Source organism: Micromonospora sp. PLK6-60, assembly GCF_019890675.1.
Classification (GTDB): Bacteria; Actinomycetota; Actinomycetes; order Mycobacteriales; family Micromonosporaceae; genus Micromonospora.
The window spans coordinates 573,371-629,496 of record NZ_JAIOAA010000002.1 but is presented as its reverse complement, the minus strand read 5'-3'; the positions used below and the strand labels follow the sequence as shown (position 1 = coordinate 629,496).

Here is a 56,126-nt window from a genome sequence, read left to right as displayed (position 1 = left end):
CGCGGCCGGTCGCAAGGTCGGCGAGGCCGCCGCCCGCCACCTCAAGCGGGCCCACCTCGAACTCGGCGGCAACTCGGCCCTGATCGTGCTCGACGACGCCGACCTGGACCTCGCGGTCTCCGCCGGGGCCTGGGGATCCTTCCTGCACCAGGGACAGATCTGCATGACCACCGGCCGGCACCTGGTGCACGAGCGCCTGGCCGAGCGGTACGTCGAGCAACTGGCCGAGAAGGCGAACCACCTGCCGGTCGGCGACCCGGCCAAGGAGCAGGTGGCGCTCGGGCCGATCATCGACGCCAACCAGCGCAACAAGATCCACTCGCTGGTCACGGCGAGCGTCGACGCGGGCGCCCGGCTCGCGGCCGGCGGCACCTACGAGGGGTTGTTCTACCGGCCCACGGTGCTCGCCGACGTCACCCCCGCCACCCCGGCGTACGCCCAGGAGGTCTTCGGGCCGGTCGCGCCGGTGCTCACCTTCGCCGACCAGGACGAGGCCGTGGCGCTGGCCCGGCAGACCGAGTACGGCCTGTCGCTGGGCATCCTGAGCCGCGACGTGATGCGGGCGATGGCGCTGGCCGACCGGATCCCCAGCGGGATCGTGCACATCAACGACCAGACGGTCAGCGACGAGGCGGTCGCGCCGTTCGGCGGGGTCGGGGCCTCCGGCACCGGCTCCCGGTTCGGCGGGGCGGCGGCGAACGTCGAGGCGTTCACCGAGACCCAGTGGCTCACCGTGCGGGGCGACATCACCCGGTACCCGTTCTGACCCCGGCGGAGGGAGAGCATCGTGGCGGGCGGGGTCGGGGTGCCGGGCACCTCGGTGACCGCACGGGTGCTGGCCATCCTCGGCGCGTTCGACGTGGCCCATCCGACGCTGACGCTCACCGACATCGCCCGGCGCGCCGGGCTCCCGCTCACCACGGCACACCGCCTGGTCGGCGAGCTGGTCGCCGGGCGGGCGCTGGCCCGCGGGCCGGACGGCGGCTACGCCATCGGCGTACGGCTGTGGGAGACCGCGCTGCTCTCGCCGCTGCACACCCGGCTGCGTGAGGTCGCGCTCCCCTTCCTCCAGGACCTGCATGCCGTGGTGCGGGAGAACGTGCACCTGGCGGTGCGCGACGGCGACGAGGCGCTCTACGTGGAGAAGGTCAGCGGGCACCGCTCGGTGCCGATCATCTCCCGGGTCGGTGGACGGCTGCCGCTGCACGCCACCGGGGTCGGCAAGGCGCTGCTCGCCTTCCAGCCGCCGGCCGTCATCGCCGCGCACCTGCGCCGGCCGCTGGCCCGCTGCACGCCGTACACGCTCACCGAGCCCGGCCGGTTGCACCGCGAGCTGGCCGGCGTGCGCCGGCGGGGTTGGGCCCGCACCCACGAGGAGATGACCCTCGGGTCGTGCTCGGTGGCGGTGCCCGTCCTCGACCCCGACGGCACGGCGCTGGCGTCGATCGGCATCGTCGTGCACAGCCTCGGGGCCCGGCTGCCCCGGCTGGTGCCGGCGCTGCGCGAGGCGGCCGGTCAGGTGGCCGCCCGGCTCGCCGAGGCGGCCGAGGACCCGTACCCGATGTTGCACCACGCGGTGCCCGGCCGGCCGGGCGGCTGACGGTGGCCCGCCGCCGGTTTCCGCTGAGCGGAAAGCGGCGGCGGCGCCGGCCGACCCGATCCGGCAGGCTGACCGCGCGACCGCCCGACCGGGGCGGGGAGGAGACGAGGGAGGAGGCCGCAGATGCGTACCCAGGTCGGCATCGTCGGCGCGGGGCCGGCGGGACTCATGCTGTCGCACCTGCTGCACCGGCACGGGATCGAGTCGGTGGTGCTGGAGAGCCGCAGCCGCGACCACGTCGAGCACCGGGTCCGGGCGGGCGTCCTCGAACAGGGCTCGGTCGACCTGCTCTGCCGTACCGGTGTCGGCGAGCGGCTGCGCCGGGAAGGGCTGCGGCACGAGGGCATCGAGCTGCGCTTCGCCGGGGAGTCGCACCGGGTGCCGATGACCGAGCTGACCGGGCGGGCGATCACCGTCTACGGGCAGCAGGAGGTGGTCAAGGATCTGATCGCCGCCCGGCTCGCGGCCGGCGGGACGATCCACTTCGACGCCGAGGTGCTCCGGCTGGCCGGTCTCAACTCGGCGGAGCCGGTCGTCCACTTCAGACGCGACGGACGCGACGAGGAGCTGCGCTGCGACTTCGTGGTCGGCTGCGACGGCTTCCACGGGGTGAGCCGCGGCGCGGTGCCCGAGGGGGTGCTGACCAGCTACGAGCGGACGTACCCCTTCGCCTGGCTGGGCGTCCTGGCCGCCGCCGCACCGGCGGTGGAGGAACTCATCTACGCCAACCACGAGCGGGGCTTCGCCCTCTACAGCATGCGCTCACCGGAGATCTCCCGGCTCTATCTCCAGGTCGCGCCGGACGAGGACATCACCCGGTGGCCGGACGAGCGGATCTGGGCGGAGCTGCGGGCGCGGTTGGAGACGGTGCCGGGCTGGTCGCTCAACGAGGGGCCGATCCTGGAGAAGTCGATCACCCCGATGCGCAGCTTCGTGGTCGAGCCGATGCAGTGGGAACGGCTCTTCCTGGCCGGGGACGCCGTGCACATCGTCCCGCCGACCGGGGCGAAGGGCATGAACCTCGCGCTGGCCGACGTCGCGCTGCTCGGCGACGCCTTCGCCGCCTGGTACGACCGGGCGGACGCCGAGCTGCTGACGAACTACTCGGCCACCGCGCTGCGCCGGGTCTGGCGGGCCCAGCACTTCTCCTGGTGGATGACCTCGATGCTGCACCGGCTGGCGGGCGACGACCCGTACGAGGCGAAGTTGCAGACCGCCACGCTGCGGTACGTCGCCACCTCGCGTGGCTACGCCACCAGCCTGGCCGAGAACTACGTGGGCCTGCCGGAGGTGTGACCCCGTCCGGCACGCCCCTCGGCGAGCGCGCGGCGACCGATGTGGACGCCGCGCGGCGCCCCGTCCTGTCCGGGCGACGCCACCGCAGCGGAGCGTTGTTTAACTTATTCATGACGGGCGTCAGAATTTCTTGACTTTCGATGCCGGGGTGACTGACCATGGCCAACACAGCGGCGTGCCCCCCACGCAGCGGTACTTCACCTGCAGATCCGAGGCATCCGCCGGCTTTCCGACGCACCCCACCACCCCTGCCCAGGAAGGGCCTCGTCAATGAAGAAGGTCATGGCACTCGGGCTGATCGCCGTCACCGCGATCGCCCTCACCGGATGCACCGACTCCGACGCGTCCACCCCGTCCGAGCAGAGCTCGGGCGAGCTGCGCAAGGTCCGGGTCGCGGCGCTGCCCATCACCGAGACCGCCGCGCTGTGGGGCGGCATCAAGGCGGGCGTCTTCGCCGAGCACGGGCTCGACGTCGAGGTGCTGCCCGCCCAGGGCGGCGCGCAGGCCATCCCGGCCCTGATGAACGGGGACATCGACTTCGCCATCGGCCAGCCGTTCGGCCCGTTCCGGGCCGACCTGCAGAACCTCGGCGTGGTCATCATCGGCAACTACGCCTCCTCGTACGCCGACGGCGACGACATCAACGCCGTGGTCGCCTCGGCGAAGTCCGGCATCAAGCGCCCCGCCGAGCTCGCGGGCAAGCGGGTCTCGGTCAACAGCCTCGGCGCGGCCGGCGACGTGACCATCATGGCGGCGGTCGAGAAGGACGGCGGCGACCCGACGAAGATCAAGTTCGTCGAGGTCGCCTTCCCGGACGCCCCGGCGCAGCTCGAGGCCGGCAACATCGACGCCGCCTGGGTGCCGGAGCCCTTCGTCACCCAGCTGAAGAGCCGTGGCGACACCTTCGTCGTCGCGCCCTACCAGGCGGTCGTGCCCGGCCTGACCACCCTCACCACGATCACCAGCAAGGAGCGTACGGAGAAGGACGCCAAGCTGGTCGAGGACTTCTCGGCGGCGATGAAGAAGACCCTGGAGTGGGCCAAGGACCCGGCCAACGAGACGGCCGTCCGGCAGGCCATCAAGGACAACCTCCAGCTGCCGCCGCCGGTGGCCGAGTCGGTGAAGCTGCCGGAGTTCGGTTGGGACGTCGACCGGTCGAGCCTGCAGACGCTCGCCGAACTCGCCCAGAAGTACAAGGTGCTCGACAAGCAGCCCGACCTCGACCGCCTCATCCAGCAGAAGTAGGACGCGTTCGGCGCCCTTCCCGGCCCCCGGACCGGGGAGGGCGCCGCCGCCCGAGTGACCACGGGAGTGACATGCGCGTCCTTACCCCCCGGCGCCTGCGCGCGGTACGCAAGGCGGTGCTGGGCGTCGTCGGCCTCGCCGGGTTCCTCGCCGTCTGGCAGCTGATCCCCACCCTGGGCCTGATCAACTCGCAGTACCTGCCGTACGTGACGGACGTGCTGGCGCGGCTCTTCGAGGAGTCCGTCGACCTGGCGTTCTGGCGGCGGCTGGGCACCACCATGACGTCCTGGGCGATCGGCCTGACGGTGGCCACGGTCGCCGCCGTCGTCCTCGGCACGGTCGTCGGCCTGGTGCCGGTGCTGCGGCGCGCGACCCACACGATTGTCGAGTTCCTGCGCCCCATCCCGTCGGTCGCCCTCATCCCGCTCGCCGTGCTGATGTTCGGCATCCAGCGACAGGCCGCCCTCGTCATCATCGTCTACGCGTCGTTCTGGCAGGTGTTCGTGCAGGTGATCTACGGCGTCGCCGACGTCGACGCGGTCGCCCGGGACACCGCCCGCAGCTTCGGCCTCACCCGCCGCGAGCAGTTGTCCCACCTCGTCCTGCCGACCGCCCTGCCGTACCTCATGACGGGCCTGCGGCTCGCCGCGGCGGTCGCGCTGATCCTCGCCATCACCGCCGAGATGGTGATCGGCAACCCCGGCCTCGGCCGCATGATCGAGCTGTCCCGGTCCGCCGGGGACGCCGTCGGCCTGTACGCCCTCGTCGTGGTCACCGGCCTGCTCGGGCTCGCGGTGAACCTGGTCTTCCGGTTCGTCGAGCGCCGGGTGCTGTCCTGGCACCAGTCCGTACGAGGGGAGGAGGCGCGGTGACCGCGTACACCGGCCGGCTCGCCGGCCCGCCACGCGCCCGGGGGGTCGGGTCCCGCATCGCGGTGAGCTTCGGCTACGCGCTCGGGCTGCCGATGCTGCTGCTGGTCGTCTGGGGTCTGGTGGCGACGAGGGGGACGAGCCGGTTCTTCCCCGGCCCGCTGACCATCTCCGAAGCCTTCGTGGACACCTGGGTCGGCCCCGCGTTCGTCGCGGACGTGCTGCCCAGCCTCTACCGGCTCGGCCTCGGCATCACCGCGTCGATCGTGCTCGGCATCGCCGCCGGCACCGTCATCGGCCTGGTGCAGTGGCTGCGCGAGCTGCTCGAGCCGCTGCTGGAGTTCTTCCGGGCCATCCCGCCGCCGGTGCTGATCCCGGTGGTGATGCTGCTGCTCGGCATCACCGACACCATGAAGGTGGTGGTGATCGTCTCCGGCGCGGTCTGGCCGATCCTGCTGAACACGATCGAGGGTGTCCGGGCCACCGACAGCGTCATGACGGAGACCGCCGACTCGTTCCGGGTGACCTGGTGGGAGCGGCTCTGGTTCCTCGTGCTGCCGGCCGCCAGCCCGCGCATCATGGCCGGGGTCCGGCAGGCCCTCTCGGTCGCGCTCATCCTGATGGTCATCTCCGAGATGTTCGCCTCGTCCTCCGGACTCGGCTACCGGATCGCCTACTTCCAGCGCAACTACCTCATCGCCGAGATGTGGAGCGGCATCCTCCTGCTCGGCCTCGTCGGCGTCTTCCTCGCCGTCGTCTTCGGTCTCGTCGAACGGCGCGTGCTGCGCTGGTACCACGGAATCAGGGAGGTCAACCGTGCCTGACCGGAACAACCTGCTGCGGGTGGAGCACCTGCGGAAGGTCTACGAGGCCACGACGGGCGACGTCGAGGCGATCGGGGACATCAGCTTCACCATGGACGCCGGCGAACTCGTCTGCATCGTCGGGCCCTCCGGATGCGGCAAGACCACCCTGCTCAAGTGCCTGGCCGGGCTGCTGCGGCCCACCGGCGGCGTGGTCGAGATGGACGGCTCGCCGGTGACCGGGCCGAGCCCCGCGATGGCCGTCGTCTTCCAGGAGTACGGCCGCAGCCTCTATCCCTGGCTGACCGTGCGGGGCAACGTCGAGCTGCCACTGCGGCACAAGAAGCTCTCCCGCGCCGAGCGGGACAAGCTGGTCGGCGACGCGCTGGAGGCGGTGGGCCTGGCGCACGCCGCGCGCAGCCACCCGTGGCAGCTCTCCGGCGGGATGCAGCAGCGGGTGGCGATCGCCCGGGCCGTCGCGTACCAGCCCGAGGTCCTGATCATGGACGAGCCGTTCGCCGCGGTGGACGCGCAGACCCGGGCGGACCTGGAGGACCTGGTCCGCGAGCTGCACCGCAGCCGCCGGATCTCGATCCTCTTCGTCACCCACGACATCGACGAGTCGGTGTATCTGGGCCAGCGGGTTCTAGTATTGTCCAAGTCGCCGACCTGGGTCCAGGAGGACCTCGCGATCGACCTGCCGCCGGAGCGCGATCAGATCACGACCCGCGCCCTGCCCCGTTTCACGGAGCTGCGGACACACGTCTACGACCAGATCCAGCGGGCCAAGCGCGGCCAGGCCGTGGCCCCGCAGTCCGCGCGGTGACCGGCGCCACGACAATCGGATTCGCCGAAAGGGAGGGCTGTGCGTAGTCGTCAGCCGAAGCAACTGCTGCTCGCGTTCTTCGGCGAGCATGTTGTCGATGGCGCCACGGGGCCGATCCGGGCGAGCGCCCTGATCAACGTGCTGGAGGGCGCGGGCGTCGCCGCGCCGGCGACGCGCGCGACCCTCGACCGCCTCGAACACAGCGGCATCCTCGCCCGCACCCGCAGCGGTCGGGAGACCCTGTTCTCGCTCACCGAGCACGGCACCGCGGTGCTGCGCGAGGCGACGTACCGGGTCCGCGGGCCGCGCCCGTTCGACCCGCAGGGCAGCGGCTGGACCCTGGTCACCTTCTCCATCCCCGAGGGCCAGCGGGAGCTGCGGCACCGGCTGCGCTCCACGCTGACCTGGGAGGGCTTCGCGCCGATCCGGGACGGGCTGTGGCTGGCGCCCGGCGAGGTCGACCTCGCCGGGTCGCTGGAGCCGCTGCGGCAGGACCTGCCACCCCACGCCGTGGTCGCCTTCCACGCCCGCGAGCTGGCCGGTTTCCCGATCGGCGAGAGCGTACGCGCCGCCTGGGACATCGAGGCGATCCGGCGCGAGCACCTCGCGTTCATCGAGGTGTGGGCCGACCCGGCCGCGACGGCGATGGCCCCGAGCGCCCTGACCGTGCGGACGATGCTGGTGGCGGACTGGCTGGCGCTGCTGCGCGCCGACCCGCGACTGCCGGCCGAGTTCATGGGCGCGGAGTGGCCGGCCACCCGTTCGGCGGAGACCTACCGCCGGATGCACGAGCGGCTGGCCGAGGCGTCCGCCGCGGAGTTCGCCGCCCTCGTCGCGGCCCGCCCCGCGGTCAGCCGCCGAAGCGGGCCCGCAGGTCGGCCTTCCGCACCTTCCCGGACGCGGTCCGCGGCAGCTCGTCCACGATGACGACGTTCTTCGGCAGCTTGTAGCGGGCGATCCGGCCGTCGAGGTGGGTGCGCACGGTGTCGGTGTCCACCGCCGCACCCTCCCGTACGGTCACGATCGCCCACGGCACCTCGCCCCAGCGCTCGTCCGGCACGCCGATCACCGCCGCCGAGGTCACCCCGTCGATCTCGGCGAGCAGCAGTTCCAGCTCGGGCGGATAGATGTTCTCGCCACCCGAAATGATCATGTCCTTGAGCCGGCCGGAGATGTAGAGGTAGCCGTCGGCGTCCAGGTGGCCCAGGTCGCCGGAGCGGAACCAGCCGTCGGCGGTGAACGACTCGGCGGTCGCCTCCGGGAGCCCGTGGTAGCCGGCGAAGACGTTCGGGCCGGCGATCTCGATCTCACCGACGGTGCCGGTGGGCGCCGGCTCCCCGGTGACGTCGGTGACCCGTACGTCGGTGAAGAAGTGCGGCAGCCCGACGCTGCCCTGCTTCGCCCGGGTCATCGCCGGCGGCAGCGCGGTCGCCCCCGGCGACGCCTCGGTCATCCCGTACCCCTGGGAGAAGGACAGCCCCCGCGCCTCGTACGCGTTGAGGACGCGGATCGGCACCGCCGAACCGCCGCAGGTCAGCTTCGCCAGCGTCGACAGGTCGGTGGTGGCCCAGGCGGGATGGTCGGCCATCAGCTGGTAGGTGGTCGGCACTCCGCTGAGCATGGTGACCCCGTGCCGCTCGATCTGGGCCAGCGCGCGGCCCGGCTCGAAGCCCTTCTCCAGGACCATGGTGGCGCCCTTGAGGATGACCGGCAGGGCGCCCATCCCGAGCGAGGCGACGTGGAACAGCGGCGAGATCATCAGCGCGACGTCGGTCGAGACGACGTCGTAGTCGACCACGCAGTTGAGCGCCACCCAGGTGAGGTTGCCGTGGGTCAGCACCGCGCCCTTGGGCCGGCCGGTCGTGCCCGAGGTGTAGATGATCGCCGCCGGGTCACCGTGGTCGGTGTCGACCGGGTCGGCGATGCCGGCGGCGGCCCGCAGCAGCGGGTCCAGCCCCGGCCGGTCCCCGGTGCCCGCGCCGGTGACCAGGAGCTGCAGCCCCCCGGCGGCGGGCACGGCGGCGGCCACCGACGCGGCGAAATCCGGGTCGTGGACCAGCACCCGGGTGCCGGAGTCGGCCAGCAGGTAGCCGATCTCGGGTGGCGCGAGCCGGGTGTTGACCGGCACGAAGACCGCGCCGAGCCGGGCCGCCGCGAACATCACCTGGAGGAACTCCGGACTGTTCTCACCCAGGTAGGCGACGGCGTCGCCCCGGCCGATCCCCCGCTCCCGCAGCACCGCCGAGATCCGGTCGGCGGCGTCGGCGAACTGTCCGTACGTGATGGTCGACCCGTCGCCGTGCACGAGCGCGACCTTGTCCGGGGACTTGAGCCGGCGCTTGGCCATCCAGGCGCCGATTCCGTGCTGGTGCATCATCAGTCTCCTGGTGGTGGAGGTGGTGTGCTCACCCGGCTCGGCGGACGCCCCGGGCTCAGGCGTGGAAGCGGTAGAGCCCCCGGGCGACGACCGCGGGCTTGGTGCCGCCCTCGATCTCGATCGTCTGGTCGACGGCGAGCTGGTAGCCGCCGCGCACCTCGACCACCTCGGCGACGACGGCCCGCATGCGCACCCGCGACCCGACCGCGACCGGGGCGGGGAAGCGCACCTTGTCCAGGCCGTAGTTCACCTTCGTGGTCACGCCCTTGACCTCGAGCAGCTCGGTCCAGAAGGGCACCGCCAGCGAGAGGGTGAGGAAGCCGTGCGCGATCGGCGCGCCGAACGGGCCGGTCCGCGCCCGCTCCGGGTCGACGTGGATCCACTGGTGGTCGTCGGTGGCGTCGGCGAACAGGTTCACCTGGTCCTGGGTGACCGTCCGGTAGTCGGTGTAGCCGAGGTCGGTGCCGGCGAGATCGGCGAGCTGGTCGTAGGCGATGGTCGTCGTCATGGCGCTTCCTCTCGTCGTCACCGGGCGAGGCCCAGCAGCCGGGCGGCGTTGTCCTTGAGAATGCCCGGGAGCACGTCCGGCTTGAGGTCGGTGGCGGCCACGTCGCGCAGCCACCGGTCGGGGGTGAGCAGGGGATAGTCGGTGCCGAAGAGCACCCGGCGCTTGAGCAGGGTGTTGGCGTAGCGCACCAGCTCGGCCGGGAAGTACTTCGGGCTCCAGCCGGACAGGTCGATCCAGGTGTTGTGCTTGTGCGTGGCCACCGACAGCGCCTCGTCCTGCCAGGGCACCGACGGGTGGGCCATGATGATCTGCAGGTCGGGGAAGTCGGCCGCGATCGGGTCGAGCAGCATCGGGTTCGACAGGCCGAGCCGCAGGCCGTAGCCGCCCGGCGTGCCCGCGCCGATGCCGGTCTGTCCGGTGTGGAACAGCGCCGGCACGCCGGCCCGTTCGAGCAGGCCCCAGAGCGGGGCGTACTCGTCGTGGCTGGGGTCGAAGCCCTGCACGGTCGGGTGGAACTTGAAGCCGCGGACGCCCTCCTCCTCGATCAGCCGGGCGGCGCGTTCGAGAGCCGCCTCGCCGGTGCGCGGGTCGACCGACCCGAAGGGGATGAGCACGTCGGCGTGCTCGGCCGCGGCGCGGGCGATCTCGGCGCTGGACAGCGGCGGGTGCTTCAACTGCGTACCCGCGTCCACGGTGAAGACGACGGCGGCCATGTCGCGCTCGCGGTAGTACTGCGCCACCGCGTCGACCGCGGGTCGTGGCCCGTCGGTCCGGAAGTACTTCGACACGGCCGCCACGAGCGGCTCGGGCAGCGAGGCGTGGCCGTGGTCGTCGACCTCGATGTGCACGTGCATGTCGATCGCCGTGACGGTGTCGAGGTCGATCGCGGGCTGGTACATGGGCGGCAACCTTCGTGGGCGGTCTCGTCGGGCGGGTCAGGCGGTCTTGAACTCCTCGGGAAGTTCCGGGAAGCGTTCGCCGACGGTCTGCGCGGCCCCGGCGAACGTCGTCGGCCAGGCTTCCCGCAGGGCGTCGTAGCTCCAGCCGCCCTCGCGGTGCGCGGTGAGCGCCGCCTCCGGGTGGGTCCAGATCTGGATCCGGTCGCCGCCCACCCCGATCACCTGCCCGGTCACCGCGGCCGCCGCGTCGGAGCCGAGGAACGCGATCAGGCCGGCCACGTCGTCCGCCGTGCCGAAGCCGAGGTCGTGCCGGAAGAACGCCGGCATCGGCTCGCCGTTCGCCTCGGCCCGGACGGCCGCGGCGAAGTACGGGACGGTGGCGGTCATCGCGGTCGCGGCGACGGGCACGACCGTGTTGGCGGTGATGCCGGCCCGCTTGAGTTCGAGCGCCCAGGTACGGACCATGCCGACGATGCCCGCCTTGGCGGCCGCGTAGTTGGTCTGGCCGAAGGTGCCCCGCTGGCCGGTCGGCGAACCGATGCAGATGATCCGCCCGCCCGCGCCGGCCTGCCGCATCTGCCGCACCGCCGCCCGCACGGTGGTGAACGTGCCGCGCAGGTGCACGTTGATGACGGTGTCGAAGTCGTCGTCGCTCATCTTCCACAGCACGGTGTCGCGCAGGACGCCGGCGTTGGTGACGAGGATGTCCAGCCGCCCGAACCGCTCGACCGCGGTGTTGACGAGTTGCTCCGCGGTCTCGGTCGGCCCGACCGGGGCGACCACCGCGACGGCCCGGCCGCCGGCCGCCTGGATCGCCGCGACCGCGTCGGCCGTGGCGTCGGCGTCGACGTCGTTGACCACGACGGACGCGCCCTGTCGCGCCAGCTCCTGGGCGTACGCGAGGCCGAGACCCCGCCCGGATCCGGTGACGATGGCGACTTTGCCGTCCAGTGACATGGGTGCTCCTTTTCGTCGATGCCGATCTGAGCACGGACCGTTGAAAAAGTCAATTATTTGTGAACCTTGGTACCATCGTCGACATGTCCCCTATCGGAAGGACCCGGCCGACCGGACGCGACCGGCTGCGGGACAGCGTGCTCGCCGAGGATCTGAGCTTCCTGCTGGCCCGGGCCAACGCGCTCACCCTCGCGGCGGCGAACGCCGCCCTCGCCGAGCACGGGCTGAAGGCCCGCTCCTATTCGGTGCTCGCCCTGGCCGCCGACGACGTCCGCCCGACCCAGCGGGAGCTTGCCGAGTTCCTCCGCCTCGATCCGAGCCAGGTCGTGGCCCTCGTCGACGGGCTGGAGAAGCGCCAACTGGTCGAGCGGCGCACCGACCCCGCCGACCGGCGCGCCAACGTGCTGGTCGCCACCGACGCCGGCCGGGCCCTGTTCGCCCGGGCGCAGGAGTCCGCCCGCGCCGTGGAGCTGGGCCTGCTGGCCGCGGTGACGCCGGCGGACCACGAACGGCTGGCCCAACTGCTGCGGCTGCTGGCCTTCCCCGACTGACGCCGTGACCGGGCGGCGCCGTCGGGGCGCCACCCGGTCACGGGCATCGGTGGTGGGGTGCGGCGGTCAGAAGCGGATCCAGGTGTTCGCCAGCGGCACCTGGCCGACACCGGGCTTCGACCAGTCACAGACGCCGCCGGGGAAGACCGCCTGCAGGCGCTGCCACTGCTCGTCGGTGAAGGTCACGCCGTACGCCGCGCGGTTCATCGGCTGGAGCTGGCACTTGATCACCGCGGAGCTGGTCGGCCCGCCCGCGATCATGCGCGGGTTGCGGTGGTACGGGAAGAGCTGGTTGCACTGCGCGGCCGGGTCCAGGGTCAACTCCTCCACGATCCGGTCGCCGTTGGGCGCGATGCAGCTGTCGGCCAGGCCGTCGGGCCGGGCCAGCCCGGTCAGCGTCACGTCGTCGAGGTCGGGACGCGCGGCCGCCAGCGCGGTCCGGGCGGTCAACCAGGCGTCCATGTCCGCCAGCGCCTGGTCCTGGGTGGCGGTGGCGAGGGCGCCCGACGGGCTGGTGACGCTGATGTGGTTGTCGTGGTTGCCGTTGGCCGCCACGAAGCGCTCCCGGATGTTCCAGGACCGGATCCGGTCGTGGAAGTCGCCGCTCGGGTCGGTGTAGCCGCGGGTCTCGATGATCGGCGTCCACCGCAGACCGCCGTCGAACTGGTTGATCCGGCCGGTTTCGTACGCCACCCGGATGGCGTCGACGTTCGCCGAGCTGCGCTGCGGGGTGCGGTTGCCCTGGACGTCGAGGCCGCCGATGCCCTCGTTGAGCCGGACGAACTGCTCCGCGGTGATGGTGCCCGCCTGCAGCGTCTGCAGGCCGTACTGCACGCCGACGGTGTCCGGGATGATCGGGCGGCCGAAGCCGGTGGCCGGGTCGACGCCGTACACGTTGGAGATGAAGTCCGCCATCGCGCAGCGGATGCCGCCCGGGTTGTTGACCGGGTGGTAGCGCTGTGCCGCCGGGACGTGGCTCGGGCAGTTGGCGGGCCAGTCCACCCCGTCGAAGAACTGATAGCCGCCACAGGTGTTCGGGCTGCCGAAGCCGGTCACCGCGGTGCGCTGGGCGGTGGAGAGCCCGGCGGGGGTGGCCGCCTGGGAGATGAACCGGCACTCGTGGCCGGTGAGCGTCACGGAACGCTCGTCGGGGTAGCCGATCTGGCCGATGACGCCGTCGAGGATGCCCGGGTAGGCGTTGGCGATCAGCAGCTGCTGCATGGTGCCGGCCGAGCCGCCCCAGCCCATGGTGAAGTCCGGCACGCCGTACGTCTCGGTGAAGTGCTCCTTGACCATCATCGCGGTCTCGGCGGACGTGACGTCGTTGCAGTTGTTGGCGTAGACGTTGAACGTCGAGCTGGCGACCGCGTAGCCGCGGCTGAGCAGGGTGTGGTTCATGACCCCACCGGTGCTCGTCGCCTGGGTGTAGCCGATGCCGCAGGCGCCGCCGAAGGTGTACATCAGCCGGTCGTTCCAGCCGTCGGTCGCGGTCCACGGGTCGGGGACCGGGGTGCCCGGCTCGTGCAGCAGCGCGATCTCGTACACGGCCCGGTTGATGGTCCCGCGCTCGATCCGCACGATGTACGGGACCGTCCTGCCGTCGGTCGTGGTGGTGGTGGCCAGGTTGGCCGGCAGCGGGCCGTCGGGCAGGTTGGCGAAGCCACCGGCGGTGGTGCGGTACTGGTAGGTCACCCGGGGCGCCGCCACGTGACAGTTCTCGTCGACCGGCCCCAGGTTCCAGGGGTTGCCCGACGCGGTGCAGAAGAGCGGGATGTGCGGGCCGGAGAAGACCGGCCCCTCGACCGGGTGGTTCACCAGCGTGACGTCGGCCGTGGGGCGGCCGTGCCCGAGCCCGTTGGACCGGACCTCGAGGGTGTTGTCGCCGAGCGCGAGCTGGTCGACGAGGCCGAGCATCGCGCGGCCGTCGCCGACCGGGCGGAACCGGTCGGTGAGGTCGCGGCCGTCGAGGCGGACCTTCACCTGGTGCGGTGGGACGTTGCGAGGAATGTCGATGCGGACCAGCGCGTCGCCGCCGCTGATCATGTCCGCGCGGGTCGACAGGACCTCCACGTCGAACGTGCGGTTGACGCCGGCGCCGGCCGGTGGCGCGGCCAGGGCCGACGCCGCCGAGCCGCCGACCAACGCGGTGGCGACGAGCACGGAGAGGGTTCGGGTCAAGGATCGGTGCGGTGTTCGTTGCCGGGATCGATCGTGGTGCATAGCAGGGCCCCTTTCAGCCGGGAACGGGCGGCTGGACCTCCTGGTCACACGCGCAGGGGCAACATAATGCGAAATCTGATCGGGCGTCAACGATTTTGCAATGTATCTACTTCAGACGCGAGATCGAGCGCCGCCGCCGGGCGGGATCCCGCCGCGGCCGACCGGCGCCCCTGGCGAGCCCGCCGACTACCCACCGTGTGAAACGGTCGGCGATCCACAATGCTCACCGTGGGTGATGACGGCGCCGCCAGCACCCTGCCCCCGCGCCACCTTTGCTCTGCTGCCCCCGGCGCAACACCTTCCTGAGCTGCCGGAATCCGCTGTGGAGGAAAGAACGACGGGCTCACGACCGACGCGGACCGTGACTGTTGCGTGGGCGGCAGCAGAGCAAAGGCTGGCGGGTGGGTGTGCCGGGCCCGGCCGGGCGTCACCGACCGCGACGGGCCCTCGGCACCGCCAGCGGGCGGCACGGACCGCCACCGCCGCACCGCCACACCGCCACACCGCAACCGGGCGGCAGGTCCGGCAGGCGTACGTCGGTCCGGGCCGGGCGAGTCAGGCCGGGCGGGCGGCGGCGATCCGGAGTCAGGCCCGCTCGGGAGTCTGGACGAGTTCCTCGAAGCGGCGCTGCGCCGACCCGGCCAGCGCCTCGGAGGTGCGCAGGAACATCGCCCGCGCCTCGGCCCGGGGGAAGGAGGCGGGCAGGAAGGTCGCCGGCAGGTCCGGATCCTCGCCCACCAGGGCGCGCCAGTCGTTGACCATCTCCGTGCGCTGGACGAGGGCCCGCGCCGGAGTCACCTCGCCGGCCGCGGCCCGCCGGGCCAGCTCGCGGTATCGCGCCAGGAACGCCTGGTAGCCCGCGGCCAGCTCGTCGATGCGCCAGGCGGCCTCGAGCCGGGCCCGGCCGCTCGGCAGCAGGTCCAGGTCCGTCGAGCGCAGCACCACGGCGTCGTTGACGCCGAGCTCGCTCAACTGCTCGCGCACCTCGTCGAAGCGGTCGTGCGGGGTGACCCAGGTGGCGTCGTACAGCGGCCAGAACGTCAGCCAGCGCAGCCGGGCCCGCAGCAGCCGGCGCTGGTTCGTGTCGTCGATCGGCAACGTGAACGCGATCAGGGTCCAGCAGCCGTCCCAGGCGTTCTCGTCGGTGGTGGCGAAGATGCGCCGGGCACCGCGCCGGAGTATCTGCGACGCCGACTCGGTCAGCCGGTAGCTGGTCCGCCGGCCCTCCTTGGTCCGCTCCAGCATCCCACGCTGGGTGAGCCGGCTGAGCGTCGCGCGGGCGTTGGCGGGCGCGATGTCGAACTCGGCCAGCACCGTGACCAGGCCGCCGGACGGCAACGGGGCGTGCCCGGCGTGCCAGTAGTCCCCGAGCAGCGTCACCAGCAGCCGCTGGGCCCGGGCCCGGCCGACCGCCGCCGACCGCTCCGCCGGCGCGTCCATCGGGTCGTCCGCGTTCACCACCAGCACCCGGATAAGTTACTGCGTCCCGTGGCGGCGCGGTAACGGCACCCGCCCCGGTGACCGCCGCTACGACCCGCCCAGCGCCCGGGAGAGCACCCGTCCCGCTGCCTGGACCAGCGGCGCCAGGGCCACCGGATTCGCCCGGTCGTGGGCCACCACCAGCGAGATCGCCGCCACCACACCCTCCGGGCCGCGGATCGGCGCGGCCACCGACAGGGCGTCCATGGTGACCTGGCGGTCGCTGACCGCGTAACCCACCCGGCGTACGTCGGCGAGGCAGTGCCGCAGCCGCCTCGGGTCGGTGACGGTCAGCTCGGTGTACCGCTCCAGCGGCGCGGCCAGCACCTGCTCCTGCACCTCGGGCGGCGCGTGGGCGAGCAGGACCAGCCCCACGCCGGTGGCGTGCAACGCGAAGCGACCACCGACCCGGGTGAGCACCGGCACCGCGTGCCGCCCGGCGATCCGTTCGATGAAGACGAGTTCGAGGCCCTGCCGGACGGCGAGCTGGACGTTCTCGTGGGTCACCTCGTACAGGTCCTCCAGCACCGGCAGGGCCAACTCCCGCAGCCCCAGCCCGCGCGGGGCGAGCGAGCCCACCTCCCACAGCCGCAGGCCGATCCGGTACCGCCCGTCGTCGCCGCGCTCCAGCGCCCCCCACGCGACCAGCTCCGCGACCCGCCGGTACGCGGTCGGCAGCGGCAGCCCGGCGCGCCGGGCCAGCTCGCTCAGGGTCAGCGCCGGGCTGGCGGCGCTGAACGCGTCGAGCAGCGCCAGCACCTTGCTGGTGACCGACCGCCCCGGTTGCGCGCGCACCCCGCCATCATCCCCGGCCCCGCCGGACGGTCACAGCTCCAGGACGAGCCGGGGCGTGCGGGCCCGGGAGACGCAGATCATCATGGTGTCGCCGGCGGCCCGTTCCTCCTCGGTGAGCAGGCTGTCCCGATGCTCCGGCACGCCGGCCAGCACGGTCGTCTCGCAGGTGCCGCAGGTGCCCTCCCGGCAGGACGAGAGGACCTGCACGCCGGCCTCCTCCACCGCCTGCAGGATCGGCGTACCGGGCGGGACGGTCACCGTCCGCCCGGAGAGCGCGAGCTCGACCTCGATCGCCGTCTCGGCGCCGCCGCTGTCGGCGACCGGGGTGAAGCGCTCGACGTGCAGGCAACCGGCCGGCCAGCCACGGCAGTGCTCCTCCACCGCCCGGACCAGCCCCTCCGGGCCGCAGCAGTAGACCAGCCCGGCGCCCGGCCGGCCGAGCAGCCCGGCCAGGTCCAGCAACCCGGTCTCGTCCTGCGGGTGCAGGCTCACCCGGTCGCCGTACTTCTCCCGCAGGGCCGCGGCGAAGGCCATGGTGGCGCGGCTGCGGCCGCCGTACACCAGCCGCCAGTCGGCGCCCGCGGCGTCGGCGGCGGCGACCATCGGCCGGATCGGGGTGATCCCGATGCCGCCGGCGACGAAGAGGTAACGCGCCGCGGCGACCAGCGGGAAGTTGTTGCGGGGCCCGCGCACCCGGACGGTGGCGCCGAGGGTGAGCCGCTCGTGGGCCAGCCGGGAACCGCCGCGGCCGTCCGGTTCGCGCTGCACCGCGATCCGCAGCCCGGACCGGTCGGCGGGGTCGCCGCAGAGCGAGTACTGGCGGACCACCCCCGGGCCCAGCTCCAGGTCGACGTGCGCGCCCGGCGTCCACTCGGGCAGGTCGGCACCGTCCGGGCGGCCCAGGGTGATCGCGACGACCTCCGCCGCCACCCGGTCCCGGGCCAGCACCACCAGTTCCGCGCCGGCCAGGTCGTCCACGGTCACGCCGGCACCGCCAGCCGGCCCGTCGGGCCGGGCGCCGGCGCCGGCGCGGGCTGGTGGCCCTGCGGGTGGGCGAGCAGCCACTCCCACAGCTCGACCGGCTCGTCGGCGACCCGCTCGGCGCCACAGTGGCAGGTCCCGCGCAGGGTGTCGGTGCCCGGCATCCAGTGGACCCGGTAGATCCGGTCCCCGGTGAGCATGCCGGTCGGGGCACTCACCGCGCCGCTCCCACCGTCCCCGCACCTACCATCCGGGCCAGCAGGCGCCGGGCGGCCAGGCCACCGGTGTCGATGTTGATGCTCAGTTCCTGGTACTTGTCCGGTTCGGACGCGATCACCTGCTCCAGGATGTTCAGCGCCGTCACGTCCTGCATGACCACGGTGTGGTTGCTCTGGTGCAGGTACTCGCTGACCGACTCGTCGTCGAGGGCGAAGTCGCGGGCCACCGCCCAGAAGTCGTACGTGGTGTGCGCGGTCGACGGGGTGATCGCGTACACGATCTCGGCGTGGAACGCCTCGTTGTCCTCGCCATCGGCGGGCGGGTAGACGCCCTGCGGCGCGATCCGGCTGTGCAGCAGGTAGAGGCAGGGCGGGTGGTACTCGATGTCCTGCCAGCGGGTGATCCGGCCCTGGATGCCGGTGGAGCGCGCGTAGAACGGCGGGCAGGCGGCGTCGTCCATGTGCCGGCTGACGTAGACGATGCCCCGGTCCTCGTCCACCTCGGTGGTGATCGGGGTGTCCGCCACCTCCGGCGTGCCGATGTAGCCACCGTGCAGGTAGGTCTCGTGGGACAGGTCCATCAGGTTGTCCACCAGCAGGCCGTACCGCGCGTTCAGCGGCGCCATCCCGCGCACCACCGTGTACCGCGGGTCGGCCAGCCACGGCGCGCGGGGAATGCTGGCCGGGTCGGCCCGGTCCCGCTCGCCGATCCACACCCAGATGAAGGAGTCCTGCTCCACCACCGGATACGAGGCGACCCGCGCGGTGCGCGGGATGCGCTGCTGACCCGGCACGAAGACGCACGTGCCGGTCCGGTCGTAGGTGAAGCCGTGGTAGCCGCAGACGATGGTGTCGCCGTCGAGCCGGCTCTCCGACAGCGGGTAGCGCCGGTGCACGCACCGGTCGGCGAGCGCCACCGCCTCCCCGGCGCCGGTGCGGTACAGCACCAGCGGCTCGCCGAGCACCGTGCGGGCGAGCAGGTCCCGCCCGACCTCGCTGCCGTAGGCCGCCACATACCACTGGTCACGCGCGAACGTCATGCGAGTGCACCTCCTGCTGGACGAACATCGATGCGCTCGGATCATCCCGTGCTGAGGTCGCGGCCGGGACCGGGGCTTTCATTCAGTGAAAGGTGGTCCGCACCGATGGCCCGCCACCCGGGGTCACCCGACCGGGTTTCGTGACGAAAACTCGCAACTCGCCCATAACCCCCCGTACTACCGTCGGCTACGGCGCCAGTCGGGAGGCAAGCAGCCTCTTGGTCGCTCCCTGGCGGAACCCGATCGAGAGGATGCGGACCATGCAGGACCTTTCTCGTCGCGACCTGCTCAGGACGACCGCGGCCGTCGGCGCCGGGGCGGTCGCCTTCCCGGGCCTGCTCTCCGGCGGCACCCCGGCCCTCGCATCCGACGGCCCGGAGTGGCCCGCCGGGGCCAAGCATCCCCCGGCGACGCTGACCGGTCGCATCGTCCGCCCGCAGGACCCGGGGTACGCGAACGCCAGCCTCGGCTGGGACGAGCTCTTCGTGCGCTATCCGCTGGTCATCGTCTTCGCGCAGGAAACCCAGGACGTCGTCAACGCCCTCGCCTGGGCGCGACAGCACGACGTCGCGCTACGGGTACGCAGCGGCCGGCACAGCCTCGAAGGCTGGTCGAACGTGGACAACGGCATCGTGATCGACGTCAGCGAGCTGAAGTCGACCCAGATCGACCCCGCCGCCCGGGTCGCGCGGGTCGGCGCCGGGCTCAACCAGTTGGAGGCGGTGACGGCGCTCGCCGCGCGGGGACTCGCGGTGACGACGGGAACGGAGGGCAGCGTCGGTCTGTCCGGCGCGACCCTCGGCGGCGGCTTCGGCTTCCTCACCCGCTACCTCGGCATGGCCTGCGACAACCTCATCGGCGCCGAGATCGTCGTTCCCGTGGGTGCCGACGGGGCGCAGGCGATCCAGGTGGACCTGCGCACCTACCCCGACCTGCTCTGGGCGCTGCGCGGAGCCGGAAACGGCAACTTCGGCATCGTCACCTCGCTGACCTACCGGGTGACGCCGCTCAACAGCGTGGCCTACCTCCAGGCCACGTGGGACGGCCTCGACAACCTGACCGGGGTCTTCGACACCTGGCAGCGCACCGCGCCGTTCACCGACCCCCGCCTCGGCACCCAGCTCGAGATCCACCGGTCGCAGATACTGCTGTTCGGGGTCCTCGCCGACGGGTCGGAGGCGGAGGCCAGAGCGTTGCTGGAACCGATCCTCTCGATCGGCAACCCCGAGGTCACCGCGCAGACCGGCGGCTGGGGCGACATCTATGCCGGATTCCAGATACCGACCGCCGCCGAGCCGGCGAACTGGAAGTTCTTCTCCCAGTTCACCAACGACCCGTTCCCGACAAAGGCGATCAGCGTGATCCGCGCGTTCATGGCGGACGCCCCCACGGACGACAGCAACTTCTTCACCCAGGCCTTCGGCACCGGGGCCCAGACGCGCGAGCCCGTCGGCGGCTCGGCGTTCCCCCACCGCAGGGCGCTCTTCTACTCCGAGCCCGGCGCCGGCTGGGGCACCCGGGGGGTGCCCAACAGCGGCGACGCGATCACCCCGATCGCCCAGGCCTGGATCGCCGAGTTCAGCCAGGCGCTCCGGCCCTACGTGCACGGCGCCTACGTCAATGTGCCGAACATCGGGATGGCGGAGTGGGAGACCGCCTACTGGGGGGCGAACTTCGACCGGCTGCGCCGGATCAAGGCACGGTACGACCCGCACAACGTCTTCCAGTACGAGCAGAGCGTCCCACCCGCGTCGTGCTGACCGGCGGTCTGCCGCCTCGTACGCCCGCGTCCGCCAGCCGGTGCTACCGGGACGGCGACTCCTGTTGGCGGCGCACCATCTCGCTGATCCAGGTGGGCGCGTACGGCGACGTGCAGCCGGGTGAGGTCGGATAGTCCTTGAGCACCGCCAGGCGCTCGCCGATGTCGATCGCGCGGGCGCGGTGCTCGGCGTGCTCGATGCCGATCTGCGCCAGGCAGTTGTTCATCGCCCACTGCAGCCGGTCCGGGGCATCCCGCATCTCCGCCGCGATGACGTCGAGCAACCCGGCGAGGTCGAGGCCCGCGGGCCGCTTCGCCACCCGCTCGGTGGTGAGCGCCCAGCCTGCGCTCGCCACCACCGGGTCCGGATCGGCGGACCAGACCTGGCGCAGCTCCTCCGCGTACGGGCTCTTCTTCACCACGTAGTTCACCAGCCAGTCGTGCACCTTGGGTGACCGCGCCGCCCGCACCATGGCGTCCAGCTCGTCCCGCCCGAACGCCTTCGGACGGCAGATCAGCAGCGCCAGCAACCTCGCCGCGGTGTCCCCCGTCGCCCAGAGCGCACGGGCGAGTTCCTGTTGCGTCTTCAGCCGCTTCGCCAGCGCGCGCAGCTTGCCGAGGTTCACCCCGTGGTCGTCGCCGTGCCGCTCGTTCACCTCGCGCGCCCGAGGGTCTTCGAGCTCGGCCAGCTCGGCCATCACCTGGGCCACCGTCGTCTCGGTCACCGCGAGTCTCCCCTCCGTCACCTGTGAGAGGCAGCCTACGACGCGGCCGACGCTCACCTAGCCGGCGGGGAGGCGGCCGTCGCAGCGGACGTCCGGGGCGGCGACCGGCTGCCGGGGCATCATCCAGTCCAGGGTGGTCTCCTCCACCGGCCAACCGTGCACCGCCACCACGCTGTACGGCACCGGCCGGGCCTGCGGGCAGAGCACCTGCGACTGCACGTCGTTGTTGCGCAGGAACCGCACGACGGCGGCCCGGTCCAGCACGACGGTCGACGTGTCGGTGACCGTGATCAGCGCGCCGAGCACCACCTCCGGGTCGGCCGGCGTGGCGGCCGTCGGCTCCTGCGGCTCGACCTCGATCGCGGCGGTGGGCAGCACCGGCACCCGCAGGAAGACCGCGCCGGTCACCAGCGGGAGCACGGCGGCGACCGCGTACGCCAGACCGTGGGTCAACGCCGGGGCGATCCGGCCGGGGATCGGGCCGGTGAGCAGCAGGGTGGCGGCGGGCGGCACCGCCAGCAGCGCGGCCGTGGTGGGCTCACCCACCCGGACCGCCGTCCAGACCGCCGGGGCCAGCGCGGCGTACGCCAGCACCGCCGCCGCCAGCGGAAGCGCCACACTGACCACCAGGATCCGGGTCGGCTGATCCGGATACAGGTAGCGGGTGCGCAGCGCGAGCAGGCACAGCCCCAGCATCAGCAGCGTCGGCAGGAAGCGGAGCTGCCAGGTGAGCGCGCCCAGCGCGACGGCCGCGGTGGCCACCCAGCCGGGGGTACGCGCCGTCCAGAAGGCGAGCAACGACCGTTCCGGGTCGAAGCGCTCAGGCGCGCTGAGCCGCAGCAGCCGACCGAGCACCCCGAACGTGAGCACGACCAGCGGGAACGCCCAGACCAGGGCGATCAGCAGGGCGCTGAGCAGGCCGAGCGGGCTGACGTACTGCACCAGCAGCAGCATGGTGGACATGTCCTGCCGGCTGAGTTGCCACAGCCGCAGCACCAGGAGCAGGACGGGGAACGCGGGGAGGAGGGTCAGCAGCCACTGCTGCGCCTGCCGCGCCCCCGCCATCCGGCGGGGCCGGCCAGCCTTGCCGGGACCGCCGGCGATCCGGGCTGCGCCGGGGCCGGTAACGCGATCCTCTCCCACGGCCACTGCCGTACCTCCACCTTCCTGGGGTCGGGTTGCTGCTGCACCGCGACCGACTGTGGGAGGTTGTAGCGCTGCTGCCAACGGAAGTTGCCGGTGTACGCCTCCTCCCAGGCCGAATTCCGTGGATCCGTGGCCGAGGCGTAGAGCGCGAGGTCGACCAGGTCGCGGAGGGCGTCGTTCGGGCCGGTGTTGACCCCCCACATCTCCGCGGCGGACTCGCCGATGTCCCAGTGTCGCAGCGGCTTGACGTTGCGCAGGGTCACCGGAAAGCGTTGGCCGTCGTCGCCCGGCTGGTCGCCGGTGACGAAGCCGGCGAGGATCGCCGCGTCGCTGGTGACCGCGTTCACCTTCCCGTCGTACATCTCCTGGATGCACTCGCTGATCTTGTTCCGGCCGATCGGCCTGGCACCCGCCTGGCGCAGGCGCGGGATGGCGGTCGACGTGGTCAACGTGCAGACGGTCCGGTCGGTCAGGTCCTCCAGGCTGCTCACCGGGCCCTTGTCGCTGCGCAGCGTCACCACCGACTGCTCGGTCTGCAGGTACGGGGCGGAGAAGACCGCCCCCTCCTCCTCTTCCCGCTTCTTGGTGACGCTGTACGAGGCGATCACCAGGTCGACGGTGACGAACCCGTCGCGGTCCTGGGCCTGCCGGCGGGCCCGGTCCTCGCTCTCGATCGGCAGGAAACGCACCTGGGACCGGTTGAACCCGAGGTAGCCGGCGATCAGGTACGCGATGTCGACGTCGAAGCCCTTCCAGACGTCGTTCGGCAGTCGCTGGGAGACGCCGGGTTGGTCGTCCTTCACGCCGACCAGGAGCTGCGGCTTGCCCTTCAGGCCGGCCCGCTCCATCAACTCGTCCCGGGTCGGCGGGCCGAACCCGAGCACGATCGGCACCACCGCCGCCGCCAGCACGGCCAGCACGACGACCAGGCCCACCAGCCGGATCTGGCGGACCCACCTGGCCCGCGCGGACGCAGTCGCCGCCGGCCCGGGAAGGCTCGGTTCGCCTGTCTCACTCACCTACGCCCTCCCCCACCGCGCGGCCCGGTAACAGCGCCTCCATTGTGGGGGCTGCGGCAAGCCCGTGACGAGCCGCCACCCGCCGCCGAACAGTCAGACAACCGACCCTGCGCCGGCCGCCGGCCGGCGATGTCGAGGACCGCGCAGCGGCCCCGCTGACGTCGCCGTGTGCCCGGCCAAGTCGACACCAAGTGGGTGCCAGGCGGGACGCCCGACAGTCGGGCACCAGAGCGCACCGGCCGTCGTCGGCCGGTGCCGGGCCGGTCGCCGATGACCGACCCGCCCCGAGCGGGCCGCTGACCGCAGCGGCCGGAGGAGAACATGGGAACGACCAACACCGAGACCGAGCCGAACCTCGTCGGCTTCCGGATCAACCACCGCACGATGCGCGCCGACACCCGGCGGCTGGCCGAACTGTCGGACCGGATGGCCGCCGGCCAGCTCACGTACGACCTGCGTCGCGCGAAGGCCCTGCGGACGTACGTGCGGTTGCTCTGCGACGGCATCCACCACCACCACCGGATGGAGGACGAGGTCCTCTGGCCGGTGCTGGAACGTTCGGCGGCGGCCGAGATCGACCTGCGGGACCTCAGCGACGACCACGCGTCGCTCGATCCGGTGCTGGACGAGGCGCGCGCGGCCGTGGACGAGCTGGTCGCCACGTTCGCCGCGGGCAGCCCGGCGGAGGAACGGGCGCGGGCCGCCGCGGGCCGCCTGGCCGCGGTCCTGACCCAGCTGCGCGACGTCCTCGACGAGCACATCGAGGAGGAGGAGCGGCTGATCTTCCCGGTGATCCGCCGCTACGTCAGCGTGGCCGACTGGGACACCGTGGAGCGGGCGGTGCGCAAGGGCGGCGCGCTGCGTTTCGAGCTGCCCCGGATCGAACGGTACGCCCGGCCCGACGAGTTGGCCGAGCTGAAGCAGCTGGCCGGACCGGTGCTGCGGCTGATGCTCGCGGCGCTGCGGCCGGGCTTCCGGCGACGGGAGGCGACGGTCTTCGGCGGGTGAGCGACGGGCGCCCGGCTCAGGCCGCCGCCACGTACGCCGACTCGTCGCACCACGGCACGGCGCCGACCGCGCGGGCCAGCCGGAGCCCGGCGGCGCGGTGCGCGGCGGCGGCCACGGGGTCGCCGAGGGTGGCGGCGAGCTCGGCGAGGGTCTGGTCCACCGGCCCGAGCGAGATCGAACCGCACTCCAGCCCGGCGAAGCGCCCGGCCCAGGGCAGCAGCTCGCGGTAGCACCGCCGGGCGGCCGGGACGTCGCCGAGCCGGGCCGCGACCTGCCCGCGCAGTGTCATCCAGTACAGCCACAGGTAGTCGGGGCGGATCGGGGCGTGCGGTCGCCAGACGGCCCGGGCCGCCGCGTGGTCCCCGGCGGAGAGCAGCGCGTGGGCCAGCACGTCGTGGGCGTCGTCCGGTACCCGCGCGTGCACCGCCCGGAGCTCCCCGATCACCTCGTGTCCACGCCCGGCGGTGCTGAGCACGGTGAACCGGCCCATGAGCCCCATCGCCTCCGCGTTCGGGCCACCGACGCGGCTCATCCGGGCGCTGATCTCCGCGTACCGGCGGGACGCCTCGTCGAGTTCCCCCCGGAAGAGGGCGCACAGGCCGGTGAACCAGCCCATCACGGCGAGGATCAGTCCGAGCTGCCCGGTGGTGGCCTCCTCGACGGCGCGGTCGACGTGGTGGCGGGCCCGGTCGAAGTCGGCGTCGGCGAGCGCGGCCTGGTAGAGGATGTGGTGGGCCTCGCAGCGGTACGCGGTGAGCCCGGCGGCCTCGGCCGTGGCCAGCAGTTCCCGGCCGACGGCGGGCAGTTCGGCGCGGTGCGCCGGAGCGACCGCGACGAAGTAGCGGGCATTCAGGGCGCGGCAGAGCACGGCCGGGTCGTCCTGCCGACGGGCCAGCGCGAGGGCTTCCCGGGTGACCTCGTCGGCGCGTTCCTGGTCGGCGCCCTCGATCTCGAAGGCGAGGACGCTCAACAGCCGGGAGCGCAGCGCCGGACGGTCGGCGCCGACCCGGGACAGCTCCCGCTCCAGCAGCCGGACCAGCGGCTCGTCGACGAGGCGGTCGGGCCTGATGGTCCAGGTGACCGGGGCGTCGAAGCAGGTCAACGCGGCGTGCACGGCGGTGGGCTCGCCGATGCCGGTGGCCAGCCGGACCGCCTCGGCGCGGGCGGTGCGGGCGGTGAGCACGTCACCGGCGAGTGCGCTGGCGGTGGCCAGGTTGCGGTGCAGGTCGAGCCGGGTCCGGGCGGTGGCGTCCGGGGCCAGGTCGACGGCGCGCAGCGCGCCGGCCCAGAGCGTGGCGGCCTCGCGCGGGGCGCCGAGGTCACCGGCGCGACGGGCGGCGGCGGCGAGGTGGTCGATCGCGGCGGCGGCGGTGGCCGGGGTGAGGGCCGCCAGCGCGTGCCGACCCTTCGCCGCCACGTCGTCGATGCCCTGCTCGTGCAGCACGGTGAGGACCCGGCTGTGCATCCGGGTACGGCGCAGCAGCGGCACGCTATGGTAGAGCGCGTCCCGCATCAGGGCGTGCGCGAATCGGACCCGCCCCGGCTCGGGCTCGACGAGCAGCCCCGCTGTCACGCCGGCCTCCAGGCCGTCGAGGACCGGTTCCTCCGGGCCGCCGTCGACCGCGAGCAGGGTGTCGACGTCGGCCTCGGCTCCGAAGACGGCCGCGTGCCGCAGCACCGTCTGCGCGGCGGCCGGCAACCGGGCCAGCCGGCGGGCCAGCACGTGGCCGAGCCCGGCGGGAATGCCGTCGAGCGCGGCCGCCGGCCCTTCGGCGGCGATCAGCTTGGCCAGCTCGACGGTGAACAGCGGATTCCCCGCCGACCGGTCCCGGACGGTGCGCAGCAGTTCGGTGTCGGTGCTGTCCACGCCGTGCCGGCGCAGCAGTTCGGTGACGGCGTCCGCGTCGAGGCCGCCGAGTTCCAGGTCGACCGCCGGTACGCCGGCCAGCGCGGCCCGGGCGCCCAGGAGGTCGTCGGTCACCTCGTCCGGCCGGTACGTCGCCACGACGAGGACGGGTGCCGCGGCGAGGGCGGTGGCGAGGTGGCGAAGGATCCGCAGCGTCTCGCCGTCGGCGCGGTGGACGTCCTCGACCAGCACGAGCAGGGGGCCGTGGCCGGTCAACCGGGACAGGTAGCCGGCCAGGGCCCGGCGGAGGTGGAACTCGTCGTACTCGCCGCGGTCGCCGGCCGGCGGGCCGCTGTCCAGCAGCAGGCGCAGGCCGTGGGCTTCCGCCTCGTCGAGTGGGAGGTGCCGGCCGGCGGCGGTGACCACCTCGTGCCAGGCCCAGGCCGGTGGGGCGCCGGCCAGCTGCGGGCAGGTTCCGGTGACCGGGCGCCAGCCGGCCGCGGCGAGGGAGTCGGCGAGGTGGTGGGCCAGCGTCGACTTCCCCGCGCCCGCCTCGGCGCCCACCCAGCAGATGCCGAGGCCCGCCCCGGCGGCCCGGTCGGCCGCGGCCCGGAGCCGGGCCAGTTCGGTCACCCGGCCCACCGGCGGCATCGGTTGCGCCCCGGCGGCGGAGGTCGCCGTCGGGCCGGCCGGCACGGCGGCGGTCATCGGCCGGGTGATCCTGCCGGTGACGTCCAGGCGGGGGCTCTGCCGCAGCAGGTCCGTCTCCAGGCTCCGCAACTCGCGGCTGGGGTCGATGCCCAACTGCTCGGCCAGCGTGGCGCGGACGGCGCGCAGCACGTCGAGCGCGTCGGCCTGCCGCCCGAGGCGGTACAGCGCGACCGCGAGCAGCATGGCTGCCTGCTCCCGCAGCGGATGGTCCCGCACCTGCGGGTCGAGATCGAGGGCCACCTCGTGCGGCCGGCCCAGGTCGAGCAGCAGCTTCGCCCGCTGCTCGACGGCGCTCAGTCGTAGCTGGACCAGCCGCTCGGCCTCCCGGTCCGCCCACGGCTCCCCGGCGAACTCGGCGTACGGGGTGGCCCCGCCCCAACAGGCGAGCGCCTCGTCCAGGCCGGCCACCGCCTCGACGGGCCGGGTCTCCGCGTCCGGCGTCGCCGCCCGCAGCGCGGCCTCGAACCGCCAGGCGTCCACGTCCGGTGGCGGCAGCCGCAGGGCGTATCCGGGGGCGACGGTGACGAGGATCCGGGCGGGGGTGCGGGCCGGGCGGTCCGGTTCCAGCGCCCGGCGCAGGTTCGACACGTACACCTGCAGGGCGGCCTGGGCGCGTGGGGGCGGGTCTCCCGACCACAGGTCCTCGACGAGCCGGTCGACCGAGACCGGGTGACCGCCGCCGGCGACGAGCCGGGCCAGCACGGCGCGTTGCCGGGGTGCCCCCAGGTCGATCGGGGCGCCACCGCGGGTGGCCCGCACCGGGCCGAGCACGCCGATCATGGTCACGCCGTGACCCTAGCCAGGCGAGCCGGCCGGGGAGATCCAGCATCCGACAGTCCGGGCCGAGGAACCCCACCAGCCCGCCAAGACGGCGTTAAGCGGCTGCCAAACCCGTCCCGGCCCCATGGATGCCACACCCCGTCCCACGCCCGTGGGACGCCGGAGGAAGGACACCCATGAGAACCACGAAGGGCCACCCACGCCGGTGGCTCGCGGCCCTGACCGGGGTCGGCCTGGTCGTCGGGCTGGCCGGGCCGGCGGTTGCCGCCGACCCGGTCGCGTACGACGAGCAGGCCGTGCACGATTCCCTGTTCGCGGCGGTCGTCCAGGTCCGCGAGGGTGGCACCCGGGGCCTGCTGGACGCCGTGCTCGCCGCCGAACTGAGCGACTGGCGGGCCGCGCACCCGAGCGCGGACACCGCCGCCGTCACCGCCCACCTGACCGCCGTCACCGCCCTCGTCGGGCAGGCCGTCGACGCGTCCGACGAGTCACCCGGGAAGCTGCACCTGCTGGGCGCGGCGGTGGAGCGACTGGCCGGCAGCGGCGACGCGCAGCTCGGTGGCCCCACGGTCAAGGGGCTGCTGCGCAGCGCGACGGGCGAGGAACTGGGCGGGATCGTGCCGCCGATCGAGCAGATCCGCAGCGGCAGCCAGGACTACCTGTGGGAGATGCTGTCCCGCGGCGCGCTCAGCCAGGTGTGGGCCACGCTGCACGCCCGGTCCGCCACCGACCCGGTGCTCGCCGAGGTCTGGAACACGGCGGTCGGCGCCCGGCTCGGCGTACGGCTGGACACCCCGGCGGACGAACTCGCGCAACTGCCCGACCTGACCGGCCACCTCGACCTCGCCGCGATCAGCGCGAAGCGCAACGACAAGGACGCCTACCGGGCGGAGATCCAGGCGCAGTTCGACGCGGCGGTCGCCACGTTGCAGGCCCGGACGGCGGCGGCGGTGACCGACGCGGTGGCCCGGTCCGACCGGTTCCCGGTCGACGGGCCGGACAAGCCCACCAGCGCGGACGAGGCCGCGGCGAAGGCCAAGGCGGAGGCCGACCGCAAGCTCAACGAGAAGCTCGGTCAGGCCGTCACCGTGCTCGGCAAGCTCGCCGGGATGGTCGACAAGCAGTTCGGCCGGCAGATCGAGACCATCGCCAAGGCCGTGGTCGGCGCTATCTCCGCCATCACCACCTACACCGCGGCGATCTCCGCGGCCGGGATCACCACCGCGGCGCTGGCGATGTCCACGTTCACCCTGGTCGGTGGCCTGGTGGGGGCCGCGATGATCCTGCTGCCGCTGTTCACCTCCGGTGGCGGCGCCGACGACGCCACCGGCGCCCAGATCGCCGCGCTGCGCGACCAGATCAGCCGGCTCGCGGCCGGCATGGACCGGCGGTTCGACCGGATCGAGAAGATGCTCGGCGCGATGTACGACGCGCTCAGCGCCCAACTGAGCGCGCTCGCCCGGGACCTCGCCGAGGTACGCGCGCAGCTGACCACCATCGCCGGCCAGCTGATCGTGCTCGACCAGCGGGTGGACGGTCTGGCCCTGGCCAGCCAGGCGGCGTTCGAGCAGATCGCCCAGCAGCCGCTGCGGACCAGCGTCGACCGGTACGTGCACCGCGAGGCGCGCACCGGCTCGACGATCGACTCCTTCGCGACCTACTTCGACCAGGGCGACTCACCGACGCGTACCTTCGCGGTGGACTCGGCCCGGCAGGCGCCCTTCGTCGTCCCGGCCGGCACGTCGCTGGCCGACCCGGTGTCGACGGTGGGTCTCCACCTGCCGTCCGGCGCGATCGACTACCTGGCCCAGTGGGCGGGCGCCCGGGGCGTCGCGCTGACCCCCGCCCCCGGCGACCAGCCGGCCGGCGGGGTGGCGAACCCGTCGGCGTGGCTGCTGGGCGCCCGGGCGAACCTGATCCTGCAACTGCAGAACCCGCAGTACGCCGCGCAGGTCGGCGCGGCCGAGACGCAGAGCACGATCGCCGCCGGCGACGCGGTGAACCGCCGGGTGCGGCAGTTCAGCGCCCCGGGTGCCGACGGTGGCACCAACGCGCTGTTCCAGCGGCTGATCGCCGACTACCGCGCGGCGACCGGCCAGTGGAAGGCGGCCCTCGACGAGGTCGGCCGGGCGGTGCGCTGGGTGGAGACGGACCGCGACTACGACATGTGGGGCAGCGTCGACCAGGACATCCCGGCGGCGGGCCGGATCGCCGACGTGCCCCGCATCCCCTACTGCGGGGGCGGCGGCTCGGTCAGCACCCCGACCCGGGTCAACCGGGCGGCCCTGCCCAACGTCTACCACCTCGCCAACTACGCCATGCCGCCCGGGTACCGGCCGGAACTGCGCTCCTGTCTGGACGCGGACTTCGTCAACGTGGAGGTGATCGAGGGTCCGCGTACCCAGCGGACCAACGCCGACCTGCAACTGGTGGTCCGGCAGCAGGCCAAGTGGCTCGGCGGTGAATGGCAGGACGTGCGCACGGTGACGTGGCAGACGCACCTCATCGACGTCTGCCTGTGGGACCAGCGGTCCAACCCGCCGAGCGGCTACTGCCGGGAGCCCGACTACTACCTCGACCGGAAGTGGGACTCGACGTACCGGCCCGCGCTGGACAGCAGCGGGACGGTGGTGGACAACCCCGCCGCGCCGGCGCAGGCGCGTACCAAGACGCGGGCCATGCTCACCGGCAAGCAGCGCTACTTCTACCGGGTGGCGGCGCTCGGCACCGGGGTCGACCGGCCACCGGCCGGCAGCTGGTCGGTCTCCCAGCAGTTGTGGGACGCCGGGAAGAAGGTCTCCGACGCGGTCCGGATGCTGCAGATCTTCTCCGAGCTGGGCTGGTCCTCGGCGTTGACGCGGGACGACGTGCTGCACGGTCTGCTCTTCGGCGACCGGTCGCTGCCGGCGGACTACCGCCTGCCCCGCAGCCAGAACAGCTACAACACCGGATCGCTGCACCTGTTCAACGCCTACCAGCGGGCGTTGGCGAACTACGCCACCTGCACCCAGCCGCTGGACTGGGATCCCTGCCAGGGCGACGTCTCCGGGCTCGACCCGCTGCGGGGGCAGGAACGGTTCGGCGCCGGCTGCGCGGCCGCGCCGGCCACCGAGGCGCCCGACGACCCGCTGGGCTCCTGCGTCATCCAGGCCGGGACGGTGGGCGTCGGCAGCCTCGCCGAGCGGTACGGCTACTGGTCCGGCCGGATCAAGGCGGGCGGCCACCAGGAGGGCCTGGCGGCGGTCAAGACGGTCGTCGGCCTGCTGAAGGCCACGAACGTCAGCGTGCACGCGTCCTGATCGCGCCCGGTCCGGGGGTGCACCCTGCGGTGCGCCCCCGGACCCCGGCCGTGGTGCGGCCTGGAACGCCGGGGTCGCGCTCTGGTTCACTGCACCGGTGGATCGTCAACGCCTCAGCAGCATCGCGCACTCGCACCACCCCATCGCGGCGCCGGTCTCCGGCGTCAACGTCAACCGGCTGCTGCGCCGGGCGGGGCGGGGACCGGCGGCCCGCATCCTCGACCTCGGCTGCGGGGAGGCGGCCTGGGCCCTCCAGGCTCTCGCGCACCACCCCGACGGGCACGCGGACGCCGTCGACCTCAGCCCGTACGCCCTCGAACGCGCCGCGGCGGCGGCCGCCGAACGCGGCCTCGCCGACCGGCTCACGCTGCACGAGCGCGACGCCCGCAGGTACGTGCCGGACGGCGACTACGACCTGGTGCTGTGCGTCGGGTCGACGCACGTCTTCGACGGCTTCGCCGGGACGCTGCGGATGGCCGGCCGGCACGTGAACCCGCACGGCATCCTGCTGATCGGTGAGGGCTTCTGGCAGGCCCCGCCGACGCCTGCGGCGCTGGCCGCGCTCGACGCGAAACCGGGGGACCTCACCGACCTCGCCGGCCTGGTGGACGTCGCCGAGGAGGCCGGCTGGACCCCGGTGTACGCCCACGTCAGCGACGCCGCCGAGTGGGACAACTACGAATGGTCGTGGGTCGGCTCGCTCACCGAGTGGGCGCTGGACAACCCCGGCCACCCCGACGCCGCCGAGGCGCTCGCGGTCGCCCGGGAGCACCGGGAGCAGTGGCTGCGCGGATACCGCACCGTGTTCGGCTTCGCGACCCTGGTGCTGCGCCGCGGCTGACTCTCACCCGCGGCTGGCGCGGACCGCCGAGGTGGCGGTGGTCGGGGCTGCCCGACCACCGCCACCCGCGGAACCGGCCAGTGGGGCCGGGACGGTGGCGGGTCAGTGCGACGACGCCGGCCGGTCGGCCACCCCACCCGCCGCGGCCGGCTGGCCACCTCGTCGCCTTTGCTCTGCTGCGGCCGAGGCAACACTTCCGGGGCCCGGGTGTTGCCGGGGCGGAAGCAGAGCAAAGGCGGCGAACGCACCGTCCGGCCGGGCCCGGCCGCAGACACGCGGGACGGCCCGCGCGAGCCGCGCCACATCCATCAGGGCATCGACGGCGCGAACCACGTTCGCCGCGCGCTGCGGGTCCCGGGACAGATGATCACGAACAACCGGGGCGGCCCGAGACAGCCCTCACCGGACACGCCCTGGTGTTCGGTACTCAGCTCGGGATGAGTACGAACCCGGATGCGCCGGATCCCGAAGCCGGGAAAGGTTCTCCGGCATGGATGATGTGGACGGGTCGCACCGAGCGTCGTTCCGGTCGAGCCTGCTCGTCGCACTCGGGTGGTACGCCACCGTGATCGCCGCGGCGCTCCTCGGCACGTCAGGGATACCCACCGCACCGGACCGGGACTGCTCGGCGATGTTCAGCTGCCTGACGGCGCAGGAGCAGCTCGGCCTGCTGGCGCTCGTCGGCGCACCCTTCCTCGCGGGCCTGCTGGTCATCACGCTGGCGCTCACCGGCCTGCTCGCCCGCCGGCTTCCGTCGTCGATCCTCGCCGGCACCCTGTCGGTGCTGGGCAGCCTCGCGGTGGCGGCGGTCGCCGGCGCGGCCTGGCAGGCAGCCCGATGAAGCGCCTCGGCCTCGGCCTGCTCTTCCTCGGCTGGCTCTACGGCGTGCCGTTCCTGCTCATCGCGGGACTGATCCGGCGCACCTCGTCGCCCTACCTGGCCACCCATGCCGCGGCCCGGTCGTTCGGCGCGACCACCGACACCATCCTGGTCACCGCGCTGGTGCTCAACCTGGCACTTCCGGCGGCCGGGCTGCTGCTCGCCCGGCTCGTGCGGGACCGGTTCTGGGCGTACCACTTCGGATGGTCCCTGCTGGGCACGGCGCTGATCTTCGTCGCCGTCGGGATGGCGGGGAACGCGGCCACGGCACCGTTGATCGGCTGGACTCCGGCCGACCAGGGGCCAGCGCCCCAGGTCGATCAGTGCATCCCGATCAGCGGCGGCCGTGGCTGCCCGGGTGGCTGAGGGCGGGGCCCGGCAGCGGTAGCCGGCATCGGACCTCCCTTGATCGACGGAACGGAATCCACCACTAGGCTGTGGCCGACGATCACGACGGGTGGGATGAGGATCAGATGGCACGCCGGCTCTTCACGTCACTCGGGCTGCTGCTGCCCGCGCTGTTGGCCGGCTGCGGCGCGACCGACAACGGTGGCGGCACCGTGGCCGCAAGCCCCACTCCCACCGCCGAGACCTTCGTCCCTCAGGCCGGCGTCTGCCACCCCGAGGCCGAGACGGTCGGCTACCGCGCCACCTACACGACGGTGGACTGCGCGAGCACCCACCGCACGGAGACCATCCACGTCGGTGCCTTCACCGGCCCGGCCGCGGACCGGGTCACCCCGCCGCCGGCCCGCTCCCCCGAGATGCGCGCCGCCTTCCGCGACTGCGACCGCAAGACCAGCACGTTCGTCGGCGCCGACTGGCGGGGCGCCCGAATGTCCATCCGGGTCGTCGCCCCCGCACCCCAGGACTGGACCGCGGGCAGCCGGTGGTACCGCTGCGACCTCTACGCCCTGCCCACCCTCGACGGCAGCACGGCCAAGAAACACCCGGACGACTTGGCCGCCCAGCGCGACGGCACGCTGCGCGCGGAGCTGACCCGCCCCTCGCCGCTGGCCCACACCTGCTTCACCGAGGACGAGTACGAACTCCTCCAGCCGGCCGCGTGCACCAAGCCACACCGCTTCGAGTACGTCGGGATCTGGACCGCGCCCGACGTCTCGTACCAGGCGCTCGACGGCTTCGCGACCCGGATCCACGACTCCTGCCGGTCGGTGATCCGCCGCCACACCCGCGGCACTCCGGACGAGAAGCTGGCCGCAGGCGCGGGCACCACCTACCGACTGCCCTCGCCCGAGGCCTGGGAACGCGGCGACCGCGGTGTCCGCTGCTTCTACTGGTCGGACGACCACGACCTGACCCGACCACTGAAGAAGAGCAAGCCGGCCGGCTGATCCCGCGAGATGATCTCGATCGCGCGTCCCATCGTGGAGGTATCCCCAGCCCCATCGACGTACGCGAGATTCGGGCCGGGCTCGGCGAGCACGACGCCGCCCGGATAACCACTCGATGCGGTCCGACCCGACTGGCACGATCGCCGGGTGAGCGACGGACTGACGCGTGCCCGCGCCGATCTGGCCGCTGGTCGCCCCTGGAAGGCACTCGACCGGCTCAACGGCGTGCTGGCGCATCGTCAGGATCACGAGGTGCTCGATCTGCTGGCCACGGTGCACTACGAGATGCGGAACCTGCCCGCCGCCGGCGCGGCTTGGTTCGTCCTCGACCACGACGACGACGCCGCTCGCCGTGCGATCGCCGCGTGGCGCGAGCAGCACGGCACTGACATCGCCCGCTGGCACAGCATTCCCGCGCCGCTTCGGCGCCACGTCCACACCGCGCCACTGGAGGGCCTGCGCGAAGCGGCCCGACGAGCGGACAAGGGCGCCGCCCGCGACCTGGGACCGGCCGGCGAACCCGGCGCCTGGTGGGAGCCGGTCGTGTTCGGGGGAGGCTGCCTGGTGGTCCTGTTCTGTTTCCTGGCGTTGGTGGGCATCGGGATATGGACGGTCGTCGGTTGGATCTGCGACTGAACGTCGCCGGTCAACGACCACCACGGCGGGCGGTGAGGGGCACGAGCACGAGAACGGCAATCCCGAGTGCGGCGGCCCCGACCGCCCACCACCAGAAGAATCCCGAGAAGACCGAGGCGACGAGGAGCCCGACGCCGAGGCCGGCCAGCAGGCCGAGTCCGAACACGGCACGCGGGGGCAGAGCGAGGTACGGCAGGCGCCGCACCACGAGCACTTCCAGCCAGGTGCCGCCCACCGCCAGCAGTGCCGCGCCGACCCCGTCGACGGCGGACAGGCCGTGCCCGTCGCTGATCGGCACGAGGACCGGGCCCTCGTCGCCGGCGGGGACGAACAGGATCAGCACCCCGGCGACGACGAGCAGCGCGGCGATTGCCACCTGGGCGCGCGGCGCACCCCCGACATCGTCAGACACCACTCCATTGTTGGTCACCCGCCACGATCCCGGCAGCAGCCGAATCGCCGGACATCAACGCGCGGGCAACCGGGGCATACTCCGGCCAGACCGGCAGACGGCTGGGTTGGGCGCGACCGGAAGCGGGCTGCACCACCCGGCGTCGTCGTCCTGCGGCGGGAGACACCTGGCACTACTCCCACGGGTGCAGCCCGACCGGATGTACATCCCGTGGAACTTTGAGACGGGAAACCGGTTGGCCGCACGTCGACGGCCAACCGGTACGCCGTCAGAGGGCCGCGTAGTAACGGACCAGGGGCACGGCGGTCATCCCGAGACTGTCGTAGAACGCCCTGGCCGCTTCGTGGAACCGATCGCCGCCCGTGCCGATCGAGACGACCTCGGCCCCCGCCTGCCTCATCGCTTCGAAGACGTGCGCGCACAGCGCCGTGCCGACGTGCTGCCGGCGCAGGTCCGCCGCGACGGCGATGATTTCGATCTCACCGCTGCGCCGGTCGGCGTTCGTGTGCCAGGCGGCGAACCCGAGGAGCGCGTCACCGTCCTCGGCCACGACAACGTGCTTGTTGTGCCGCGGGTCGTGCAGCCCCAGCCACATGTCGCGGTAGTCCGCACGCCAGGTGCCGTGCTGGTTGGTCACGATGGCATCGCCCACGATCGACCGGAACGAGTCCTCGTAGAACGGGCCGAAGGTGGCGATGGTCAGTTCGATCAGTGGTTCCAGGTCGGAGGACCGGAACGGACGGAGAGTCATGTCAGTGCCTTTCGCCTGAGGGGAACGCCGAAACAGCCCGACCTGATCGACAGGTCGGGCGACTCGCGGCTCGGATCGAGCCGCCCCTCAGAAGCGGGTGCGCCCGGCGGCGAAGCACTGCATGATCCGGACACTACCCGACCGCGGGTCCGGCGGTGATCGCATCGAGGGTCCATGACGGGCGGCCGTGCAACGGTCAGCGGTCCATCCGGAGACCCCGGGCCGGACGGGTCCGAGCGCCGCGCGCCCGGACCCGTCCGGCCCCGCTCAGCCGACTTGTCGGCGGACCGGGGCGTCGCCGGTCAGCCGCACCGTTGACCGTTGACGGTGAAGCCGGTCGGTGCCGGGTTGCCGCCGGCCCACGAGCCGTTGAAGCCGATGCTGGTGGCGGCGCCCGGGGTCAGCCTGCCGTTCCAGCTCATGCTCTCCGCGGTCACGCTCACCCCGTTCTGCTTCCAGGTCGCCGACCAGCCCTGCTCGACCTTCTGGCTGGTGGTCGGGAAGTCGAAGGCCAGCTTCCAGCCGTCGATCGTGGTGCTGCCGGTGTTCTTGATCGTGACGGTCGCGGTGAAGCCACCCGGCCAACTGTTCGCCGCGTAGCCGACCGAGCAGCCGCCCGCCGGGGCGGTGGGCGCGGTCCGCACGGTGAGCCCGGGCGAGGCCGCCGAGACGTTGCCCGCCGCGTCCCGAGCGGTGACCACGAAGGTGTACGGCGTGTCCGGGGTCAACCTGGTCACCGTGTACGACGTACCGGTGGCGCTGCCCACCTTCACCGGGCCGGTGGCGTCGACCCGGTGCACGTCGTAGCCGGTCACCCCGGTGTCGTCGGTGGACGGCGACCAGCTCAGCGCGACGCTGTCGCCGGTGACCGTGCCGGCGGTCGGCTTGCCGGGGGCCGTCGGCGGCTGGGTGTCGCCGGGCGTGGTGCCGCGCGGCAGCACCAGGTGGGTGATCGAGTTGGCCGGGAAGGTCGCGGTGAAGCCGGTGGCGGTCACCGGCTGGTCGGCCGCCCGGACGATCCCCGCGAGGTTGGCCGCGCTGTAGCGGTACACCTGGGCGCTGCCGGCGGAGCCGCCGGTGAGGGCCACCGGGCTGGTCAGGTCGTCGCCGGTCTTGTTGACCACGACCAGGGTGAGCGCCTTGTCGGCGCTGCGCTCGGCCGCGTACACCGCGAGTTTGCCCTGGTCGGCGCTGGTGGCCCGGACGGAGGTCTCGCCGAACGCGCCACCGGCGCCGTCGTAGTTGCGGTAGATGCGGAACGCGTTGGCCACCGGCTGGTCGGCCGTCGGCGCGGTCCAGAGGCTGGCCAGGTCCAGCCCCTCGCGGCCGAAGATGCCGAGCACGTCCGCCTGCGCGAGCGCGCCGTTGAGCGACCCGTACCCGCCCCAGCTGTACTCGGTCATCGCGATCTTCGTGCCCGGGTAGTGCTGGTCGACCAGCTCCCGCAGCCGTGGGATGTAGCGGACCGGCTGGTTGATCCAGCTCTCGTCCACGTACGTGGGATCCCACAGCTGGCGCGTCGAGCGCAGCCGCAGCGCCTGGGTGGTGGCGTCCCCGGCGTCCGGCCCGCTGACCCCGGCCTGCTGGGGATAGAGGTGGACGTCGAAGTAGTCGAGGATCCGGGTGCCGTGCTGCTGCTCGTACTCCCGCATCCGGTCCAGGTACCACGGGCCGAGATCCTGGCCGCCGTGCGCGGCCTTGTCCGGCGGGTTCGACCAACAGCCGGTCCGCGAACAGGTGTCCTGGTCCAGCCCGGAATAGATGATCGAGTTCAGCCCCCAGCCGACCGGGCCGAGGGTCTTCGCCCCCGGATCGGCCGCCTTGATCGCCGCCGCGTACTGGTAGGTGCGGTCGCGCAACTCGTCGTAGCCCAGGCCGGTGGGGCGGACGTCGCGGTGGGTGGAGTGCCACAGGTCCGGCTCGTTGTCCAGGTTGTAGAACCGGACCCCGCCGGCGTCGGCGGCGCCGAACTGTCCCTTCAGGTGGGTGACGAAGTCGGCGACGTACTGCGGGCCGACCGCGATGCTGGTGTCCGTAGGGTCGTTGCCGGTGATCAGGCTGCCGTCCGGCTTCTTCCCGTTGCCGCAGTCCGGCGCCCACGGGTCGGTGGACTCCTGCGGACCGTACTTGGCCACGCTGAAGCCGCACGCCTTCGCCCGGTCCTTGGCGATCCAGCCGATCATCGGCACGGTCATGATGGTGTCGGTGCCGGTGGCCTTGTTCTGCTGCACGAAGCGGTCGCTCTCCGAGCCCTTCGGCAGGCTGGCCGGGTCGGGGTTGTCGTTCGGGATGTTCTCGAAATACCAGTCCGAGGCCCGGTTGGTGGTGTCGTTGCGGAAGTTGTAGCGGGTGGTGGCGTTGCCGCCGTACCGGTGCACCGGCAGCCGCAGCTCCCGGGCGAGGGCCTGGTCGGCGAAGTTCATGCCATAGACGTACGGACTGATGGCGTGGCGGCCGGCGGTGGCGTCGACGGCCAGCGCCGGGCCGGCAGCGGCCAGGGCGGGCTCCGGCAGGGCCAGACCACCGAGGGCGGTGGCCAGCACGACCGGGAGCAGTGCTGTGGTGGAACGCACGAGCTTTCCCTTCCCGAGGAATCGAAGCTCGCCGTTGGGAGCGCCGCCACAGCCTGGCGTGGTTTCCCGGCAGCGTCAAGGGCCGGTGCGGCCCCGGCCCGACGCGTCACGGGCCGGCCAGCGCCGTCACCGGGGGCACCCGGGCGGCCCGGATCGCCGGGTACAGGCCGGCGAGAACGCCGACCGGCAGGGGTACGAGCAGCCCGCCCAGCCAGCCGATCGGCGGGATCATGACCGGCCAGCCCTGTCCTACCGCGTACGCGGCCGCGGCGAGCGACCCCAGCGCCACCCCGCCGGCCGCACCGAGCGCGCTGAGCAGGAGCGACTCGATGAGGAACTGCAACCGCACCTGTCCCCGGGTGGCGCCCAGCGACCGGCGCAGGCCGATCTCGCCCCGACGCTCCAGGACCGAGATGACCATGGTGTTGGCGATGCCGATCCCGCCCACGAGCAGGGCGACGGCACCCAGCCCGAGGAGCAGGCCATCGAGGGTACGTTCGGTGGCCCGTTGCGCGGCCAGCGCGTCCGACGGACGGGAGACCCGCACCTCGTGGGGTGCCTGCGGATTGACGGTGGCCGGCAGCACGGACCGGACGGCCTCCACCTGCGACTCACTCGGCCGGCAGTAGAGCGTGGTGGGGTGCTGGTTGAAGCCCAGGTAGCGGTGGGCGGTCTCCCAGCCCACGAGGGCCGCGTTGTCGATCTCCGGGGCCAACGGGGTCGGCTCCAGGACGCCGACCACCGTGAACCACCTCCCGCCCAGCCAGAGCCGGGTGCCGATCCGGTAGGTGTCGAGCTTGCGCGCGGCCACCGCGCCCAGCACCACCGCGGGATACCGATCCGTCGCCGGATTGAACCAGTGCCCGACCCGGAGGGTGCCACCCAACGTGTCCAGCAGGTCGGCATCGGCGGCGTACACCGCGATGCCGCCCGTCTCACCCCGCGCCATGTGAGCGTTGCGGTAGACCCCGGTGTCGATCCGGCCGGTGGCGGCCACCGCCCGCATCGGCGCGATGCGGGCGGCCATCGGCACCGACTCGGTGGGCAGCTGGGCCGCCTCCCCGTAGACCGTGCTGCCGGCCTGCACGGTCAACAGATTGGTGCCGAGCCGGGCGAGTTGGTGGTCCAGGGCGGCTCGGCTCGACGCCGAGACGCCGAGGACGGCCACCAGCGCGGCGACCCCGATCGAGATGCCGAGCGCGGCCAGGGCCACCCGGGCCGGCCGGTAACGCAGGCCGGCGGAACCCACCCGGGCGGCGTCGACGGGACTGAGCCGGGCCGGTGTGGGGACAGCCATCACCCGACCCGTCCGTCGCGGATCCGGACCTGACGGGGGAACCGCTGCGCCACCTGCATGTCGTGCGTGATCACCACGATCGTGGTCCCTTCCTGGTGGAGCGCGAGGAGGATGTTCAGCACTGCCGCTCCGGCGGTGGTGTCGAGGTTGCCGGTCGGTTCGTCGGCGAGCAGCAGGGCCGGCTCGCCGACGGCGGCGCGGGCGATCGCCACTCGTTGCCGTTCGCCGCCGGACAGCTGGTGCGGACGATGACGCAACCGGTGCCCGAGGCCGACCCGGACCAGCGCGGCCTCCGCTCGCCGCCGACGTTCCGGCCGGCCGACCCCGGCGTAGAGCAGGCCGTCGGCGACGTTGTCCAGCGCGGGCACCCCGGCGGCGAGGTGGAACTGCTGGAACACGAACCCGATCCGCTTGGCGCGCAGCGCCGACAACCGCCGGTCGGACAGGTCCGCCACGTCGTGGCCGTCGATCCGGACCGTGCCGGCCGAGGGCCGGTCCAGGGTGCCCATCAGGTGCAGCAGGGTGGACTTCCCCGAACCCGACGGGCCCACGACGGCCACCATCTCACCCCGGCGCACGGTGAGGTCGACGTCGCGCAGCGCGGCCACCGTGCCGCCGTACGTCCTGGACACCCGATCCAGCCGGACGATCTCCTCGGCCCCGTTCATGCCGGCACCCGTACCCGCAGGCCCTCGGCGAGGCCGGTGCCCCGGATCTCCACCCGGCCGTCGGCGAACAGGCCGGTGGTGACCGGGAGCAACCGGGACTCGCCGCCCTCGTCGAGTTCCACGGCGTAGCCGCCCCCGATCGGGGCGACCAGTGCCGCCACCGAGACGGTGAGGACCTCCCGCCGCTGCTGCACGGTGTGCCGGATGTGCACCGGACCGTTCGTCACCGCACCGATCGCCTCCTGATCGGCGATGGAGACCGTCACCTGGACGGTCGCTGCCGGGCCGCGACCGGCTCCCGGAGCGGGCGCGTCGGCCTGCTCGCCGCCGGCGTCCTGCGGCACCGCCGCCTCGCTACCGACCGAGCGCACCACACCGGCGGTGTCCCGGCCGTTGGGCAGTTCCACGGTGACGCGGCTGCCGGCGACCGCCCACCCGACGGCCGCCGCCGGCACCTCGGCCATGACAATCTTGGTGTCCGGCGTGCAGGTGATCACTTCACCGGTGGCGGTGGCCCCGAGCCGGGCGAGCCGCCCGGCGACGCGTACCGGCCCGGCGGCGTACACCACCGCGGCGACCTCGACGGTGCCGGTGGTGGGGACGCCCAGGTCCCGCTGCCACCGTTTGACGGCGGCGGTGGTCGCCGGGGTGAACCTCCGGTCCACGGTGAACCCCGCGTATCCCAGGGCCGCCAGGTTCCGCTCGAACTGCGCCACGTCGTCGCCCTCGACGTCGGCGGCCAGCGGCCGGTACATCGGCAGCCGGCCGTAGAGCAGGATCACCGGCCGCTCGTCGGCCCGCAGCACCGCGTCCCCCCGGCGGAGCAGGGCACCGACGGCGGGCAGCCAGGTGATGGTGCCCGCCGCCTTGGACTCCACCGGTTCGGGGATGCCCCGGCTCAGCTGGCCGTCCACCGATCCGGTGGTGGTCAACGTCATCCGGGTGACGGTGTCGGTGGCGTACGCCGGTTCGACCGTCGCGGGGCGCTCGGCGTGCCGCTCCCGGGCGCTGAAGAGGGCGTACGCCGAGCCGGCACCAGCTGCGGCGGTGGTGATGGCGATCGCCCCCGCGAGCCAGGGGCGGCGTCGGGCGGTCATCCGCCGACCGTGCCCTTACCGCCGGGCTGGAACTCGGCACACGCCTGGGTGGCCGTGGCCATCTTCGGGTCGGCCTTGAGCCGGGCGCCGAGGTCGTCGTCGATCCTCGGGTCGCCGGTCACCGGGTCCGGGTCGGGATAGTCGGGCACGCCGTGCTGCCGCAGGCAGGCCGCGTACCGGCGGCTCGTCTCCAGGTCCTGGGCGGAGGGCCGGGTGGCGTCGCCGCCCGACGGCACGAACTGCCGGCACTGGGCCTGGGCCTCGCCGACCACCTTGGGGTCGGTGTTCGCCTTGTCCACCTGGGGCAGCCCCTCGGCGGTGGGGGTGTCGAGCAGCGTCACGCCGTGCTGGGTCAGGCAGTCGCGGTATCGGCTGAGCTGGGCCTCCCGGTCGGCCGGCGGCGCTGCCGTCTGGCTGCCGCTCACCGAGGCGACCCGGGGCTCGTCGGCGCCGCGCTGGCAGCCGCCGAGCAGCAGCGCGATCATCGCGAGGGCGGCAGCGGCACTGACGACGGAGGTCCTTCGTGGGCTGTGGTCGGTCATGGTCTCATGGCAACGGACGCGGGATAAGACCATCGTCAGCGTCATCGCTTACGGTCGCCTTACACCGGGTGGCCGAGGGTGAGATCCGGTCGAGGATGGGGTGTGCGGCGTACGGGAGGGCGGCTGCGGTGCGGGTGCTTGTCGCCGAGGACGAGGAAATGCTGGCCGGCGCCATCGCGGAGGGACTACGGCAGGAGGCGATGGCGGTGGACGTCGTCCTCGACGGCGGCTCGGCGCTGGAACGGTTGACCGTCAACGACTACGACGTCCTGGTGCTGGATCGGGATCTTCCGCGGGTGCCCGGCGACGACGTCTGCCGCGAGGTCGTCCGGTCCAGGATCGAGACCCGGGTGCTCATGCTGACCGCCGCCGGTGATCTCGCCGACCGGGTGGCCGGCCTCTCCCTCGGCGCCGACGACTATCTCGGCAAACCGTTCGCGTTCGCGGAGTTGGTCGCCCGGGTCCGGGCGCTCGGGCGGCGAGCCCGGCCGGCCGCCCCGCCGGTGCTGGAGCGGGCCGGCATCCGCCTCGACCAGGCCCGCCGGCAGGTCGACCGGGACGGGCGGCACATCCTGCTGTCCCGCAAGGAGTTCGGCGTCCTGCAAGAGTTGCTGCTCGGCGACGGCGCGGTGCTCACCAGCGAGTTCCTGCTGGAGAAGGTGTGGGACGAGCACACGGATCCGTTCACCAACGTGTTGCGGGTGACCGTGATGACGCTGCGCCGCAAGCTGGGCGATCCGCCCGTGGTGGAGACCGAGCCCGGCGTCGGGTACCGGATCCGATGACCAGCACCCGGTTGCGGCTTCGGCTGGCCCTCGGCTACGGCGCCCTGGCCCTGCTGGTCGGCGTCGCGGTGTTGACGATCGCGCTGTCGGTGGCGGGCCGCGCGATCCAGGATCAGGTCGTCGCCGCGCCGGGTACGGCCGCCTCGCTGGCGCCCGGGACGACCGATGAGCAGGCCGCCGCCGCCAAGGCCCGGGCCGCGGCGGCCGAGACCACGATCCGACGACAGTACGACGACGCCGTGCGCCGTGCGGTGCTCCGCAACGGCGCGCTCGCGGTGGCCGTACTGCTGCTCACCGCGCTGGCGGTGGGCTGGTACGTCGCCGGCGCCACGCTGCGGCCACTTGCGGTGATCATCGGGTCGGCCCGGCGGATCGCCGATCAGAACCTGCACGAGCGCATCGACCAGCCCGGCCGCGGTGACGAGTGGGACGATCTCGTGGGCGCGATGAACGCGATGCTGGGCCGGATCGACGAGGCGTTCACGGCGCAACGGCAGTTCATCGGGAACGCCTCCCACGAGCTGAAGACACCGCTCGCCATCAACCGCACGTTGCTGGAGGTGGCGATGGCCCGGCCGGGTGCCTCGCCGGACCTGATCGGGCTCGGCACGAATCTGCTGGCGGTCAACGACCGGCACGAGACCCTGGTGGACGGGCTGCTCACCCTGGCCCGGGCCGACCATCGCGTGCTCGCGCCCCGGCCGCTGAACCTCGCCGAGACCGTCGAACAGGTGGCGGAGTTCCTGCGGCCCGAGGCGGACGGGCAGCGGGTGGCGGTGGCCGTGGCGGCGGAGAACGCGGTGGTGGAGGGCGACGCCGTACTGCTCGAACGGCTGGTGCAGAATCTCGTGCGCAACGGCATCCGGCACAACGAGCCGGCGGGCTGGGTACGGGTCGAGCTGGCCCGGGTGGACGGCGATGCCCGGCTCGTGGTGGCGAACAGCGGCCCGGTGGTGCCGGCAGGTGCGGTGCCGCAACTGTTCGAGCCGTTCACCCGGGTCGCCGGCCGGGTCGGCTCGGCACGGGGCATCGGCCTCGGGTTGTCGATCGTCCGGGCGGTGGTCCGGGCGCACGACGGCGTCGTGACGGTGTCCGCCCGCCCGGAGGGCGGCCTGCTCGTCGAGGTGCGTCTGCGCAGCCTGGACATCTCCGATTGACGCGCCGGTGCCAGGCGTCAAGGGTGGGTGACCCGTTCGCCGGGACACCCACCCTCGATCGGAGGCTACCGGGGCAGCACCGCGTAAGCCTGACTGCTTCCGCCCGCGTCTGGGCTGGTCAGCAGCCGATCCGGCCGGACCCGATGGCGACGTCGTCGTACCAGAGGGTGTCGGCCCCACCGCCGTAGCTCTCCCAGCCCAGCTTCAGGTCGGTGAGCTGCGGTCGCCAGGTGCGGCTGTACCACTGGCCGTCGATGTCGTGCGTCGGTACGCCGTCGGCGGTGAGCCCGGTTACCGCGGCGCCGTCCAGCCAGGTACGGAGCTGACCGGCCGCGCCGTCGACCATGAACTCCAGGCAGGCCCAGCGGTTGGTGGGCAGCGGCACGCTCTGCGCCACCCCGGCCGGGCTCTGCTCGGGCAGGGTCGCGTCGTCGGAGGCGCGGTTCCACTGCAGGGCGCCGTTCTGGCCGCCCAGCCGCAGATCCTTGTTGCCGTCGGCGGCGTCGGCCATCGTGATCATCGTGGTGTGGTCGGTGGGCTGGGCGGTGGTGTGCCGTACCCAGATCCGGCCGTAGCGGACGCTGCCCACGCCGCTGAGGTTTTTCGTGGACCTGACGAAGACGTGGTTGCAGTACCCGGCGGCGCCGTTGATCCGGACCGCGCGGCTGCCGCTGTGCGTGGTGGCGGTGTCGATGGTGGCGGTGCCGGCGCCGGCACAGTCCGGGCTCACCACGGTCCAGTCGCCGGACGGCGTCGCGCCGGTCTGGTTCTCGAAGCCGTCGCAGAGCACCGCCCCGGCGCACCCGGCCGGCGGCGCGCTGGTCGGCGGCACACTTGTCGGCGGGGTGCTGGTCGGCGGGGTGCTGGTCGGCGGGGTGCTGGTCGGCGGCGTCGACGTCGGCGGTGCGGTGGTCGGGTTCATCGTGCTGGGCGCGCCGGTCGGGGACGCGCCGTTGCACGGTACGCCGTTGAGGCTGAACCCGGTCGGCGCGCCGCCACCGGCGGCGAACGTGCCCTGCACACCGAACTCGGTGGAGCCGCCGGCCGGGATGCTGCCGTTGTACGACAGGTTGCGGGCGGTCACCGTCGCGCCGGACTGGCTGACCGTGGCGTTCCAGCCGTTCGTGACGCGCTCGTCCCCGGCGTACGTCCAGCTGACGGTCCAGCCGGAGACGGCGGTGTCGCCGGGGGAAACCTTGACGGCGGCGGTGAATCCGCCGGGCCACTGGTTGGGGGTGTAGTCGACCCGGCAGCCCTGGGCGGCCGCGGCGGGGCCGGTGAGCAGGGCCGTTCCGGTCGCCGCCACGGCGGCGGCCAACGCGGCGACGACCGCCACGGTCGGGGCGGGGCGGGCGCGGAGAATCGTCATGGAGGGTCCTTCTGCCATCGAGCGGGACGGAGGCGGCGCGGCAACTCGCCCTGGCTGCGGCGCGGCGGTGCGCCCACAGCGACTGGTCGGTGCGTACGACCCACGTGCCCGGCTCGGGGTGGACCTGTCAGCCGCCGACGACCCGGTCTCCCGGACCCCGGCGGCGCCCACGCCCAATCTATTTACAAATGTCTATCAAATCAAGCAGCACTCGGTGTCGCTCAGTCGATCGACGCGTGTAGCCGAGCGATGGCCCGCAGCAACTCGTCCCGATTGTCGGCGGCCTTGAGCCAGTGCGGCAGCCGGGCCACCAGCGTCATGCCACCCGACTCCGCGCCCCGCTCGCGCAGTCGGGCGCCGACGTATCCCCGCAGGAGGTCGAGGTGGCGGCGGTGGAACGCCCAGAGCGTCCGCCCGCCGCAGCACTGGGCCCGTAGCCACAGGGGCAGGCGGAAGAACGGGTCCACCGGACCGCCCCACCGCGACCCCTCCCCCGGCGACCAGGACGCCGCGTACGCGCACCCGGTGCACACCAGCCGGCGGGGCCATGACGCCACCGGCCGGCCGGCCACCGGGCGGGGAGAATCGATCGCCCGCTGCCCACAGCGCGGGCAGACGACGTAGATGTCCTCGGCCGCCATGTCGTACAGGCTGACCCTGGGGTCGCGGAACCGGTCCTCCCCGTCGCCCGGCCGCTCGTCCACGACGCACAGCATGCCGCAGATCGTCCGGCCCCGGGTGCCCGCCGCAGCCGGCCGGGAGGCGTCAAACTACCCGACCGCGGCCGGTGGCGTGAACCTGGAATCTCCGAGGGTCACCGCACCGGCGATGCGCGACAGACTCGTGACACGCCGCTCCGGCGGTCGTCGACTCCCCGGTCAGGAATGAGGTACGACAGTGCTCAGAAAGCTCGCCGTGACCCTGCTCGCGGCAATGGCGCTACTCGCCGGCTCGACCGGCGCGGCGTCCGCCGCATCCGCCCAGCCCGACTTCGGGGCGCAGGCGAAGGCGGCAGGACTCACGCCGGCCCAGGCCAAGAACCTTCAGCAGCGCGTCGACAAGGTCCTCACCGACCGGCCCGGCGGGCGCCAGGTGTCGGCCACCGAGGTCAGGTACGACGGCCTCATCGTCACGGTCGACCCCCGCTACGACGGCACGAACAAGACCATCGGCACGCAGGCCGTCATCTGCAGCGCGGGCTACTTCTGCATCGTCGTGCGGGACAAGACGTTCTCGTTCTACAAGTGCCAGATGTGGGACCTGACGGACTGGTGGGGCTCGTCGCCGTTCAACAACGCCCAGACCAGCGGCACGGTCTTCCGGGCCTACGACAAGAACTACAACCAGGTGTGGTCGCACACCGCGAAGGGCACCGGCAGCGTGGACGTCACCCCGTGGTGGCACCTCAAGCCGTGCTGACCTGAGTCACCCACGCACGGAGCTGCCCCCGGCCACCGCCGGGGGCAGCTCCGTGCCGGCCGGTCCACGACCAGTGGTCAGGCCCGTCACGTCACCGGGGCCGGCCCCTCGGCGAGCCGGCGGGCGCACCCCAGCAGCTCACTCGTGGGCCGCTCCCGCTCCGGGTCCAGGCACGTCGCCACGAACGCCCGCCACGCCGGGGGCAGGCCGTCGCACAGCCGCAGCGGCGTACGCCCGGCGACGACCCAGCGGGCCGCGGCCGCCCGGGCGTCGCCGGTGTCACCGGGGAACGGCCAGCAGCCACCGGTGAGCACCCGGTGGGCGGTGACGCCGAGCGCCCACACGTCGTCGCCCCGGCGCACGGGCACGCCGCGCTCACTGAGCCGGGCGGCCCGGCGCTGCGGCGACTGGTAGTCGGGCGAACCCAGCGGCGGCCCGTACCCGTGATCGCCTACCAGCGCGGTGACCAGGCCGAAGTCGGCCAGCCGCACGCCGCCGCCGGCGGTGAGCAGGATGTTGGCCGGCTTCACGTCGCCGTGCACCCACCCGGCGGCGTGCAGGTGGGCCAGCCCCGCGCAGGTCTCGGCGACGATGCGGGGCGCGCCCGGCAGCGGCCGGCCCGGCACCGCCGCGTCGAGCCGGTCCTGCAGGCTGCCCGCGGCGCGTTCCATGACCAGCACCAGCGCGCCGTCGAACGGCCGTGGCGGGTCGTCGACGGTGAGCGTGTCGACGACGGCGACGAGGTGGTCGTGGCGGGCCCGGCGGCCGAACGCCGCTTCGCGCTCCGCCAGTTCGCGACGGTGACCAACCCGGCCGGCGGCGATGAACTTGAGGGCCGCGTCCGCGCCGGAACTCGCGTGCCGGGCCGCGTAGACACTGCCGAAGCTGCCGGTGGCGATCGGCGCCGTCACGCGCCAGTCGCCGACCCGGTACCCGACGGGTACCCGGACCGCCCAGCCCCGGCCGGAGCCGGGTGCGCTCATCGTGCCGCGGTACGCGACCGCGGCAGCAGTGCCAGATGATCCTCGGTGACCAACCCGAACCGCACCGCCACCGACACCAGGGTCTCGCGTTTCCAGTCCCACCGGCGGCCGTGCTCGGGGCCGTGCAGGCGCAGCTTGGTGTCGGCCAGGTAGTCGATGTGGAAGCCGACCGCGGCGGCGCCGATCGTCCGGTGCCGCGGGTGCTCGCGCAGCCGGCGGACGAGCTGCGGAGTGGTGGGGACGGCGACGCTGGACTGGTCACGCAGCCGTGGCTCGCACAGGGCCACCAGCACCAGGAAGTAGGTGGACTGCTCGTCCAGGCAGAACGGGCTGACGGTGGCCGTCCCCGACGCCTGCGCGGCGGTGCCGGCGTCGAGGTAGCGGTGGCCGGGCGCGTAGACGTGGAAGTCGACAGTGCCGGTGCGCGTCGCCAGCACCACCCGGCTGAACTCGAACGGGACCGGTGCCGACAGCCGGCGCGGGGCGACCCGGATGTATTCGCCCGCCCCCTCCGGGTTCTCCACGACCAGCACCTGGTGGTCGCTGAGGTTGCTCAGGTGCCAGTACGCCCCGGTCGCGGCGATCTCTCCCGCGGTCCGGGGGACCGCCGGGTCGGGCAACGCGATCGGGACCGGGCAGTCGGCGGCACCGCGCCCGAAGCGGGCCCGTTCGCCCTCCTCCAGGTCGAGCGAGACCGGGCGTCTGCCGTCTGTCGCGGGCACATGGACGGTGAGAATTCCCATTGACCACCCCCGTGGGTCAAGCCGATGCCGCACCGGCCGAGGCCGACACGACATCGATCTATGTGAAATCCACTCAGGACAATATGCGACCTCAGGGTCACTTCCAAGTGGAATTTCCATCACTCGATCCGGTCGCCGCCGGTCTTGACGCGCAGCCGCCCGGTCCGGTAACCGGACGCCGGCACCCCCATCCCTCAGCCGAGGAGCAGGAACGTCGGCGCGGGGGGTGCGGGCGCCGGCCGGCGCGCCGCTGACGGCCTGGCTGCTCGGGTGGTCCTCCGACCGCACCCGAATCCAGCCCCGGCACGGCGGACATCACCGTCGGTCGGGGTCGGGGACCGGCTCGGAGACGTGGGCGGTGACGATCCGCCAGCCGACGGGCAGGCGTACCCAGGTCTGGGTCTGCCGCCCGGTGACGGCGCCGCCGGCGTACCCGAATCGGGTCGTCACGACCGCGACGTCCGCGCCGAACGTGGTGACGATCGGATCGACCAGCCGGCGACCGGGCGGCAGCGGCGGCTGCGCGGCCCGCCACTTGCGCTGCTCGTCCAGCCCGTACTGGTGGTCGGCGAGGCCGAACCGCACGGTCTGGTCGGCGTCCCAGAAGTATTCGCAGATCCGGTCGGCGTCGTTGTCGGCCAGCGCCTGCTCGTAGCCGGCGAAGGCCGCCGCCACCTCGGCGACCACGTCCGTGCGGTCGATCTCCATGGGTACGTCCTTCCCGCCGTGACCTCGGGCGCTGGTGGGCCCGGTCGGACGGCCGGGGGCGGGTGCCGCCGGGCCGCCCGACCGGGCCCGGCTCAGCCGCTGACCGCCGGCGTCCGCTGGTCGGCGTCCGTCCGCTCGGCGGTGGCGACGGGGTCGGCGCGGCCGTGCCGGCGGTCCAGGTCGGCCTCCTCCGGGTCGGGTACCCGGGGGGCGATCCGGCCCAGCGCGAAGACCGCGCAGATCGCCGCGACGAACAGGTAGCCGAGGGCCACCGGGCCGTTGGCGTTCCACTCGATCCGCTCGCCGTGGATCAGCCCGATGAAGGAGAGCACCGCGCCGGACCCGGCGAAGATCGCGGCCCGGACGAATCGCTTGTCGATGATGAAGACCACCGTCGCGCCGAGCACCAGGCCGGCGAGGATCGCGCCCTGGCCGAGCACCAGCAGCCCGTCGTAGACCACGCCGGCGCCGTTGAGCGCCTCGTCGCCGACCGCGTTGGCAGTGGTGCCGGCCGCCGCCAACGCGTTGTCGATCTGCCCGGTGGCCCAGGCGGCGATGTTCGGGATCAGCGCGGCGACCACGGCGGCGGCGTGCGCCCGGGGGGTCGCCTGGAACGCCTGCGCCCCGATCAGCAGGCCGATGTAGAGCAGGATCGGCACGATCGCCGCGGTCGGGAAGATCGCCGCGAGCAGCCCGAACATGCCGAGGAAGCAGAGCAGGGCGATCACCACGCCGGTCGCCATCGAGTAGCCGCTGCGCCCACCCGCCGCCTTCCAGCCCGGGTGCCCGACATAGACGGCCGGCGGGAACGGTGAGCCGAGCGCCGCACCGATCACCGCGCCCGCGCCGTCGGCCAGCAGCACGCTGCGCAGGTTGTAGTTGTCCCCGGCGGTGGCCGCGCTCTCCACGTTGGTCATGCCCTCGGTGAAGTTGTAGACCCCGAGCGGGATCGCCGTCGCCAGCAGCGGTGCCATGTCGGCCAGCCCGGTCAGCAGCAGGTCCAGCTTGACCGAGGGTACGGCGATCGCGATGTCCCGGGCCGCGGCCGTGACATCGGGCACCGACATCGCCCCGCCGGCCCAGCCGATCGCGGTGCCGAGCAGCAGCGCGGCGAGCCCGATCGGGAAGTTGAACGGCAGCTTCACGTCGGTGAGCAGGCCGATCAGCAGCAACGCGAAGACCGGCAGGGCGATCCAGGCCATCCGCCACATCTGCCCGGCCGGGTTCATCGAGATGAAGGTGATGGAGATGCCCGCGAGCGTGCCGAGCAGCGCGGCCCGGGGCGCGTACCGGCGGATGTACGGCCCGACGAACGCGCCGATCAGCACGATCACGCCGATGATGAAGGCCCACGCCAGCCCGGCCTCCCAGGCCCGCACCGGATCCCGGGTACGCAGGTAGATCGGGAGCATGATGACGAAGATGACGATGAACATGTGCGGCACGCTCGGCCCGTACGGCAGGGCGGTGACGTCGGCGCGGTTCTCCCGGCGGGCCAGCCGGCGGGCCAGGTGGGTGTAGTAGACGTTCCCGGCGACCAGGGCGATCCCGAGCGCCGGCAGGATGGTGCCGAACACCTCCCCTTCGGGCAGGTTCACCACGGCCAGGCAGAGCCCGGTCAGGGTGAGCACGTTGACCAGCACGTTGACGCCGAAACCGAAGAACGCGTTGGTGTCGCCGCGGACCCAGAACGGCAGCGGCACGACGGTGGGCTTGGTGGGGACCATGGCTGCTCCCGGTCAGGAGGAGGGCTGCAACACGGGGGTGGTGGGCAGCGCGGCGCGTACCTGCGCCGAGTCGGCGACCCAGCCGAAGATGCCGCCCTGCGCGGCGATCATGTCGAGGGCGACCCGGTGGAACTCGGGGAAGTAGGAGCCGACGCAGTCGGCGAGCACGAGGCACTCGTACCCGCGGTCGTTGGCCTCCCGGACGGTGGTGTGCACGCACACCTCGGTGGTGACCCCGGTGACCAGGAGGCTGCGGATGCCCCGCGCGGTGAGCAGGGCGTCCAGGTCGGTGGCGTGGAAGGCGCCCTTGCCGGGCTTGTCGACGACCGGCTCGCCGGGCAGCGGCACCAGTTCGTCGATGATGTCGTGGCCGTACTCGCCGCGGACCAGGATCCGGCCGTTGGGCCCGGGGTCACCGATCCGCTTGCTCGGTGCGCCCCGCAGGAGTTTGGCCGGCGGGCAGTCGGACAGGTCGGGCAGGTGCCCCTCGCGGGTGTGCACGACGGTCAGGCCGACGGCGCGGGCGTCGGCCAGCAGCGCGGCGAGCGGCGCGACGGTACGCCGCAACTGGTCGACGTCGTTGCCCAGGCTTTCCCCGAACCCGCCGGGCTCCAGGAAGTCGCGCTGCATGTCGATGACGAGCAGCGCCGTGCTCGGCAGGTCGAAGGTGTACGGGCTCGGCCGCGCCGCGGCGATTGTCAACATGGGCGCACCTCACTTCGTGGTGGCGGCGATGACGTCGTTTGAGGTGGCGACGCAGCCGAAGACGCCGCCCTGCATGGTCACCATGTGCAGAGCCGCGTCGTGGTTGGCCTTGTCGGTGGCGCCGGTGCAGTCGGCGAGGATCAGGCACTCGTATCCCCGGTCGTTCGCCTCGCGCATCGTGGTGTGCACGCAGACGTCGGTGGTGATGCCGGTGAGGATCAGGTGGGTGATGCCCCGGGTACGCAGCACCAGGTCGAGGTTGGTGGCATAGAAGGCGCCCTTGCCCGGCTTGTCGACGACCACCTCGCCGGGCACCGGGGCGACCTCGGGCACGATCTGCCAGCCCGGCTCGCCCCGGACCAGGATCCGGCCGGCCGGGCCGGGCGCGCCGATCTCGGCGCCGATGCGCGCCGACCGCCAGCGCTTGTTCGCCGGCAGGTCGGACAGGTCGGGGTCGTGGCCTTCCCGGGTGTGCACGACCGGCATGCCGAGCGACCGGGCGTGCGCCAGCAGCCGGGCGGTGGCCGGCAGGCCGGCCCGGGTCAGGCCGATGTCGTAGCCCATCGCGTCGACGTAGCCGCCGGGCCCGCAGAAGTCGGTCTGCCAGTCGATGCAGAGCACCGCGGTGCGCGCGGTATCCGCCACCCCGTCGTACGGCCACGGGTAGGGGTCGGCCGTCACCGGCCCGATGCTGCCCATCTCTCGCCTCCTGTCCTCGTCGCTGTCGCTGACCTACCGCTGGGCGGCGGCCCGGCGGTAGGCCCGCCACCCACCGGTGGCGCTGATGTCCTCGGCGGGCGGGCCGGCGGCGTACGCCTCGCAGAGAAAACCGAGCACGTCCCGCCCGTCATCGAGCCGCAGCCAGCCGAGCGAGAGCGGGGCCGGCACGCCGGCCAGCAGAGCGCCGACGGCGGCGCGGGGCAGCCGCCACAGCTCGACGTCGATCGGCTGGCCGGCCGGCCCGTCCGGGGCGACCCGGACCAGGCCGGGCAGTCCCTCGCCGTCGGCGGTGTCCAGCCGGTAGAGCCGGTACAGCGGCGCGGTCCGGGCGGCGCCGACCAGGGTCGCGCCGTGGCCGAGCAGCTCGCCGTTGCGGGACTCCCCGGCGAGGTGCCGGCCGACCACGGCGAGCAGCAGCTCCGCCGGGCGCGGTGCCGGCACCGTCGCGGCCGGTGGCGGCGGGGCCGGAGGCGTCTCGGCCGGTGGCGGGCCGGTCCCGACCGCCGGCTCCCCGGTGGGTGGGCCGGCGGTGAGGGCGGCGGCCAACCGGGCCAGGGTGGTGTCGCTGAACGGCGGGCCGAGCAGGGTCAGGCTCGCCGGCCGACCGGCGGCGGTGAATCCGTTGGGTACGGTCATCGCGGCCAGGTCGAGCAGGTTCGCGAACTGGGTGTAGCGGCCGAGCATCAGGTTGCGCCCGATCGGGTCCTCGGCGATCTCGTCGAGCGTGAACGTGGTGCCGACGGTGGGCACCACCAGCACGTCGACGTCCTGCCAGAGCCGGTCGACCTGGGCGCGCAGCTCGCGCAGGCGGTGCCGGCCACGGAACGCGTCGACCGCGTCGTAGCGCCGGCCGGTCGCCAGCACGGCCCGGGTGACCGCCAGCACCGACTCGGGACGCGACTGGAGGAAACCGTCCAGGGCGACGAGCCGCTCGGCCACCCAGGGCCCTCGGTAGAGCAGGTCACCCGCCGCGAAGAAGGCGGCCAGCGGCACCGGTCGCGCGGACCCGACGAGGGTACGGAGCAACTGCACGCCGGCCTCGAACCGGTCCTGCTGGCCGGTGTCGCCGAAGAAGTCGAGGTCTTCTGCCCGGGGCACGCCGAGGCGTAGCGTCCCGGGTATGCGGGCCGCCACCCGCTCCGCCGGCAGCGGACGCCCCCACGGGTCGGCCGCCGAGACGCCACGGGCGGCGTGCAGCACGTCGACGGCGTCGGCGACCTCGGTGGCGAAGACCGACACGCAGTCCAGCGAGCGGCAGGCCGGCACCACGCCGGCGGTGCTGAGCAGGCCCCGGGTGGGCTTCAGGCCGACGATGCCGTTGAGCGCCGCCGGCACCCGGCCGGAGCCGGCGGTGTCCGTACCCAGGGCGAAGCTGACCTGGCCGGCGGCGACCGCGACGGCCGAGCCGGAGCTGGAGCCGCCGGAGATCAGCCCGCCGCCGAAGACGCTCTGGCAACTGCCGTACGGCGAGCGGGCGCCGGTCAGTCCGGTGGCGAACTGGTCCAGGTTGGTCTTGCCGACGAGCAGCGCGCCGGCGTCGAGCAGCCGGCGCACCACCGGCGCGTCCTCGGCGGCCTGGTATCCGAAGTCGGGGCAGCCGGCCGTGGTGACCATCCCGGCCACGTCGATGTTGTCCTTGACCGCGAACGGGATCCCGTACAGCGGCAGGGTGGGGTCACCGTGGCGGGTCAGCCAGCGGGCGCGCTCGCGGAGCCGGTCGGCCGGGACGGTGCTGATCCAGACCGGCGGGCCGGCCCGGCCAGCGAGCCCGTCCAGGACGCGTTCGGCCTGGTCGACCGGGGTCCGGCTGCCCTCGCGGTACGCCGATCGCAGCGCCGAGACGGATCCGATTCGCTCCTGCATACTGTCGATTGTCGACAGTCCTGTTACGACAAACCGCGCGGTGTGTAACGACGACATGACGCGCCCGCCGGCCGGGCCGCTACCCCAGGTACGAGCGCGCCCCGTGGTCGGCGAGCACGGCGAGCACCCGCTCCGGGTCTCCCCCGGCGACCGCCTCGAACAGTCGCTCGTGCCGGTGCACCCCGTCCAGCGGCTGCGCCAGCTCCGCCTCGCGACGCAGGTTGATCGCCATGTAGAGCTGCAACTTCACCAGGATCGAGCCGTACGCCGCGGAGAGCTGCCGGTTGCCGGCGAGCGCCACCAGCGCGACGTGGAACGCCCGGTGCGCGTCGGCCACCGCCATCCGGTCACCGACCCGGGTCGCCTCCCGCATCCGGTCCAGCGCCGCGCGCAGCCCGGCCAGGTCACCGTCCCGGCCGACCGGGATCCCCGCGCGCACCGCGAACCGTTCCAACACGTCCCGCAGCTCGTACAGCTCCCGCACGTCGCGGTCGGACAGGGTGGCGACCCGGACGCCGCGCCGGGGCACGTGCTCGACCAGCCCCTGCTGGGCCAGCAACCGCAGCGCCTCGCGCAGCGGTGCCCGGCTGATCCCCAGCCGACGGGTCAGCTGCTCCTCCACCAGGCGTTCACCCGGGTCGCTCTTGCCGCTGAGGATCTCCCGGGTCAGCCGGGAGACGGCGAGGTCCACCAGACTGGCGCTCTCCAGCTCACCGTCGACCGTCGATGCGCCCACGTCGTTCACTCCGACGAGTCTGCCACCTGGCCGCCGGACGCCGGGCGGCATGGGCTGGAGTCCTTGCGCGTGGGTCGAACAATGCAGGAATGCTGAAGCGGATGGCGTTGCGTGGCGTCGGACCGACGGCACGACTTGCCGCGTCGATTCTCTGCGGCCGGATGAGGCGCAGACACCACCACACCGAGACGGTGGTCCGCCTGATGGCGGACGCGCGGGACGAACAGGTCCCGGCGCTGGCCGAGGCGGCCCTCGCCGAGGCCTGGGTGAGCGACCCGAAGGCACCCCGTCGCATCTGGATCGCGCTGATGCACCGGCCGAAGCCGGCGCTGCGGTTTCTGTTCGCGCCCGCGCCGGACTGTCCGCACGAGCCGCGGGTAAGGCTGGTCACCGCACAGCCGGACTGGGTGGTGGGGCACGCGCTGCACCACCCCGACCCCGAGCTGCGTGCGGCGCTGGCCGGCGTGGTGCGCACCACCGACAACCCGGCTCTCCTCAAGGATCTGGACGGGGCGCTGTCCGACCCGTTCGCACCGCTTCCGGCGGTGCTCGACCTCGCGCTGGACAACCCCCATCTGTGTCGGCCCGCGCCGATCGGTGCGCGCTACGCCGGGCTGGCCGCCGTCGCGATCCTGAAAGAACGGTTCGACCTCCTCGACAGCTACGACCTGGAGGCGCTGGTGCCGACGCTGGTGCGCGTCGCGGGCGGGCCGTGCCCGGCGCCGGCCGTCGAGGAGTGCCGCCGGCGGCTCCGCGCGCTGGGCCCCGGCCCGGCCCGCGAGCGGCTGTGCCTGCACGCCATCGAGGGCGACGCCGAGGCGCTGGCCGCCGTCGCGGACAGTGGCCAGGAGCCAGCGTCACCGCACCTGCTGCCGCTCTTCCTCTTCCGCACCGAGCAGTGGGAGCGGTATGACGCCCTGGACCCCGACGGCGTCCTGGTGGACGAGCAGACGAGGCACTACGACGAAGACGTCCAGTCCGACCTGGCGGCGATCGCCCGGCGCAACGGACGCCGGGAGCCGAAGCAATGGGGATTTTCTGACCCCGGCTTCTGACCGGTCCGACCCGGTACGGCAGGGTCAGGCGGAGTTGCGCCACTTGCGGCCGTGCCGGCCGATGAGCCGGTCGGCGTCGATCGGACCCCAGGAGGCGGCCTCGTACGTCGGGATCGGCGAGTTGTCCTTCGCCCAGTTCTCGATGATC

The 56,126-nt window shown here is 73.1% G+C and carries 53 protein-coding genes (2 of these 53 running past the window's edge); 21 read left to right on the top strand and 32 right to left on the bottom strand.

Features of this window, described 5'->3' with window-relative positions:
• The 8 genes from K7640_RS05900 to K7640_RS05865 all read left to right on the top strand — a co-directional run.
• Nucleotides 1-766 carry the 3' portion of a benzaldehyde dehydrogenase gene (locus K7640_RS05900; RefSeq protein WP_222953644.1) on the top strand. It extends 695 nt beyond the left edge of the window, so 766 of the gene's 1,461 nt are visible here — the last part of the coding sequence; its start codon lies off the left edge, out of view; its stop codon occupies nucleotides 764-766.
• 21 nt (nucleotides 767-787) lie between these two features.
• Nucleotides 788-1,600: an IclR family transcriptional regulator gene (locus K7640_RS05895; RefSeq protein WP_222953643.1), complete on the top strand. Its 813-nt coding sequence runs from the start codon at nucleotides 788-790 to the stop codon at nucleotides 1,598-1,600.
• Nucleotides 1,601-1,723: 123 nt separating this feature from the next.
• The gene (locus tag K7640_RS05890; protein WP_222953642.1) at nucleotides 1,724-2,896 is read left to right on the top strand and encodes a 4-hydroxybenzoate 3-monooxygenase; all 1,173 of its coding nucleotides are present in this window, start codon (nucleotides 1,724-1,726) and stop codon (nucleotides 2,894-2,896) included.
• Between the two features lie 282 nt (nucleotides 2,897-3,178).
• Nucleotides 3,179-4,141, top strand: coding sequence for an ABC transporter substrate-binding protein (locus K7640_RS05885; protein ID WP_255608090.1), 963 nt, complete (start codon nucleotides 3,179-3,181; stop codon nucleotides 4,139-4,141).
• Between the two features lie 71 nt (nucleotides 4,142-4,212).
• On the top strand, nucleotides 4,213-5,013 hold the full coding sequence (locus K7640_RS05880) for an ABC transporter permease (protein WP_222953640.1): 801 nt from the start codon (nucleotides 4,213-4,215) through the stop codon (nucleotides 5,011-5,013).
• Nucleotides 5,010-5,834: an ABC transporter permease gene (locus K7640_RS05875; RefSeq protein WP_222953639.1), complete on the top strand. Its 825-nt coding sequence runs from the start codon at nucleotides 5,010-5,012 to the stop codon at nucleotides 5,832-5,834. The genes K7640_RS05880 and K7640_RS05875 overlap by 4 nt, the downstream gene beginning before the upstream one ends.
• The gene (locus K7640_RS05870) at nucleotides 5,827-6,639 is read left to right on the top strand and encodes an ABC transporter ATP-binding protein (protein WP_222953638.1); all 813 of its coding nucleotides are present in this window, start codon (nucleotides 5,827-5,829) and stop codon (nucleotides 6,637-6,639) included. The genes K7640_RS05875 and K7640_RS05870 overlap by 8 nt, the downstream gene beginning before the upstream one ends.
• 39 nt (nucleotides 6,640-6,678) lie before the next feature.
• Complete coding sequence (locus K7640_RS05865) at nucleotides 6,679-7,566, top strand: PaaX family transcriptional regulator C-terminal domain-containing protein (protein WP_222953637.1); 888 nt, start codon at nucleotides 6,679-6,681, stop codon at nucleotides 7,564-7,566.
• Here K7640_RS05865 and K7640_RS05860 read toward each other — a convergent pair.
• The 4 genes from K7640_RS05860 to K7640_RS05845 are packed head-to-tail and all read right to left on the bottom strand — an operon-like array spanning nucleotide 7,490 to nucleotide 11,380.
• Nucleotides 7,490-9,013: a long-chain fatty acid--CoA ligase gene (locus tag K7640_RS05860; RefSeq protein ID WP_255608089.1), complete on the bottom strand. Its 1,524-nt coding sequence runs from the start codon at nucleotides 9,011-9,013 to the stop codon at nucleotides 7,490-7,492. The genes K7640_RS05865 and K7640_RS05860 overlap by 77 nt on opposite strands.
• A gap of 58 nt (nucleotides 9,014-9,071) precedes the next feature.
• A complete protein-coding gene (locus tag K7640_RS05855; protein ID WP_222953635.1) occupies nucleotides 9,072-9,524 on the bottom strand; it encodes a MaoC family dehydratase in 453 nt (150 codons plus the stop codon).
• 17 nt (nucleotides 9,525-9,541) lie between these two features.
• Nucleotides 9,542-10,423 (bottom strand): amidohydrolase family protein, encoded by an 882-nt coding sequence (locus K7640_RS05850; RefSeq protein ID WP_222953634.1) that lies wholly within the window; start codon nucleotides 10,421-10,423, stop codon nucleotides 9,542-9,544.
• Between the two features lie 36 nt (nucleotides 10,424-10,459).
• Nucleotides 10,460-11,380 carry an SDR family NAD(P)-dependent oxidoreductase gene (locus K7640_RS05845; RefSeq protein WP_222953633.1) on the bottom strand — a complete coding sequence of 307 codons (921 nt, stop codon included), beginning with the start codon at nucleotides 11,378-11,380 and terminating at the stop codon, nucleotides 10,460-10,462.
• Nucleotides 11,381-11,463: 83 nt separating this feature from the next.
• On the opposite strand from K7640_RS05845, the gene K7640_RS05840 reads away from it, so the two are divergent.
• Complete coding sequence (locus K7640_RS05840) at nucleotides 11,464-11,931, top strand: MarR family winged helix-turn-helix transcriptional regulator (protein WP_222953632.1); 468 nt, start codon at nucleotides 11,464-11,466, stop codon at nucleotides 11,929-11,931.
• 66 nt (nucleotides 11,932-11,997) lie between these two features.
• Here K7640_RS05840 and K7640_RS05835 read toward each other — a convergent pair whose 3' ends face one another.
• From K7640_RS05835 to K7640_RS05810, 6 genes are all read right to left on the bottom strand, one after another.
• A complete protein-coding gene (locus K7640_RS05835; RefSeq protein ID WP_222953631.1) occupies nucleotides 11,998-14,109 on the bottom strand; it encodes a DUF6351 family protein in 2,112 nt (703 codons plus the stop codon).
• A 627-nt stretch (nucleotides 14,110-14,736) separates the two neighbouring features.
• Nucleotides 14,737-15,618, bottom strand: a complete 882-nt coding sequence (locus K7640_RS05830; protein ID WP_222953630.1) for a PaaX family transcriptional regulator C-terminal domain-containing protein — start codon at nucleotides 15,616-15,618, stop codon at nucleotides 14,737-14,739.
• A 60-nt stretch (nucleotides 15,619-15,678) separates the two neighbouring features.
• Complete coding sequence (locus K7640_RS05825; RefSeq protein WP_222953629.1) at nucleotides 15,679-16,425, bottom strand: IclR family transcriptional regulator; 747 nt, start codon at nucleotides 16,423-16,425, stop codon at nucleotides 15,679-15,681.
• Nucleotides 16,426-16,455: 30 nt separating this feature from the next.
• Nucleotides 16,456-17,409: a PDR/VanB family oxidoreductase gene (locus K7640_RS05820; protein WP_308042463.1), complete on the bottom strand. Its 954-nt coding sequence runs from the start codon at nucleotides 17,407-17,409 to the stop codon at nucleotides 16,456-16,458.
• Entirely contained in the window at nucleotides 17,406-17,624 is a 219-nt protein-coding gene (locus K7640_RS05815; RefSeq protein WP_222953628.1) for a hypothetical protein, read from the bottom strand. The genes K7640_RS05820 and K7640_RS05815 overlap by 4 nt, the downstream gene beginning before the upstream one ends.
• The gene (locus K7640_RS05810) at nucleotides 17,621-18,664 is read right to left on the bottom strand and encodes an aromatic ring-hydroxylating dioxygenase subunit alpha (RefSeq protein ID WP_222953627.1); all 1,044 of its coding nucleotides are present in this window, start codon (nucleotides 18,662-18,664) and stop codon (nucleotides 17,621-17,623) included. The genes K7640_RS05815 and K7640_RS05810 overlap by 4 nt, the downstream gene beginning before the upstream one ends.
• Nucleotides 18,665-18,924: 260 nt before the next feature.
• On the opposite strand from K7640_RS05810, the gene K7640_RS05805 reads away from it, so the two are divergent.
• Nucleotides 18,925-20,424, top strand: a complete 1,500-nt coding sequence (locus tag K7640_RS05805) for an FAD-binding oxidoreductase (protein WP_222953626.1) — start codon at nucleotides 18,925-18,927, stop codon at nucleotides 20,422-20,424.
• A gap of 43 nt (nucleotides 20,425-20,467) precedes the next feature.
• Here the strand turns inward: K7640_RS05805 and K7640_RS05800 are convergent, their stop codons facing one another.
• The 3 genes from K7640_RS05800 to K7640_RS05790 all read right to left on the bottom strand — a co-directional run bounded on the left by K7640_RS05800 (nucleotide 20,468) and on the right by K7640_RS05790 (nucleotide 23,313).
• Nucleotides 20,468-21,121, bottom strand: a complete 654-nt coding sequence (locus tag K7640_RS05800) for a DNA alkylation repair protein (protein WP_222953745.1) — start codon at nucleotides 21,119-21,121, stop codon at nucleotides 20,468-20,470.
• An 84-nt stretch (nucleotides 21,122-21,205) separates the two neighbouring features.
• Nucleotides 21,206-22,213: a hypothetical protein gene (locus K7640_RS05795; protein ID WP_222953625.1), complete on the bottom strand. Its 1,008-nt coding sequence runs from the start codon at nucleotides 22,211-22,213 to the stop codon at nucleotides 21,206-21,208.
• Nucleotides 22,177-23,313 (bottom strand): transporter substrate-binding domain-containing protein, encoded by a 1,137-nt coding sequence (locus tag K7640_RS05790; protein WP_222953624.1) that lies wholly within the window; start codon nucleotides 23,311-23,313, stop codon nucleotides 22,177-22,179. Before K7640_RS05790 ends, K7640_RS05795 begins: the two co-directional genes overlap by 37 nt.
• 321 nt (nucleotides 23,314-23,634) lie before the next feature.
• Here K7640_RS05790 and K7640_RS05785 point away from each other — a divergent pair, with 321 nt between their 5' ends.
• The gene (locus K7640_RS05785; RefSeq protein ID WP_222953623.1) at nucleotides 23,635-24,321 is read left to right on the top strand and encodes a hemerythrin domain-containing protein; all 687 of its coding nucleotides are present in this window, start codon (nucleotides 23,635-23,637) and stop codon (nucleotides 24,319-24,321) included.
• A gap of 16 nt (nucleotides 24,322-24,337) precedes the next feature.
• Here the strand turns inward: K7640_RS05785 and K7640_RS05780 are convergent, their stop codons facing one another.
• Complete coding sequence (locus K7640_RS05780) at nucleotides 24,338-27,658, bottom strand: BTAD domain-containing putative transcriptional regulator (RefSeq protein WP_255608299.1); 3,321 nt, start codon at nucleotides 27,656-27,658, stop codon at nucleotides 24,338-24,340.
• A gap of 176 nt (nucleotides 27,659-27,834) precedes the next feature.
• Between K7640_RS05780 and K7640_RS05775 the strand changes: the two genes are divergently transcribed.
• From K7640_RS05775 to K7640_RS05750, 6 genes are all read left to right on the top strand, one after another.
• Nucleotides 27,835-30,957 (top strand): hypothetical protein, encoded by a 3,123-nt coding sequence (locus tag K7640_RS05775; protein WP_222953621.1) that lies wholly within the window; start codon nucleotides 27,835-27,837, stop codon nucleotides 30,955-30,957.
• 97 nt (nucleotides 30,958-31,054) lie between these two features.
• Nucleotides 31,055-31,798 carry a cyclopropane-fatty-acyl-phospholipid synthase family protein gene (locus tag K7640_RS05770; protein ID WP_222953620.1) on the top strand — a complete coding sequence of 248 codons (744 nt, stop codon included), beginning with the start codon at nucleotides 31,055-31,057 and terminating at the stop codon, nucleotides 31,796-31,798.
• A 490-nt stretch (nucleotides 31,799-32,288) separates the two neighbouring features.
• The gene (locus K7640_RS05765) at nucleotides 32,289-32,639 is read left to right on the top strand and encodes a hypothetical protein (RefSeq protein ID WP_222953619.1); all 351 of its coding nucleotides are present in this window, start codon (nucleotides 32,289-32,291) and stop codon (nucleotides 32,637-32,639) included.
• The gene (locus K7640_RS05760; protein WP_222953618.1) at nucleotides 32,636-33,043 is read left to right on the top strand and encodes a hypothetical protein; all 408 of its coding nucleotides are present in this window, start codon (nucleotides 32,636-32,638) and stop codon (nucleotides 33,041-33,043) included. The genes K7640_RS05765 and K7640_RS05760 overlap by 4 nt, the downstream gene beginning before the upstream one ends.
• Before the next feature lie 107 nt (nucleotides 33,044-33,150).
• Nucleotides 33,151-34,032, top strand: coding sequence for a septum formation family protein (locus K7640_RS05755; protein ID WP_222953617.1), 882 nt, complete (start codon nucleotides 33,151-33,153; stop codon nucleotides 34,030-34,032).
• A 147-nt stretch (nucleotides 34,033-34,179) separates the two neighbouring features.
• Nucleotides 34,180-34,668, top strand: a complete 489-nt coding sequence (locus K7640_RS05750; protein ID WP_222953616.1) for a DUF6584 family protein — start codon at nucleotides 34,180-34,182, stop codon at nucleotides 34,666-34,668.
• A 10-nt stretch (nucleotides 34,669-34,678) separates the two neighbouring features.
• Here the strand turns inward: K7640_RS05750 and K7640_RS05745 are convergent, their stop codons facing one another.
• From K7640_RS05745 to K7640_RS05715, 7 genes are all read right to left on the bottom strand, one after another.
• Nucleotides 34,679-35,098, bottom strand: a complete 420-nt coding sequence (locus tag K7640_RS05745) for a hypothetical protein (protein ID WP_222953615.1) — start codon at nucleotides 35,096-35,098, stop codon at nucleotides 34,679-34,681.
• A 250-nt stretch (nucleotides 35,099-35,348) separates the two neighbouring features.
• On the bottom strand, nucleotides 35,349-35,831 hold the full coding sequence (locus K7640_RS05740) for a GNAT family N-acetyltransferase (RefSeq protein ID WP_222953614.1): 483 nt from the start codon (nucleotides 35,829-35,831) through the stop codon (nucleotides 35,349-35,351).
• A gap of 302 nt (nucleotides 35,832-36,133) precedes the next feature.
• Entirely contained in the window at nucleotides 36,134-38,404 is a 2,271-nt protein-coding gene (locus K7640_RS05735; protein WP_222953613.1) for a glycoside hydrolase family 44 protein, read from the bottom strand.
• A gap of 106 nt (nucleotides 38,405-38,510) precedes the next feature.
• Nucleotides 38,511-39,701 (bottom strand): ABC transporter permease, encoded by a 1,191-nt coding sequence (locus K7640_RS05730; protein ID WP_222953612.1) that lies wholly within the window; start codon nucleotides 39,699-39,701, stop codon nucleotides 38,511-38,513.
• A complete protein-coding gene (locus K7640_RS05725; protein WP_222953611.1) occupies nucleotides 39,701-40,369 on the bottom strand; it encodes an ABC transporter ATP-binding protein in 669 nt (222 codons plus the stop codon). The genes K7640_RS05730 and K7640_RS05725 overlap by 1 nt, the downstream gene beginning before the upstream one ends.
• Entirely contained in the window at nucleotides 40,366-41,466 is a 1,101-nt protein-coding gene (locus K7640_RS05720; protein ID WP_222953610.1) for a peptidoglycan-binding domain-containing protein, read from the bottom strand. Before K7640_RS05720 ends, K7640_RS05725 begins: the two co-directional genes overlap by 4 nt.
• Nucleotides 41,463-42,008, bottom strand: coding sequence for a hypothetical protein (locus K7640_RS05715; RefSeq protein ID WP_222953609.1), 546 nt, complete (start codon nucleotides 42,006-42,008; stop codon nucleotides 41,463-41,465). Before K7640_RS05715 ends, K7640_RS05720 begins: the two co-directional genes overlap by 4 nt.
• A 128-nt stretch (nucleotides 42,009-42,136) precedes the next feature.
• Between K7640_RS05715 and K7640_RS05710 the strand changes: the two genes are divergently transcribed.
• Both K7640_RS05710 and K7640_RS05705 read left to right on the top strand, forming a co-directional pair.
• Nucleotides 42,137-42,793 (top strand): response regulator transcription factor, encoded by a 657-nt coding sequence (locus tag K7640_RS05710; protein WP_222953608.1) that lies wholly within the window; start codon nucleotides 42,137-42,139, stop codon nucleotides 42,791-42,793.
• Nucleotides 42,790-43,950: a HAMP domain-containing sensor histidine kinase gene (locus K7640_RS05705; protein ID WP_222953607.1), complete on the top strand. Its 1,161-nt coding sequence runs from the start codon at nucleotides 42,790-42,792 to the stop codon at nucleotides 43,948-43,950. Before K7640_RS05710 ends, K7640_RS05705 begins: the two co-directional genes overlap by 4 nt.
• A gap of 118 nt (nucleotides 43,951-44,068) precedes the next feature.
• On the opposite strand, the gene K7640_RS05700 is transcribed toward K7640_RS05705, so the two are convergent.
• Complete coding sequence (locus K7640_RS05700; protein ID WP_222953606.1) at nucleotides 44,069-45,319, bottom strand: cellulose-binding domain-containing protein; 1,251 nt, start codon at nucleotides 45,317-45,319, stop codon at nucleotides 44,069-44,071.
• Between the two features lie 221 nt (nucleotides 45,320-45,540).
• The gene (locus tag K7640_RS05695) at nucleotides 45,541-46,035 is read right to left on the bottom strand and encodes a hypothetical protein (RefSeq protein ID WP_222953605.1); all 495 of its coding nucleotides are present in this window, start codon (nucleotides 46,033-46,035) and stop codon (nucleotides 45,541-45,543) included.
• A gap of 181 nt (nucleotides 46,036-46,216) precedes the next feature.
• Between K7640_RS05695 and K7640_RS05690 the strand changes: the two genes are divergently transcribed.
• The gene (locus K7640_RS05690; RefSeq protein ID WP_222953604.1) at nucleotides 46,217-46,738 is read left to right on the top strand and encodes a hypothetical protein; all 522 of its coding nucleotides are present in this window, start codon (nucleotides 46,217-46,219) and stop codon (nucleotides 46,736-46,738) included.
• Nucleotides 46,739-46,824: 86 nt separating this feature from the next.
• Here the strand turns inward: K7640_RS05690 and K7640_RS05685 are convergent, their stop codons facing one another.
• The 8 genes from K7640_RS05685 to K7640_RS05650 form a co-directional block, all read right to left on the bottom strand.
• Entirely contained in the window at nucleotides 46,825-47,721 is an 897-nt protein-coding gene (locus K7640_RS05685) for a serine/threonine-protein kinase (RefSeq protein ID WP_222953603.1), read from the bottom strand.
• On the bottom strand, nucleotides 47,718-48,464 hold the full coding sequence (locus tag K7640_RS05680; protein WP_222953602.1) for a serine/threonine protein kinase: 747 nt from the start codon (nucleotides 48,462-48,464) through the stop codon (nucleotides 47,718-47,720). The genes K7640_RS05685 and K7640_RS05680 overlap by 4 nt, the downstream gene beginning before the upstream one ends.
• Nucleotides 48,465-48,779: 315 nt before the next feature.
• The gene (locus tag K7640_RS05675) at nucleotides 48,780-49,172 is read right to left on the bottom strand and encodes an AtzH-like domain-containing protein (RefSeq protein WP_222953601.1); all 393 of its coding nucleotides are present in this window, start codon (nucleotides 49,170-49,172) and stop codon (nucleotides 48,780-48,782) included.
• A gap of 92 nt (nucleotides 49,173-49,264) precedes the next feature.
• Complete coding sequence (locus tag K7640_RS05670) at nucleotides 49,265-50,899, bottom strand: regulator (protein WP_255608082.1); 1,635 nt, start codon at nucleotides 50,897-50,899, stop codon at nucleotides 49,265-49,267.
• 12 nt (nucleotides 50,900-50,911) lie between these two features.
• A complete protein-coding gene (locus K7640_RS05665) occupies nucleotides 50,912-51,604 on the bottom strand; it encodes a cysteine hydrolase family protein (protein ID WP_222953600.1) in 693 nt (230 codons plus the stop codon).
• Nucleotides 51,605-51,613: 9 nt separating this feature from the next.
• Nucleotides 51,614-52,303 (bottom strand): cysteine hydrolase family protein, encoded by a 690-nt coding sequence (locus K7640_RS05660; RefSeq protein WP_222953599.1) that lies wholly within the window; start codon nucleotides 52,301-52,303, stop codon nucleotides 51,614-51,616.
• Between the two features lie 33 nt (nucleotides 52,304-52,336).
• Nucleotides 52,337-54,187 (bottom strand): allophanate hydrolase, encoded by a 1,851-nt coding sequence (atzF, locus tag K7640_RS05655; protein ID WP_222953598.1) that lies wholly within the window; start codon nucleotides 54,185-54,187, stop codon nucleotides 52,337-52,339.
• Nucleotides 54,188-54,266: 79 nt separating this feature from the next.
• Nucleotides 54,267-54,932 carry a GntR family transcriptional regulator gene (locus K7640_RS05650; RefSeq protein ID WP_222953597.1) on the bottom strand — a complete coding sequence of 222 codons (666 nt, stop codon included), beginning with the start codon at nucleotides 54,930-54,932 and terminating at the stop codon, nucleotides 54,267-54,269.
• Between the two features lie 152 nt (nucleotides 54,933-55,084).
• Here K7640_RS05650 and K7640_RS05645 point away from each other — a divergent pair, with 152 nt between their 5' ends.
• Nucleotides 55,085-55,978 carry a hypothetical protein gene (locus K7640_RS05645; RefSeq protein WP_222953596.1) on the top strand — a complete coding sequence of 298 codons (894 nt, stop codon included), beginning with the start codon at nucleotides 55,085-55,087 and terminating at the stop codon, nucleotides 55,976-55,978.
• A gap of 24 nt (nucleotides 55,979-56,002) precedes the next feature.
• On the opposite strand, the gene zwf is transcribed toward K7640_RS05645, so the two are convergent.
• Nucleotides 56,003-56,126: the 3' portion of a glucose-6-phosphate dehydrogenase gene (zwf, locus tag K7640_RS05640; RefSeq protein ID WP_222953595.1), read on the bottom strand. 1,370 nt of this gene lie beyond the right edge of the window; only the last 124 of its 1,494 coding nucleotides appear in the window; the start codon falls outside the window, past its right edge — the gene reads right to left on this strand; its stop codon occupies nucleotides 56,003-56,005.

Excerpts from the sequence above, each read along its gene's own strand:
- K7640_RS05680 (WP_222953602.1), bottom strand. The coding sequence starts at position 48,464 with ATGGGAATTCTCACCGTCCATGTGCCCGCGACAGACGGCAGACGCCCG.
- K7640_RS05880 (WP_222953640.1), top strand. The coding sequence starts at position 4,213 with ATGCGCGTCCTTACCCCCCGGCGCCTGCGCGCGGTACGCAAGGCGGTG.
- K7640_RS05670 (WP_255608082.1), bottom strand. The coding sequence starts at position 50,899 with ATGGTCCCCACCAAGCCCACCGTCGTGCCGCTGCCGTTCTGGGTCCGC.
- K7640_RS05705 (WP_222953607.1), top strand. The coding sequence starts at position 42,790 with ATGACCAGCACCCGGTTGCGGCTTCGGCTGGCCCTCGGCTACGGCGCC.
- K7640_RS05795 (WP_222953625.1), bottom strand. The coding sequence starts at position 22,213 with ATGGCGGGGGCGCGGCAGGCGCAGCAGTGGCTGCTGACCCTCCTCCCC.
- K7640_RS05685 (WP_222953603.1), bottom strand. The coding sequence starts at position 47,721 with ATGAGCGCACCCGGCTCCGGCCGGGGCTGGGCGGTCCGGGTACCCGTC.
- K7640_RS05665 (WP_222953600.1), bottom strand. The coding sequence starts at position 51,604 with ATGTTGACAATCGCCGCGGCGCGGCCGAGCCCGTACACCTTCGACCTG.
- K7640_RS05775 (WP_222953621.1), top strand. The coding sequence starts at position 27,835 with ATGAGAACCACGAAGGGCCACCCACGCCGGTGGCTCGCGGCCCTGACC.
- K7640_RS05660 (WP_222953599.1), bottom strand. The coding sequence starts at position 52,303 with ATGGGCAGCATCGGGCCGGTGACGGCCGACCCCTACCCGTGGCCGTAC.
- K7640_RS05785 (WP_222953623.1), top strand. The coding sequence starts at position 23,635 with ATGGGAACGACCAACACCGAGACCGAGCCGAACCTCGTCGGCTTCCGG.
- K7640_RS05725 (WP_222953611.1), bottom strand. The coding sequence starts at position 40,369 with ATGAACGGGGCCGAGGAGATCGTCCGGCTGGATCGGGTGTCCAGGACG.
- K7640_RS05645 (WP_222953596.1), top strand. The coding sequence starts at position 55,085 with ATGAGGCGCAGACACCACCACACCGAGACGGTGGTCCGCCTGATGGCG.
- K7640_RS05765 (WP_222953619.1), top strand. The coding sequence starts at position 32,289 with ATGGATGATGTGGACGGGTCGCACCGAGCGTCGTTCCGGTCGAGCCTG.
- atzF (WP_222953598.1), bottom strand. The coding sequence starts at position 54,187 with ATGCAGGAGCGAATCGGATCCGTCTCGGCGCTGCGATCGGCGTACCGC.
- K7640_RS05700 (WP_222953606.1), bottom strand. The coding sequence starts at position 45,319 with ATGACGATTCTCCGCGCCCGCCCCGCCCCGACCGTGGCGGTCGTCGCC.
- K7640_RS05720 (WP_222953610.1), bottom strand. The coding sequence starts at position 41,466 with ATGACCGCCCGACGCCGCCCCTGGCTCGCGGGGGCGATCGCCATCACC.
- K7640_RS05805 (WP_222953626.1), top strand. The coding sequence starts at position 18,925 with ATGCAGGACCTTTCTCGTCGCGACCTGCTCAGGACGACCGCGGCCGTC.
- K7640_RS05755 (WP_222953617.1), top strand. The coding sequence starts at position 33,151 with ATGGCACGCCGGCTCTTCACGTCACTCGGGCTGCTGCTGCCCGCGCTG.
- K7640_RS05810 (WP_222953627.1), bottom strand. The coding sequence starts at position 18,664 with ATGACGTTCGCGCGTGACCAGTGGTATGTGGCGGCCTACGGCAGCGAG.
- K7640_RS05715 (WP_222953609.1), bottom strand. The coding sequence starts at position 42,008 with ATGACCGACCACAGCCCACGAAGGACCTCCGTCGTCAGTGCCGCTGCC.
- K7640_RS05675 (WP_222953601.1), bottom strand. The coding sequence starts at position 49,172 with ATGGAGATCGACCGCACGGACGTGGTCGCCGAGGTGGCGGCGGCCTTC.
- K7640_RS05730 (WP_222953612.1), bottom strand. The coding sequence starts at position 39,701 with ATGGCTGTCCCCACACCGGCCCGGCTCAGTCCCGTCGACGCCGCCCGG.
- K7640_RS05740 (WP_222953614.1), bottom strand. The coding sequence starts at position 35,831 with ATGACTCTCCGTCCGTTCCGGTCCTCCGACCTGGAACCACTGATCGAA.
- K7640_RS05840 (WP_222953632.1), top strand. The coding sequence starts at position 11,464 with ATGTCCCCTATCGGAAGGACCCGGCCGACCGGACGCGACCGGCTGCGG.
- K7640_RS05860 (WP_255608089.1), bottom strand. The coding sequence starts at position 9,013 with ATGCACCAGCACGGAATCGGCGCCTGGATGGCCAAGCGCCGGCTCAAG.
- K7640_RS05760 (WP_222953618.1), top strand. The coding sequence starts at position 32,636 with ATGAAGCGCCTCGGCCTCGGCCTGCTCTTCCTCGGCTGGCTCTACGGC.
- K7640_RS05845 (WP_222953633.1), bottom strand. The coding sequence starts at position 11,380 with ATGTCACTGGACGGCAAAGTCGCCATCGTCACCGGATCCGGGCGGGGT.
- K7640_RS05695 (WP_222953605.1), bottom strand. The coding sequence starts at position 46,035 with ATGCTGTGCGTCGTGGACGAGCGGCCGGGCGACGGGGAGGACCGGTTC.
- K7640_RS05800 (WP_222953745.1), bottom strand. The coding sequence starts at position 21,121 with ATGGCCGAGCTGGCCGAGCTCGAAGACCCTCGGGCGCGCGAGGTGAAC.
- K7640_RS05850 (WP_222953634.1), bottom strand. The coding sequence starts at position 10,423 with ATGTACCAGCCCGCGATCGACCTCGACACCGTCACGGCGATCGACATG.
- K7640_RS05885 (WP_255608090.1), top strand. The coding sequence starts at position 3,179 with ATGGCACTCGGGCTGATCGCCGTCACCGCGATCGCCCTCACCGGATGC.
- K7640_RS05855 (WP_222953635.1), bottom strand. The coding sequence starts at position 9,524 with ATGACGACGACCATCGCCTACGACCAGCTCGCCGATCTCGCCGGCACC.
- K7640_RS05780 (WP_255608299.1), bottom strand. The coding sequence starts at position 27,658 with ATGATCGGCGTGCTCGGCCCGGTGCGGGCCACCCGCGGTGGCGCCCCG.
- K7640_RS05890 (WP_222953642.1), top strand. The coding sequence starts at position 1,724 with ATGCGTACCCAGGTCGGCATCGTCGGCGCGGGGCCGGCGGGACTCATG.